This window comes from Cohnella soli (genome assembly GCF_042655525.1).
Classification (GTDB): Bacteria; Bacillota; Bacilli; order Paenibacillales; family Paenibacillaceae; genus Cohnella; species Cohnella soli.
The window spans coordinates 57672-110549 of record NZ_JBHSMI010000001.1 but is presented as its reverse complement, the minus strand read 5'-3'; the positions used below and the strand labels follow the sequence as shown (position 1 = coordinate 110549).

The 52878-nt window shown below is 48.9% G+C and carries 46 protein-coding genes and 2 pseudogenes (1 of these 48 cut by a window edge); 32 read left to right on the top strand and 16 right to left on the bottom strand.

The features are described 5' to 3' along the window. The first annotated feature begins 71 nt into the window (after positions 1–71). The 8 genes from ACFPOF_RS00445 to ACFPOF_RS00410 all read left to right on the top strand — a co-directional run bounded on the left by ACFPOF_RS00445 (position 72) and on the right by ACFPOF_RS00410 (position 9496). Entirely contained in the window at positions 72–1148 is a 1077-nt protein-coding gene (locus tag ACFPOF_RS00445) for a putative 2-aminoethylphosphonate ABC transporter substrate-binding protein (protein ID WP_378128532.1), read from the top strand. 95 nt (positions 1149–1243) lie between these two features. Then, positions 1244–2248 carry an ABC transporter ATP-binding protein gene (locus ACFPOF_RS00440; protein ID WP_378128528.1) on the top strand — a complete coding sequence of 335 codons (1005 nt, stop codon included), beginning with the start codon at positions 1244–1246 and terminating at the stop codon, positions 2246–2248. Further along, positions 2249–3979: a putative 2-aminoethylphosphonate ABC transporter permease subunit gene (locus ACFPOF_RS00435; protein WP_378128526.1), complete on the top strand. Its 1731-nt coding sequence runs from the start codon at positions 2249–2251 to the stop codon at positions 3977–3979. It begins immediately after the preceding gene. Positions 3980–4074: 95 nt separating this feature from the next. Beyond that, on the top strand, positions 4075–4860 hold the full coding sequence (locus tag ACFPOF_RS00430; RefSeq protein ID WP_378128524.1) for a DeoR/GlpR family DNA-binding transcription regulator: 786 nt from the start codon (positions 4075–4077) through the stop codon (positions 4858–4860). 530 nt (positions 4861–5390) lie between these two features. After that, the gene (locus tag ACFPOF_RS00425) at positions 5391–6674 is read left to right on the top strand and encodes an ABC transporter substrate-binding protein (RefSeq protein ID WP_378128522.1); all 1284 of its coding nucleotides are present in this window, start codon (positions 5391–5393) and stop codon (positions 6672–6674) included. Positions 6675–6678: 4 nt separating this feature from the next. Then, positions 6679–7683: a FecCD family ABC transporter permease gene (locus ACFPOF_RS00420; RefSeq protein ID WP_378128520.1), complete on the top strand. Its 1005-nt coding sequence runs from the start codon at positions 6679–6681 to the stop codon at positions 7681–7683. Further along, the gene (locus tag ACFPOF_RS00415) at positions 7668–8480 is read left to right on the top strand and encodes an ABC transporter ATP-binding protein (RefSeq protein WP_378128518.1); all 813 of its coding nucleotides are present in this window, start codon (positions 7668–7670) and stop codon (positions 8478–8480) included. Before ACFPOF_RS00420 ends, ACFPOF_RS00415 begins: the two co-directional genes overlap by 16 nt. 23 nt (positions 8481–8503) lie before the next feature. Beyond that, the gene (locus ACFPOF_RS00410) at positions 8504–9496 is read left to right on the top strand and encodes an iron-hydroxamate ABC transporter substrate-binding protein (RefSeq protein WP_378128516.1); all 993 of its coding nucleotides are present in this window, start codon (positions 8504–8506) and stop codon (positions 9494–9496) included. Positions 9497–9563: 67 nt separating this feature from the next. Here ACFPOF_RS00410 and ACFPOF_RS00405 read toward each other — a convergent pair whose 3' ends face one another. The 3 genes from ACFPOF_RS00405 to ACFPOF_RS00395 form a co-directional block, all read right to left on the bottom strand. After that, positions 9564–10181 (bottom strand): GDSL-type esterase/lipase family protein, encoded by a 618-nt coding sequence (locus ACFPOF_RS00405; RefSeq protein ID WP_378128514.1) that lies wholly within the window; start codon positions 10179–10181, stop codon positions 9564–9566. A 136-nt stretch (positions 10182–10317) separates the two neighbouring features. Beyond that, positions 10318–10521 carry a DUF378 domain-containing protein gene (locus tag ACFPOF_RS00400; RefSeq protein WP_378128512.1) on the bottom strand — a complete coding sequence of 68 codons (204 nt, stop codon included), beginning with the start codon at positions 10519–10521 and terminating at the stop codon, positions 10318–10320. 115 nt (positions 10522–10636) lie between these two features. Continuing rightward, the gene (locus tag ACFPOF_RS00395) at positions 10637–11149 is read right to left on the bottom strand and encodes a GNAT family N-acetyltransferase (protein ID WP_378128510.1); all 513 of its coding nucleotides are present in this window, start codon (positions 11147–11149) and stop codon (positions 10637–10639) included. A 109-nt stretch (positions 11150–11258) separates the two neighbouring features. Here ACFPOF_RS00395 and ACFPOF_RS00390 point away from each other — a divergent pair, with 109 nt between their 5' ends. The 3 genes from ACFPOF_RS00390 (at position 11259) to ACFPOF_RS00380 (ending at position 14181) form a co-directional block, all read left to right on the top strand. Beyond that, positions 11259–12500 carry an MFS transporter gene (locus ACFPOF_RS00390; RefSeq protein WP_378128508.1) on the top strand — a complete coding sequence of 414 codons (1242 nt, stop codon included), beginning with the start codon at positions 11259–11261 and terminating at the stop codon, positions 12498–12500. A gap of 110 nt (positions 12501–12610) precedes the next feature. After that, complete coding sequence (locus ACFPOF_RS00385) at positions 12611–13249, top strand: GNAT family N-acetyltransferase (protein WP_378128506.1); 639 nt, start codon at positions 12611–12613, stop codon at positions 13247–13249. 59 nt (positions 13250–13308) lie between these two features. Continuing rightward, positions 13309–14181, top strand: a complete 873-nt coding sequence (locus ACFPOF_RS00380) for a sulfurtransferase (RefSeq protein WP_378128504.1) — start codon at positions 13309–13311, stop codon at positions 14179–14181. 268 nt (positions 14182–14449) lie between these two features. Here the strand turns inward: ACFPOF_RS00380 and ACFPOF_RS00375 are convergent, their stop codons facing one another. Continuing rightward, positions 14450–15952: an ATP-dependent nuclease gene (locus ACFPOF_RS00375; protein WP_378128502.1), complete on the bottom strand. Its 1503-nt coding sequence runs from the start codon at positions 15950–15952 to the stop codon at positions 14450–14452. A gap of 536 nt (positions 15953–16488) precedes the next feature. On the opposite strand from ACFPOF_RS00375, the gene ACFPOF_RS00370 reads away from it, so the two are divergent. Further along, positions 16489–17937 carry an ATP-binding protein gene (locus ACFPOF_RS00370; RefSeq protein ID WP_378128500.1) on the top strand — a complete coding sequence of 483 codons (1449 nt, stop codon included), beginning with the start codon at positions 16489–16491 and terminating at the stop codon, positions 17935–17937. A gap of 431 nt (positions 17938–18368) precedes the next feature. Here ACFPOF_RS00370 and ACFPOF_RS00365 read toward each other — a convergent pair whose 3' ends face one another. Further along, positions 18369–18857 (bottom strand): hypothetical protein, encoded by a 489-nt coding sequence (locus ACFPOF_RS00365; RefSeq protein ID WP_378128498.1) that lies wholly within the window; start codon positions 18855–18857, stop codon positions 18369–18371. Positions 18858–19197: 340 nt separating this feature from the next. Here ACFPOF_RS00365 and ACFPOF_RS00360 point away from each other — a divergent pair, with 340 nt between their 5' ends. From ACFPOF_RS00360 to ACFPOF_RS00340, 5 genes are all read left to right on the top strand, one after another. Next, positions 19198–21165, top strand: a complete 1968-nt coding sequence (locus ACFPOF_RS00360) for an ATP-dependent DNA helicase (protein ID WP_378128496.1) — start codon at positions 19198–19200, stop codon at positions 21163–21165. Between the two features lie 339 nt (positions 21166–21504). Next, complete coding sequence (locus ACFPOF_RS00355; RefSeq protein ID WP_378128494.1) at positions 21505–22437, top strand: DUF2167 domain-containing protein; 933 nt, start codon at positions 21505–21507, stop codon at positions 22435–22437. A gap of 409 nt (positions 22438–22846) precedes the next feature. Beyond that, complete coding sequence (locus ACFPOF_RS00350) at positions 22847–23644, top strand: hypothetical protein (RefSeq protein ID WP_378128492.1); 798 nt, start codon at positions 22847–22849, stop codon at positions 23642–23644. 374 nt (positions 23645–24018) lie between these two features. Beyond that, entirely contained in the window at positions 24019–24591 is a 573-nt protein-coding gene (locus ACFPOF_RS00345; protein WP_378128490.1) for a PadR family transcriptional regulator, read from the top strand. Further along, on the top strand, positions 24575–25561 hold the full coding sequence (locus tag ACFPOF_RS00340) for a BtrH N-terminal domain-containing protein (RefSeq protein ID WP_378128488.1): 987 nt from the start codon (positions 24575–24577) through the stop codon (positions 25559–25561). The genes ACFPOF_RS00345 and ACFPOF_RS00340 overlap by 17 nt, the downstream gene beginning before the upstream one ends. Before the next feature lie 114 nt (positions 25562–25675). On the opposite strand, the gene ACFPOF_RS00335 is transcribed toward ACFPOF_RS00340, so the two are convergent. Continuing rightward, positions 25676–26368, bottom strand: a complete 693-nt coding sequence (locus ACFPOF_RS00335; protein ID WP_378128486.1) for a DUF975 family protein — start codon at positions 26366–26368, stop codon at positions 25676–25678. 456 nt (positions 26369–26824) lie between these two features. On the opposite strand from ACFPOF_RS00335, the gene ACFPOF_RS00330 reads away from it, so the two are divergent. The 3 genes from ACFPOF_RS00330 to ACFPOF_RS00320 all read left to right on the top strand — a co-directional run bounded on the left by ACFPOF_RS00330 (position 26825) and on the right by ACFPOF_RS00320 (position 29141). Continuing rightward, positions 26825–27523, top strand: coding sequence for a hypothetical protein (locus ACFPOF_RS00330; RefSeq protein WP_378128484.1), 699 nt, complete (start codon positions 26825–26827; stop codon positions 27521–27523). 92 nt (positions 27524–27615) lie between these two features. Then, positions 27616–28227: a DUF4304 domain-containing protein gene (locus tag ACFPOF_RS00325; RefSeq protein ID WP_378128482.1), complete on the top strand. Its 612-nt coding sequence runs from the start codon at positions 27616–27618 to the stop codon at positions 28225–28227. An 80-nt stretch (positions 28228–28307) separates the two neighbouring features. Beyond that, complete coding sequence (locus ACFPOF_RS00320; RefSeq protein WP_378128481.1) at positions 28308–29141, top strand: hypothetical protein; 834 nt, start codon at positions 28308–28310, stop codon at positions 29139–29141. A 53-nt stretch (positions 29142–29194) separates the two neighbouring features. Here ACFPOF_RS00320 and ACFPOF_RS00315 read toward each other — a convergent pair whose 3' ends face one another. From ACFPOF_RS00315 to ACFPOF_RS00295, 5 genes are all read right to left on the bottom strand, one after another. After that, positions 29195–30301, bottom strand: coding sequence for an ankyrin repeat domain-containing protein (locus ACFPOF_RS00315; RefSeq protein ID WP_378128479.1), 1107 nt, complete (start codon positions 30299–30301; stop codon positions 29195–29197). A 95-nt stretch (positions 30302–30396) separates the two neighbouring features. Further along, entirely contained in the window at positions 30397–31017 is a 621-nt protein-coding gene (locus ACFPOF_RS00310; RefSeq protein ID WP_378128477.1) for a class I SAM-dependent methyltransferase, read from the bottom strand. Continuing rightward, entirely contained in the window at positions 31010–31696 is a 687-nt protein-coding gene (locus tag ACFPOF_RS00305; protein ID WP_378128475.1) for a DUF4386 domain-containing protein, read from the bottom strand. The genes ACFPOF_RS00310 and ACFPOF_RS00305 overlap by 8 nt, the downstream gene beginning before the upstream one ends. A 42-nt stretch (positions 31697–31738) precedes the next feature. Next, positions 31739–31957 (bottom strand): helix-turn-helix transcriptional regulator, encoded by a 219-nt coding sequence (locus ACFPOF_RS00300; RefSeq protein WP_378128473.1) that lies wholly within the window; start codon positions 31955–31957, stop codon positions 31739–31741. 1 nt (position 31958) lies between these two features. Next, the gene (locus tag ACFPOF_RS00295) at positions 31959–32405 is read right to left on the bottom strand and encodes a hypothetical protein (protein WP_378128471.1); all 447 of its coding nucleotides are present in this window, start codon (positions 32403–32405) and stop codon (positions 31959–31961) included. Positions 32406–33342: 937 nt separating this feature from the next. On the opposite strand from ACFPOF_RS00295, the pseudogene ACFPOF_RS00290 reads away from it, so the two are divergent. From ACFPOF_RS00290 to ACFPOF_RS00245, 10 genes and pseudogenes are all read left to right on the top strand, one after another. After that, a pseudogene (locus ACFPOF_RS00290) lies at positions 33343–33537 on the top strand (zinc-ribbon domain-containing protein); the annotation flags it as partial. Positions 33538–33916: 379 nt separating this feature from the next. Next, positions 33917–34594 carry a hypothetical protein gene (locus ACFPOF_RS00285; RefSeq protein ID WP_378128469.1) on the top strand — a complete coding sequence of 226 codons (678 nt, stop codon included), beginning with the start codon at positions 33917–33919 and terminating at the stop codon, positions 34592–34594. A gap of 545 nt (positions 34595–35139) precedes the next feature. Continuing rightward, complete coding sequence (locus tag ACFPOF_RS00280; protein ID WP_378128467.1) at positions 35140–36801, top strand: bacteriocin maturation protein; 1662 nt, start codon at positions 35140–35142, stop codon at positions 36799–36801. After that, a complete protein-coding gene (locus tag ACFPOF_RS00275; protein WP_378128465.1) occupies positions 36794–38737 on the top strand; it encodes a TOMM precursor leader peptide-binding protein in 1944 nt (647 codons plus the stop codon). The genes ACFPOF_RS00280 and ACFPOF_RS00275 overlap by 8 nt, the downstream gene beginning before the upstream one ends. 119 nt (positions 38738–38856) lie before the next feature. Further along, the gene (gene yjcZ, locus ACFPOF_RS00270) at positions 38857–38958 is read left to right on the top strand and encodes a sporulation protein YjcZ (protein ID WP_378128463.1); all 102 of its coding nucleotides are present in this window, start codon (positions 38857–38859) and stop codon (positions 38956–38958) included. A 125-nt stretch (positions 38959–39083) separates the two neighbouring features. After that, a complete protein-coding gene (yjcZ, locus tag ACFPOF_RS00265) occupies positions 39084–39182 on the top strand; it encodes a sporulation protein YjcZ (protein ID WP_378128461.1) in 99 nt (32 codons plus the stop codon). A 661-nt stretch (positions 39183–39843) separates the two neighbouring features. Next, entirely contained in the window at positions 39844–41514 is a 1671-nt protein-coding gene (locus ACFPOF_RS00260; RefSeq protein ID WP_378128459.1) for a hypothetical protein, read from the top strand. Then, positions 41507–42403, top strand: a complete 897-nt coding sequence (locus ACFPOF_RS00255; RefSeq protein ID WP_378128457.1) for a hypothetical protein — start codon at positions 41507–41509, stop codon at positions 42401–42403. Before ACFPOF_RS00260 ends, ACFPOF_RS00255 begins: the two co-directional genes overlap by 8 nt. 2 nt (positions 42404–42405) lie before the next feature. After that, positions 42406–44166, top strand: a complete 1761-nt coding sequence (locus ACFPOF_RS00250; RefSeq protein WP_378128455.1) for a hypothetical protein — start codon at positions 42406–42408, stop codon at positions 44164–44166. Between the two features lie 122 nt (positions 44167–44288). After that, positions 44289–44459, top strand: a pseudogene (locus ACFPOF_RS00245) (aminoglycoside 6-adenylyltransferase); the annotation flags it as partial. On the opposite strand, the gene ACFPOF_RS00240 reads toward ACFPOF_RS00245, so the two are convergent. The 5 genes from ACFPOF_RS00240 to ACFPOF_RS00220 form a co-directional block, all read right to left on the bottom strand. After that, positions 44456–44818, bottom strand: a complete 363-nt coding sequence (locus tag ACFPOF_RS00240) for a DoxX family protein (RefSeq protein ID WP_378128453.1) — start codon at positions 44816–44818, stop codon at positions 44456–44458. The pseudogene ACFPOF_RS00245 and the gene ACFPOF_RS00240 overlap by 4 nt on opposite strands. Positions 44819–44828: 10 nt before the next feature. Continuing rightward, entirely contained in the window at positions 44829–45305 is a 477-nt protein-coding gene (locus ACFPOF_RS00235; protein ID WP_378128451.1) for an SRPBCC family protein, read from the bottom strand. A 29-nt stretch (positions 45306–45334) separates the two neighbouring features. Further along, positions 45335–45667 (bottom strand): ArsR/SmtB family transcription factor, encoded by a 333-nt coding sequence (locus ACFPOF_RS00230; RefSeq protein ID WP_378128449.1) that lies wholly within the window; start codon positions 45665–45667, stop codon positions 45335–45337. A 206-nt stretch (positions 45668–45873) separates the two neighbouring features. Then, positions 45874–49632 (bottom strand): S-layer homology domain-containing protein, encoded by a 3759-nt coding sequence (locus tag ACFPOF_RS00225; RefSeq protein WP_378128447.1) that lies wholly within the window; start codon positions 49630–49632, stop codon positions 45874–45876. Positions 49633–49852: 220 nt separating this feature from the next. Next, positions 49853–50098, bottom strand: a complete 246-nt coding sequence (locus tag ACFPOF_RS00220) for a DinB family protein (RefSeq protein WP_378128530.1) — start codon at positions 50096–50098, stop codon at positions 49853–49855. Between the two features lie 293 nt (positions 50099–50391). On the opposite strand from ACFPOF_RS00220, the gene ACFPOF_RS00215 reads away from it, so the two are divergent. Together ACFPOF_RS00215 and ACFPOF_RS00210 are read left to right on the top strand one after the other, a co-directional pair. Further along, entirely contained in the window at positions 50392–51870 is a 1479-nt protein-coding gene (locus tag ACFPOF_RS00215; RefSeq protein ID WP_378128445.1) for a DHA2 family efflux MFS transporter permease subunit, read from the top strand. 152 nt (positions 51871–52022) lie between these two features. Beyond that, positions 52023–52878, top strand: partial view of a hypothetical protein gene (locus ACFPOF_RS00210; RefSeq protein WP_378128443.1) — the 5' portion only. 71 nt of this gene lie beyond the right edge of the window; 856 of the gene's 927 nt are visible here — the first part of the coding sequence; it begins with the start codon at positions 52023–52025; its stop codon lies off the right edge, out of view.

The following is a 52878-nucleotide window of genomic DNA, read 5'->3' as shown; positions in this document are numbered from 1 at the left end:
TTAAATGCTTTGTCAAACTTCTTCCGTTGCCCCATAGAAATTCCCTCCACCTTTTATTATAGAGGGTTTCTCTGTGTCCATCTATTCGGGGCAAGATCAAGGCGAACAACGCAGACAGCGCGAGTAACGCCGGTAACGCAAGCAACACGAGCAGTGCAAGCGGCGGGGCAGCAGCAGGAGACTCCGACTCGAAGGAACTGACTGTCTACACGGCTCTCGAGGACGACATCATCCAGGAGTATCTGAAAACATACAAGGAAAAGTATCCGGACGTAAAATTGAACATCGTGCGCGATTCGACAGGCGTCATTACGGCGAAGCTGCTAGCGGAGAAGGACAACCCTCAAGCGGACGTCGTCTGGGGCGTAGCGGCAACGAGCTTGCTCGTACTCGACCAGGACAACCTGCTTGAGCCGTACGCACCGGTCGGTGTAGATCGCATTCAGCCGCTGTTCAAAGACACGAACGAGATTCCTCACTGGGTCGGTATCGACGCATGGGAAACGGCGTTCGTCGTGAACAAGGCGGAGATGGAGAAGCGCAAGCTCGCGATTCCTCAATCTTACGCAGACCTGATCAAACCGGAATACAAAGGCTTAATCACGATGCCGAATCCGGCTTCGTCCGGAACGGGTTTCCTGACTGTATCGGGTCTGATTCAACTGGAAGGCGCGGATAAAGCCTGGTCTTACATGGATCAGCTGAACGACAACATTGCCATGTACGTGCACTCCGGTTCGAAGCCAGCGAAGCTGGCCGGTACAGGCGAATATCCGATCGGCATCTCCTTCGGCTATCGCGGCATTCAGGAAGCGAAGAAGGGCGCCCCGGTTGAAGTGGTGTTCCCGACAGAAGGTTCCGGTTACGACGTAGAAGCGAACGCACTCATGAAGAAAGCATCGATCAAGACGGCAGCCAAGGAGTTCCTGGACTGGGCGATTACGGACGATGTCATGAAGGAATACAACAAGAACTATGCGATCATCGCCGTGAAGAACGAAAGCGGTGCGATCCCGGAAGGTTATAAGAAAGACCCGATGTCCCAATTGATTCCGAAAAACGATCTGATCGACGCGGCCAAAAACCGCGAAAGCATTCTCGCCGAGTGGTCCAAGCGTTACGACAGCAAGAGCGAACCTAAATCTTAATCGGCAGCGGCGCAAGCCGCGTCCGTCCGCCGCGCCAAGGGGTATTCGACCTTCGGTGCGGCGGATTTATCCCATTCTCGCGGAGGAGATTCTGTATGCAATCCTACTTATCGATCCAAGGCGTTACCAAGACGTTCGGAGCTTTCACGGCGCTTAACCGGGTCTCGCTCGATATTCGCAAAAACGAATTCGTATGTTTGCTCGGCCCAAGCGGCTGCGGAAAGACGACGTTGCTTCGGATCGTCGCAGGATTGGAGCAGCCGACCTCGGGCGCCATTCTCGTGAACGGCAAAGACATTACGAAATTGCCGCCGGCCAAGCGCAATTTCGGCATGGTTTTCCAATCGTACGCATTGTTCCCGAACTTGACGGCGAGGCAGAATATCGCCTATGGCTTGAAGGGCAAAGGCTACAGCCGCTCGGAGATACGCGAGAAGACGGAGGCGGCGATCGCGCAAGTCGACTTGGCGCATGTGGCGGACCGTTATCCGTCGCACTTGTCCGGCGGACAGCAGCAACGCGTCGCGCTTGCACGGGCTGTCGTGCTCGAACCGGATTTTCTGTTGCTCGATGAGCCGCTGTCGGCGCTCGACGCCAAAGTGCGCAACCGGCTTCGCCGCGAGTTGAGAGAACTCCAAGAATCGCTTGGCATTACGACGATTATGGTAACCCACGATCAGGAAGAAGCTTTGACGATGTCCGATCGGATCGTCGTCATGAACCGTGCGGAGATCATGCAGATCGGCACGCCTACGGAAGTGTATGAGAAGCCGAACAGCCCGTTCGTGGCGGACTTCGTCGGGGCGATCAACTTCCTGCATGACCGCGATCCGGAGGCGTGTCTTGCCGTCAGGCCGGAGAATGTCACCATTTCCTCGCCAGGAGAAGGCTGGCCAGCTGTCATCCAAGACATTGAGTTCCGCGGAGCGTTCTACCGACTGACGCTGAAAACGGAAAACGGGGCTGGCGAAAGCCAGATGATTACCGTGGACGTCTCTGCGCAAATGTCGCACCAGTTGCAGCTTGCGAAGAATGCGAACGTGTCGCTCGCGTTACCCAGAGAGAATATGCTGAGCTTCGCCAAAGGGGCGGTGGTCTAAATGGCGACCGTTCTGCGACTGGCTTACCGCTCCATCCATCGCCGTTTGACCGCCGCTGACGTCATGCAACGCGTACTGATCGTACTGGCGGTATTGGCATTGTTCGGTGCGCTGCTTCTTCCGTTGTTGTTTTTGTTCGCCAAGGCGTTCCAAAATCGGGCGGGAGAGTACATCGGCTTCGATAATTTCGTTCACTACTTCAGCACCTCTTCGATGCTTCGGTCGCTGACGAATACGTTGTTCGTCTCCACGACGACGACCGTTATCTCCGTCGTACTCGCTTTTCTGTACGCGTACGGCATCATTAGAACATCTATGTCGGGCAAACGCTTTTTCAAATCCATCGCGCTTCTGCCCCTCTTCGCTCCGACGATGATGCACGCGCTGTCGCTGACGTATTTGTTCGGCAATCAAGGGCTTGTCACCCAAGGTTTCTTCGGAACCTTGCCGTTCGGAGTCAACATTCACTTGTACGGCGCTGTCGGTATCGTCATATCGGAAGTGATTTATACTTTTCCGCAGGCGTATATGATTCTCCTGACTGTCCTCGCCATTACGGATTATCGGCTGTATGAAGCTTCGCATTCGCTCGGCGCGTCCAAGTGGCGGACATTCTACTCGGTGACGCTGCCAACGGTGCGGTACGGTCTCATCAGCGCGGCTTTCGTCTGTTTCACGGCCAGCTTCATCGACTTCGGGGCTCCGCAATCGATCGGCGGCCAATATTCCGTGCTCGCGACGGACATTTACAAGCAAGTCATCGGTCAGCAAAATATGCCCATGGGCGCTACGGTCGGCATCCTGCTGACGATTCCGGCTATCTTCGCTTTTATCGTGGACCGATTCGTCGAGCGCAAGCAGCGGGCGACGCTGACGGCGAAGTCGACCGCTTATCAGATCAAACCCGGCACGGCTCGGGATCGCGCTTACTTCGTATTCTGTTCCGTTATTGCGGCATGCTTGTTGATTCCGATGCTAACAATCGTATATGCGTCTCTCGTAAAAACTTGGCCGTATAACCTGGGGCTCAGCTTGCGGCATTACGACTTCACCGACGTGGCGGCTGGCGGCATGGGGCCGTTCAAAGTCAGTCTTCAAGTGGCGGCGCTGACCGCAGTCGTCGGCACGGTCGTTACGTTCGTATTCGCCTATTTGATCGAAAAAGGCCGCGGCTTCGAACGAGTACGCCAAATCGGGCAGTTTCTGTCCGTGCTTCCGATGGCGCTTCCCGGCATGGCGCTCGGTCTGGCCTATATTTTCTTCTTCAACAAACCGGACAACCCGCTCAACTTCATGTATGGGACGATTGCGATTCTCGTTCTTGTTAATGTGGTCCACTTCTATTCGGTTCCGTTCATTACGGCGACCGCGTCTCTCAAGAAGCTGGATAAGGAAATCGAAGCCGTATCCGAGTCGATGAACGTGCCGTTTTATCGGACGTTCCTGGCCGTGACTGTACCGATGTCGCTGCCGGCGATTCTCGAGATTGCGATGTATTATTTTGTGAATGCAATGGTTACGATCTCCGCCGTTGTATTCCTGTACGCGCCCAACCTCAAGCCGGCGGCCGTGTCCATCGTTAACATGGACGACGCGGGGGATGTTGCTGCTGCGGCGGCGATGTCGGTGCTTGTCGTTGCCGCGAACCTCGTCGTTCGTTTCTTGTACGAAGCGCTCGTCAGAGGCGTCCGCAAACGGACGCAGATGTGGTACGGTGCTGCTCGGGATTAGGAGAATAATGCTGCAAGCGAGGCGGATAGCCAACCAGTGGCCCTTGACGGTATAATTAACTATAAATTTGGGGACTGTTGGAAGGAGTTTTCAGCTTGTCACTCGTAGGCGAGGAACGTAAAGCGATTATTCTCGATCAGCTCAATCAGGAAGGGCAAGTGAAAACCTTCGATCTGGTTAAACGGCTGGGCGTGTCCTCCGAGACGATCCGCAGGTATTTGGAGGAGCTCGAGGAAGAGAATCGGTTGAAGCGCGTATACGGCGGGGCCGTCAAAATCAACCTGGGCGGAGAAGAGCCGTCCTATCTCAAGCGGGAAGTACTGTTTGCTGACGAGAAGCAGCGTATAGGCAAGAAGGCGGCTACTCTTGTCGAGGATAACGATGTTATTTTTATCGATGACGGTACGACGCCGCTGCAGATGATTCAATTCTTGATGAACAAGAGCCACCTGACGGTGCTCACGATATCAATACCGGCGATGCACCAACTGGTCGAATACAAGAACAAGGACTTGTTCTCCGGCGAGATTTATTTTATCGGGGGCAAGGTCAACGCGACGCATTCCCGGGTGACCGGCTCGATCGCCGAGAAAATGGTGTCGTTGTTCCATGTAGATAAGGCATTTATCTCGATCGACGGCATCGTGCTGAACAAGGGCATCACCTCCATCGACGCGGAGCGGGGGCAACTGCTGGCCCGGGTGATCGAGAATGCCAATCAGACGATTGTCGTGACGGATAGCTCGAAGATCGGCTCGACGCAGTTGTACCGGATCGCCGGCTGGCGAGAAGTCGACATCGTCATCAGCGAGGTTCCGTTGCCGAAGGGCTGGAGCCAGTTGCTGGATGAGCACGGCGTTGAATGGGTGCTCGCGGAGTAGGCGGAAGTTGGTGGTGGGCGATGCGGCCGGCGATAGATCGACTGAGTGTTAGATCGGTTCGTGGGTAGCCGGCTTGTGCGAAAGAACGTCGACGCGCGTCAGTGTGCGGTTTGAGAGGGCTCATCCCTAGTAGCGGGGATGGGTTTTTTGCTGTTCGCGGACGGGGGACAGGGAGGAGTGTGGCGGCTTTTGCGGAGAATAGCCGGGAAAAACCGGGCTACGGAGCGCGGATTGAGGCTTTTGCGGAGAATAGCCGGGAAAAACCGGGCTATGGAGCGCGGATTGAGGCTTTTGTGGAGAATAGCCGGGAAAAATCCGGCTACAGAGAACGGATATTGGCTTTTGCGTAGAATCACCGTGAAGAATCGGATTACAGGGCGCGGGGAGGCATGCACAAGCCTAGCGAGGTGCTGCTTGAGCTATTCTGGGAAAGAGATAGGAAAACCCGCTTAATTTCTCATTGACACTGATAATCATTATCACTTAAAATCAGTAATTGAAAATGATTATCAATATCAGGAGGCTGTCCCATGTCGCTCAAAAAACATATCCATGGCATTTTAGCTGTATCCCTATTCGCATCAGCGGCGCTCTTCGCGCCTGCCGCCTTGAATCCGACGGCTGCCGCTGCACCGGCTATCAAAGTCACTTTGGACGGTAAGACGCTGTCGATGGACACCGCTCCGCAAATCGTGAACAACCGACTGCTCGTCCCGTACAGCAGCGTGATCACCGCGATCGGCGGTACGGTCGATTGGAACGCGGCAACGAAAAAAGTGACGGCTAAGAAAGACGGCGTAACGGTTACATATACGGTCGGTTCGAAAACGGCAACGGTTGGCTCGGAGAAAGTAACGTTGGAAGCAGCGCCGGTTACTGTTAACAACAGAACGCTCGTGCCGCTGCGTTTTCTCGCAGAATCGTTCGGCATGTGGGTGAAGTGGAACAACACGACCAAACAGCTCGCCGTATCGACGACGCTGACCGTGCAGACGAAGACCGGTCCGCTTACGCTGAAGAAGAAGCCGACGCGTATCGTGACGCTGTCCTCTTCCGACACGGAGATCATCTCCGCGCTCGGCGGCAACGTCGTCGGTCGTTCCACCGCGATCGGCAAAGTGTACCCGGCATCCGCCGCCTCGATCCCGGAAGTCGGCAGCGCGCACGGCATCAACTTCGAGAAGCTGGCGGCGCTGAAGCCGGATCTCGTCATCGGCAGTCCCGCGCTGCAGGACAGCAAAGCGACGATCGAGAAACTCGGCGCGAAGATGCTGTTTAACTCGCACAATCTATACTCCGAGATCCAGAACTCCATTCGTCTCTATGGCCAAGTACTTGGCAAGGAAGAAGAAGCCGCCAAGCTGCTCGCCCAGATGGATGCGAAGATCCGCATCGCCGAGCAGACGAAGCTGCAGACGAAACCGAAGGCGATCATCCTGTATGGGGCACCGGGAAGTTTCGTTGTCGCGCTTCCAACGAGTTATCCGGGCAACTTCCTGGAACTTGCGGGCGGTGTGAACGCCGGCGCAGCGTTTCCTAAGAACGATCAAATGCCGCAATACGCCGACCTTAGCATGGAACGGATCGTCGCCGCGAATCCGGACGCGATCTTTCTGATCGCTCACGGTGATCCAGCCGAAATCAAAGCAAGCTTCAAGAAAGAACTGGAGTCGAACGCCGCATGGAAGAACTTGACCGCGGTCAAGAACGACAACTTCGAAGTGCTGGACAGCGAGCTGTTCGCCGCCAACCCAGGCTTGCGCGCGCCGGACGCGGTACTGAGCTTAAACAAACTGCTGCGGCAGGTGAAATAACAGCATGAACGATCCGAGAAAGCCGAAGCGGGTGCTTCTGATCGGAGTGCTGCTGGCCTTGCTGGCCATCGCGATCTTGCTAGGGCTGATGATCGGCGCGGTGCCGCTCTCGGCGAAGGAGGTATGGACGGCTCTGTTCTCCGGAACGGAGTCGGAAGCCCGCCAGATTGTATGGAATTTGCGATTTCCGCGCGTGCTGATCGGCTTGCTCGTCGGGATGAGTCTGGCGGTCGCCGGTTCATTCATGCAGGGAGTATTCCGCAATCCGCTTGCGGATCCGGGCATTATCGGCGTATCTTCAGGCGCCGGACTGGCGGCGGTAGCGGTCATGATTTTGTTTCCCCAACATATCGCGTATTTGCCGCCGGTCGCTTTCCTCGGAGCGTTGTTCGCGACGGGTGTCGTTTATTTGCTTGCATGGAAAGGCGGCGCGCCGACCGGGAGACTGATCCTGGCCGGCGTCGCCGTTAATTCGCTGCTCGGGGCCGGGATGACGGCTCTTATGATTCTGAACAGCGAGAAAGTTCAGTCCGTGCTGCCATGGCTGTCCGGCACGTTAAACGGAAGGAGCTGGCAACATTTCGACAATCTGCTGCCTTACGCAATCGTCGGCCTAGTCGCTTCCTTCTTCCTCACTAAGCAAGCAAACCAGCTCATTCTAGGCGACGAAGTCGCCAAGCTGCTCGGCAACCGGGTAGAACGAAGCAGATTGCTTGTCATCGTGGCGTCCACGTTCCTAGCAGGCGCGGCCGTCAGTACAGTCGGAATGGTCGGTTTCGTCGGATTGGTCGTCCCGCATATCGCCAGAATTTTCGTCGGCAATAATTATCGGTTCCTTGTACCGGTGTCGGCACTTGGTGGCGCTTCGCTTGTCATCCTGTCGGACACGGCGGCGAGAAGCTGGTTCGATCCGATCGAGTTCCCAGTCGGCATTCTGCTCGCCATTTGCGGCGGTCCGTTCTTCTTATATTTGCTCAGGGGAGGCATGAAAGGGTGGAAAATGTCTTAACGGCAGCCGATCTGACGTTCGGCTACGCGGATCGTCCGCTGATCAACGGCGTTGGACTGGATATCGCCAGAGGTGAGATCGTGAGCATTGTCGGACCGAACGGTTCGGGCAAGTCCACTGTGCTGCGGCTGTTGACCCGTCTCTTGAACCCTTCCGGCGGCGCCGTTTTCCTGGAGGGGGAGGCGATTGCCCGTCTGAATACGAAGAAGATCGCTCGTAAGCTGACGATGCTTCCGCAAACGCAGGACCATCTGCTTGAAATGACAGTGAGAGATCTGGTTCGCCAAGGACGGAATCCCCATCTGAAATGGTACGAGGAGTGCCGGGGCGAGCATGAGGACGTTGTGGATTGGGCGCTATCGATGACCGATTTGACAGCGTTGCAATATCGGCAGCTATACACGATGTCCGGCGGAGAACGTCAACGAGCTTGGATCGCCATGGCGATCGCGCAGAAACCGCACACGTTGCTGCTGGACGAACCGACGACGTATTTGGACATTGCTCATCAGTTGGAGATTATGGAGCTGCTACGACATCTAAACAAGACGCAAGGCATTACAATTGCTATGGTACTGCACGATTTGAACCAGGCGTCTCGTTACAGCGACCGCATCATTGCGATCAAGGACGGCCAAATTGTTCGCCAAGGCGAGCCGAAGGCGGTGTTCGACCAAGCGTTTTTCCGCGATGTGTTCTCTATCGAAGCGAAAATCCGCATGGACGGCGGCAAACCCGAATTTACACCGTACGGCGTCGTGCGCACTCGCACAGAAGAGGCGGCGGAAGCGATTTAGCTTGGATAGGAGATGACATTCTCGTGTTAGCAACAGGGAAAAAATCGATTACAGCCCTGACAGCATTTACAATGATGACGCTATGGCTTGCGGCATGCGGCAACAACGACGCCAAGTCTGGCGAGAGCGCTTCGCCTGCAATAGAATCCGCTTCCGCGTCGATGGGAGCACCCGCGGCGGAAAGGAAGCTGACGGACGGGCTCGGACACGAAGTCGCGATCCCGGCCAACCCGCAGCGCATTATCGCGTCGTATCTGGAAGATTACCTTGTGGCTCTTGGCGTGAAACCGGCCGGGCAATGGACGGTCGCGAGCGGCATTCAAGAATATTTGCAGACGACGTTAAAAGGGATCCCCACTATTCCATACGACCTGCCCTTCGAAGCTGTCGTGAGTTTCCAGCCAGACCTGCTGATCACCGGCTCGAACGGTGCGGTAGAAGGAGATAAGTACGACCAATATGCGAAAATCGCACCGACGTTTGTTCTCGGCGACGACATTGCGAACGACTGGCGTAAAGCGCTGCTGAAAATCGGAGAAGTGCTGAACAAGGATGACGAGGCGCAGAAAGTGTTGGACGACTACGAGCAGAAGGCTTCCGACGCGAAAGCGAAAATCCAGGCAGCAATCCCAGGCCAATCCGCCGCGGCGATCTGGCTTGTGCAGAATAGCTTCTTTATCGTTAGCGACCGGCTGTCGAGCGGCGCAGTGCTATACAACGATCTCGGCTTTCCGGTTCCGGACATCGTGAAGGAAATATCCGCAACGGGCACGGGGAACTGGAATCCGATCTCCCTGGAGGAATTGGCTGACATCGACGCAGACCACCTTATTGTGATCAACAGCGACAAAGGCACGGATTCCGCGATAATGAAAGAGCCGATCTGGCAAACGATCAAAGCGGTGAAAAACGGCAATGTCCACGAATACGACGCTTCTTCAAGCTGGCTGTACTACGGACCGATTGCAAGTGCGCAAATGATCGACAACGTGTTGCACGATATCGTGAAGCAATGAAGAGCATGAGGGATCCCGCCGTCCTTGAAGCGACGTACTTCCCGGCCAGCTTCAACGACCAGTGTCGTTAGCCAAGCGGCTTGTAACCCGTGCGGTCGAGCGCTTCCGCCATGATGGCATAACCTCTTCCGTTCGGGTGGAAGTGATCGAAGAACAGTAGGTCCCGCTCTCTGCCGGAGAAGGCGTCGAAGACGTTTGCTACTTTAACCGTGGCATCCTGAAAAATTTCCAATTGCGCGTTGAACCGTCTAATCCATGCGCCCGACTCGGGCACGGACGGCCATGGGTTGTACAGCCCAACGAGGCGAACCATGTAAGTGCTCTGGCTGGTTTTGAGCTTCCGGATCTCTTCCAGCATGCCCGCGATATTGTGACGGCTCTTCGCCAGCGCTTGCCGGTACGCGTCGGAGTTGCTTTGGCCTTTGGCCGCGTCGACGAGATCGTTGCCGCCTGCCGTAACCGTAATGATGTCGGCGTTGCGCAGTGTCTCCCGGACGCCATAGTTGCCTCGAATGACCGCCAATATTTTATCTGACCGCGCTCCCGACATGCCCATCTTGTCATAAACAACCTGCTGCTGCAGCCGGTGTTGGATGTCATTTGCGTACTTAGGGACGAATCCCCCGCCGAACAAATCCCCGAATCCGGAAGTCAAGGAATCCCCGATTGCGGCATAGTGGATCATTCGACCGCCGCCTTTCCTCCGTCGTTAGATACTCTCATCATATGTAGGACGACGAAGTCCGTTCTTGTGATATACGTGAAGACCCTCCCCGGAAATTGTCCGGGAAGGGTCTTCGTCATTCAAGTTGTCGTACCGCTCAGTCGTCCCGGGTCACCTTGCCGAACAACGCGAGCGCGTAAAGCGCAGCAACACCAACGACCGTGTACACGATGCGTGAGCCGACTTCTTCCGTTCCTCCGAAAATTTCACTGACGACATCGTACTTGAACAAGCCGACGGACAACCAGTTCAGTCCCCCCAGAATGACGAGCAGCAGACTTAACGCGTTAAGAGCTTTCATCCCGAAACAGCCTCCTTCATCGGGCACCAGCGCCCTGAATGGGTATAACTGCCTGACGGAAGATGCGCGGTCTTGGTGTACTTTCTACATTTATGAGGAAGAACCGGGGGTTATGTCAGGACATGCCATCCGCCTGCCATACCATGACGAATAAGTTCACCGTGCCGTGGGTCGCCCTGCGGGAATATTGATCGGTTATCCGGAAGCCGTTCTTCTCGTAAGCGCGAATTGCTCGCGTGTTCCATTGCTCAACTTCGAGGTCGACTTCGGCGCCGGGCTGACGACGAAGAGCTTCCTGAACGAGCAGTCCGGTAAGCAACGTGCCCCATCCCCGATCGCACCGATCGTGACGCAAGCCCATGCCGAGTCGTACGACGCCTTCCATCGGAAAAAGCTGCGCATACCCGACAAGCTCCCCGCTGCCTGCTTCCCGAACCGCCAAATATTGCTGCGAGCGAATGTCCGCATCGCCGAATTCCAGGCCGTCCTCCTTCATTCGCTTCCATTCCGGCCATTTGAACCGCTCGTAAGGCGAAGGATACCGCCATTCGCAGATGGCTTGCCCATCCTCCTCTGTCATTGACTCAAGCACCAGAAGCGGCCCCCGAACATCATCTTGATGCATCATCCGAAACCTCGATTCTATATTCTCACCTTGCATAAGGTCATTTGTTCCTTCATTATACCGGATTCGGAGTGGGAGAGCAGGCGGCAGCGTGGTATGATAGGGGAGTTGAATGGATTGGGAGAAGCAAAGGGGAACGATGATGGCTCGGCTGATCTTCTTGGGATGTGTGGCATATTTGGCGGTCGGGCTCGGGCAATTGGCGCTGGGAACGATTATGGAGCCGATGGTTGACGCTTACGGCGTGAAATACGGGGATGGCGGGCAGCTCGTCATGAACCAGTTTATGGGCGGGATGTTCGGGGTGCTGATGACTCCGTGGCTGATCGGTCGTCTAGGTAGGAAAAGGCTGCTGCTCGGCGCGTTTACGGTTGTTATCATTGCCGAGGCAGTGTACGCGACGCAACCGGCTTGGAGCGTAATGCTTGTTACGGCGCCATTCGCTGGGCTTGGGCTCGGGATGACGGAAGCGATCGTCGGCTCGATCGTTATTAGTTCCGCCGATCCGGAAAGAGCGAATCGGGCGATGAGCAGAATCGAAGTTTTCTTCAGCGCGGGAGCTCTCATCATGCCTTTCGTCGGTGCTTGGTTAATCGCCAATGGCATGTGGGTGGCCGCGTTTATCGTTGTCAGCGTGCTGATGGTAGTCACGTTCATGTTGTGGACGATTTTCTGGCCTAATATTGTAGGCGATAAAGGTATTGGCGGAGATTCGGCTTCAGATGAAGGGGAAGATACGGTCGGAAAGGGCGTTGTGACTGCCGCGATTCGCAGGCGCGGAAAACTTGTGCTGGCGCTCGGGGCGTTGTATTTCCTCGTTTATGTCGGGACGGAGATGAGTTTCGTGCATTACTTGCCGTCGTTGCTCGTAAACGGTAACGGCTTGTCCGATTCGACGGCGTCGCTCTCGCTTAGCGTATATTGGGGTGCGATGGTGATCGGCCGGCTCGTGTCCGGTCATGCGGCGGACCGCTGGGGCGGCGGATTGTATATGATCGTCACTTGCGTGTCGTGCGCGGTCATTTTCATCGTGCTTGGCGGATTGCATACGACCGAGGCGACTTTCGTGTTGACGCTGCTCGCGGGGCTTGCGATGTCGGGCATGTTCTCGGTGGCGCTCGTGTTCACGAACCACGTCGTGCCGGGCGTGACGGAGCGGACAACAAGCTTGCTGATGGCGAGCGGCGGTATCGGCGGCGCTTTGTTGCCGAAGCTGACGGGATGGTTCCTGGATGAGCACGGCATGGACGCGACGCGGTGGCTGTTCGCAGGCATGGCGATCGTGATGCTGGCCGTGATCGTGGCGCAGTTGACTGCGGCGCGGGGGCTGGGAGCGCGGTTGGCTCGGGGTTGAGGAACTGCAGGCTCAAGGCGAGGCGGAAAGCTAGGGATGAGGAGTTGCAGGCTCGAGGTTGGAGCGGGTTAGGGGAATGTTCTAATAAGCGAAAGCGCGGAGGTATCTCGATGAAGGTGATGGAGACGGAGCGATTGGTTCTTCGTTGGCAGTCGCCGGACGATGCGGCCTTTATGCGGGAACTGGTGAATGACCCTGACTGGATCGCGAACATCGGGGATCGGGGAGTTAAGACGGACGACGATGCGCGGAACTACATCGCGCAAGTCGCGCAAGCTTCTTACGATAAGTACGGGTACGGCTTCTACATCGTGGAGTTGAAGGTCGGCGGCGTCGACGACGAAAGCGGAACCGGAGGGAAGAGCGAAGAAGGCGTCGTGGGGAATGGAGCTGTTAGCCTCCATGGAGCCGACATGGAAAGCGTAGCGATCAACCGCCAAGTAGCCGACGGACGTCGTCATGTGCCGATCGGTATTTGCGGGCTAGCGAAGCGGGACTTCATGGCTCATTCGGACATTGGATATGCTTTTCTGCCGGCATACCGGGGACAAGGGTACGCGTTTGAGGCGGCCAAAGGCGTGTTGGCGTACGCCCGGTCGGTGCTCGGACTCAGTCGAATCGCGGCAATTGTGTCCGAAGGCAATAAAGCATCGGAACAGTTACTTGAGAAGCTTGGCTTAAAGGAAGAAGGCCTCATCCGGTACGGAGAAACCGACGAGATGATGAGATTGTACGGGATGGCGTTATAGGGCAGAGGGATGTACGGAAGAGAGCATAATTGCACGTATAGGCGAAGGAGAGATCGAAGATGAACAATATCGTTCCAATAAAGTGGGTATTGGCACGTATGTGCGAGTCGGACATCGTAATCGTTGATTGCCGATTCCAGTTGGGCAAGCCGCTGTCTGGGCGCGAGGCGTACAAGGAGTCGCATATTCCGGGCGCGGTGTATTTGGATCTGGAGCAGGACCTGTCCGCGCCGGTCGATCCGGACGGTCACGGCGGACGGCATCCGCTGCCGGATGCGGCAGTTCTGGCAGATCGGCTCGGCAAAGCAGGTATCAGCAACGAGACGCGGGTCGTCGCTTATGACGATCAAGGCGGAGCGATGGCGTCGCGGCTGTGGTGGCTCATGAAATATCTCGGCCATGAGCAAGTGTATGTGATGGACGGCGGCTTCACGGCATGGAAGAACGCCGGATGTCCGGTGTCGGCCGAGCAGAAGATCATCGTCCCTGCTCGGTTCCTGGCGACCGTGCAGCATAACATGCTGGTGGAGGTCGACGAAGTTCGCGAATCGCTGGGTACGGGACGATTCGTATTGGTGGATTCGCGAGAGGCGCCGCGATATCGCGGCGAGGCGGAGCCGATCGATCGGGTGGCCGGGCATATCCCGGGCGCGAGGAATGTTTTCTGGGCCGAGGGCCGGGGGCCCGATGGCACGTGGAAAAGCGCGGATGAGCAGGCGGCGCGGTTCGCGGGGGTTGGCTTGTCGCAGAACGACGACGTCGAGATCGTCGTGTACTGCGGCTCGGGGGTTACCGCGTGCCCTAACGTGTTGGCGTTGAGGGAAGCGGGTTTTTCCCGCGTGAAGTTGTACGCGGGGAGCTGGAGCGATTGGATTTCGTATAGCGGCAACCCCATCGCCACCCGGGATGAGGAACATCAGAGCAAGGCATAACAGTATCTGAACGACAAACAAACCGCCATCTGGCCCGAGGGCCGTGGCGGCTTGTTTTGCATGTTCAAAATCAACGTCAAGTCAACAACACCGGTCTGGCTGTCGCCCTGGAAGTACTTTTAGAGCAGGGCGACCGCTACACCCGTCATGCTCGTGTATACAGAAAAAGAGCCGGTACGCCACACCATAGCGGTGTAATGCGCCCCGGCCCTGCTCAACGAATGTTGATTCGCAAATGATTATCAACAACAATTCAACAATTACTAAATTAAGCTGCTGGTTCTTGTAAGAGCTGTTGCTTCGTTAGAAGCCATTCTTGCAAAGGAAGTATAAACTCTATCCATCTTGGAGATCTTGAGGCTACTTCAACAACTTGGTGAAGGCCGAGTATTTTATTTTCAAATCCAATTTTTTCAATTATTTCGTTTACGAACGCATGCGCGTTATTTACATTTTGAATCTGACCAGCAACTCTTTTGATTTCATCGTTAGCAGGTACAATTTCCTCGGGAATTGTAGTTATTATATTATGAATAAATTGTTCTGGTTTATAGGCATCCGGTAGACAATACTGACTAATATGATTTAGCGCAGCTTCTCGTAGGGGAACTAAAAAAGGGTCGTTACCTGTCATTGCTTTTTCCATTTGGCTTAATTTTTCTGCATGCGTTTTGTATACATCGCCATCAAGTAAGAATAAAGTATTTTCCAAATTTGTTCCATTCAGCAAGAGGCCGCATGCTACCGTAAAACAATTCACAGCTGCTCCAAATCTTTTTGTAGTGACAAATCTCTGCATATTTAATCTCTGGCAAGTGTGATTAACAATTGCTTGAGATAAGTCATCCTCAACAAAAATTTCTAATGGACGAACATTCTGCCCTGTGAGACGGCTAATAGTATCTGGTTTTGTTTCATTTAAGCAAAATGTTTGATTTGCAGTGTTCCAAAGATGTCTTATGTTTACTTGATGCTCAAGGTCAGTGATTGCTGGAGCATGCGTGGTAAAGACTATTTGATGGTCTTTGTCTTCAGCCCGTTGTTTAAGGACTGTTATTAGTTTTTTTAATGCATCTATGTGCAACAATAAGTCTATCTCGTCTATGAGTATGAGTGAGTTTTTAGGTGCACTAAAAACTTTTGATAAGATATAAAATAACCGTTGTTCTCCTGCACCCATGCTCAACGATGAATAATGATTGTTGTTGTGTTCGACACCAATGTACTCAAAATTTGTTGATCTATTGTTTGTAAATGATGTATACTGCCGATTCATTACGTATCCTGCTTTTTCCCGAACTTGACGTGAGACATCATCAGTAAGCGGGGAAGTTACATAAGTTATGATTGTCTTCTTTTTTTCTTCTTCTATTCTTGGGACACAAGTTTTTACACCGATAAATAGGGTGTTTCGAAACGGACGGCGTTGATACTTTGGGTTCCAACGGTCGCTCTTTGTATATTCAACAGTAACATCATTATGTAATTCTTGTTCATTTCGATAACTGTGAGTCATTTTGAATTTGCTACCGGCCCATAAAGCATCTGTGTTTGGGGTGAAAAACTCAAACATTTTATAGTTCTCTCTATTACGGTTATTATCGATAGGTTGATAGCAGCATGCAAGTGCATGGAGAATTGTTGATTTTCCACTTCCGTTGATGCCCATAATCGCTGTTAATTCAGATCCGGTGAAATCTATAGTTACGTTTTTTAAATTTTTGAGCACTTCAAAGTGAACAGACAAGATACGTTGCTGTGAAATTGCCATGCCTCTTCATCTCCTAATTACAATGTATTATTATTGTAACAGAGAATCCGACATCTTTTCCCATAAAAAAAGCCGCTTTTATACATAAACCTATTCTTGATAGTATTCTTGGCCTATTTTTTGGCGTTTGTCCTTCCCTGTTGGGGCGGCTGACACCAGCACGACGTGCCGATCGTGGTGCTTCCGCAACAACGTCCCACCCTTCAACTTGCCAACGGATCGTACAATGAACCTGACGGATCAAAGGAAACCAACGACCCGAGGCTCGGCGCGTTAGTCGATTGGGATCCCACTAATAAAACCGTACTCGGGGAATCCGGTGGTTTTAGGAAAAGAAGAGAAAGTCTGAGTTACGTAGTAGATTTCAAAAATAAAAGTACAGGGTACGGCGAAATTACCGCCGTACTTTGAACTTTTTTGTTTGAATCAACTAAGGTTTACAGGCAACTTTATATTTTTTAATGAAAAACTGAAAGTATAATTTACATTTTCGATGTAAATAATTATACTATGAGTTGTGTGGGGGGGCGAGGGATATGAAGGATTTAATAACGGATGAAAATGTTTTGCAGGTATTGAGAGGTTACAACAAGTGGTGGGATACTGATAAAGTCCCTGATGATTTTGCTAAACCCGTTAAAAGGTTTGCCTATTATGATGCTAAACTAAGCTTTGAACATACAACTATTCGTCGTCATGTAATATTAACTGGCCCTCGTCGAGTTGGAAAATCGACTATTATGTATCAATCGATACAAGATGTGCTACAGTCTGGTGTTCCCGCAAAGAATATTCTTTATGTTTCTTTTGACCATCCTCTTCTGAAGGTTTCGGAAATAAATCGTATCCTAAAAGTATTTATAAATAATGTCTCACTTAATGAAAGTATTTACCTCTTTTTAGATGAAATCCAATACGCCCATGATTGGAATGGGTGGTTAAAGACGATTTACGATAATAATCCAACATACAGGGTAATGGCAACAGGGTCGGCAAGTCCGATTCTGAGTGAAAAAATGCCTGAAAGTGGCGTGGGGCGCTGGGTTCAAATTCGAATTCCAACACTATCTTTCTATGAATACCTTGAGCTTCGTAGTGTTGAGGCACCAGTAATTGAGGAAAAAATCAAACCAACGGCACTTAGCGAATTGAGCCAAAAAGAACTTGTCGTACTTATGGATAAACTTCAGCCATTAGAACGTCATTTTCATAGGTATTTATTAATCGGTGGGTTCCCTGAAATTGCACAATCGGATGACATATCCTATGCTCAAAGAATAATTCGAGAAGACGTCGTTGATAAGGTTCTAAAAAGAGACATGGTATCTCTCTTTAATGTAAGACACATCGATGAACTCGAGAGAATATTTCTATATCTTTGCATGACAACAGGAAATATCATTGAAGCGACTACAATTTCAAATAACATGGATATTACTCGACCAACGGTACTTAAATATCTCAATTTTCTCGAGTTAGCAAACTTGATTTATATAGGATATCCTGTTGATATGGTTGGGAAGAAAGTTTTGAAAGCAAAGCCGAAAGTGTACCTTGCTGATGCAGCAATTCGTAATGCCGTGCTTTTGCAAGGTGAAGAAGTACTACAGGATCCTGATCAAATGGGAATGATCGTTGAATCTGCTGTGTACAAGCATATAAACACGTTTTACTATAACTTTAATCCCAAAATAGGTTACTACAGAGACTCCAGTTCACAAAAAGAAATAGATATCGTTGTAATGATGCCCAATTCCAAAATATTAATTGAGATAAAGTACCGCGAGAATCCAAAGATCAAGGAAACAGAAGCCATTGTAGAATGGTCGAAAAAGGACAAGCTAACAGCGGCTTCTCTATTAGTAACAAAAAATGCAGAAGACTACGGTAAACTTGAACACGCTCCTATTATGAGAATTCCGGCATATGCTTTCTTGTATTTACTCGGTCATGCCGAGAAAATACGGTTTAGGAAACCAGTATAAAAAAATTGAGTTGGTAGCGCGAGATGTTCATCCATAATAGACACTTCTGTGGCAGAATTAAAGATATTATAATTGGAGCGATTGGATTTCGTACGCGGATAACCCGATAGCCGTCGGGGACGAAGAAACGCCCAGCAAGGCATAGCAGTACCTGAACGACAAATAAGCCGCCATGTAGCCCGAGGGCCTTGGCGGCTTGTTTTGTGTACCCGAAGTCAACAGCGAGTCAACGGTGCCGGTCTAACAGTCGCTCTGGGAGTACTTACAGAGCAGGGCGCCGTTGCGCCCGTCATGCTCGTGTTTACAGACAAAGGGCCGGGACGCCCCACCACAACAAGTTCGTGAATGTTGTAAGCAAATCAACATAAAATCAACGATTTAAAAGGTTGAATAATTTAGATGTGAACTATCCTGAATCAAACTCTAAATTATCACTGAGGAATCGGCAGTTTGCCGGATACGCGCATCGCAACCCGGATTGTTCCTAGAACCGAACAAATATCGCGATGACCGAAGTTGGAATGTCGTTTATGTTGGGTCTTTATAGGAGTGGGTTCATCATGCTCATGGAAATTAATTGTTGTTGGCCACAACTCTTTAGGATGATAGGTATCATAATGAAATTTCCAAATGGCATTACGGTTGGCGGGTTCGAACTGCCAGTCATACTCGAAGCGTAGGACGATTTGCGGGGCTCCCTTTTTATCTTCAATGTACTCAGAAGCATGCAAAGTTCCGCATCCGTACTTCAGATTGATTGTTTTACGTATTTGAGGGTATGTGCTATCCCCTTCATAATTACCATTTTCAATCTTACCTTCTATAATGTCGTCAAACTCGTTCCGTACATATTCCCAATCGGTGGGTACAATCGGAGGGCGAGGAACGTGGTTTATTACATAGTTGCTATAATTGCTCATTAAAGGTCGTTAAGTCTCATTTGATAGAAATTCCAACGTGAAGCATCAGTTTCCTGCTCAGACGTTAGATTACTAAAATCAAAAGCATCTTTGTACGTTTTCCCACCGTACTTCTTCTGTAATGCCTCGATTTCAATAATTAACAATGCTCTTTCGTCATCTGTGGCAAAAGAAGTTTTCTTTTGTTCTTGGTACCGCTTTACGATGTTACCAAGCGGTTCGATGGTTCCATCCCGATGCTGAAAAGGCGTAAAATGGGGGGGGCGTGCCTTGGCGTTTTGATTTCATGGTCGGAAAATGCAATAATGTTTCGACATGATTCTTGGAGGCAGAAGCAACATTGAAACGCTACCCTTTTGAATATGACCATTCCCGTCCTTTTCTTCAACAGGTTGGAGAGTGGGTCGGAGATGTATTCTACGAAATATTACCGAAGGCCGACTTCGAAGTTCGCGATGAGCAAATCTATATGGCTTTCCAACTGGAGAGAGCATTCGCCCAGAGGCAGACCATCTTCGCGGAAGCGGGTGTAGGAACGGGCAAGACGCTAGTCTATCTGTTGTACGCGATCTGTTACGCTCGCTATACCCGTAAACCGGCAATTATTGCCTGTGCGGATGAATCCCTGATCGAGCAGTTAACAAAGCCGGAAGGTGATCTTGCCAAGCTGGCTCGACATTTGGGTCTGATGATTGACGCTAGACTGGCGAAAACTGCGGATAAGTACCTTTGTCTAACGAAGCTGGATCAGGCAATAGCTGCCGACGAGCATTCGGATGTGTACAGAGCGGTATACGATGAATTACCGGGATTTGTCCGTCAAAATAAAGCGATGCAGTCGTTCCATGCCTACGGAGATCGCAAACAATATCCTCATTTGAACGATCATCAGTGGAACCGAACTAGCTGGGATTCTTTCCAAGATTGCTTCGCTTGCCAACAAAGACACCGATGTGGACAGACGTTATCCCGCGAATATTTTCGAAATTCCAGTGAATTGATCATTTGCTCGCACGACTTCTATATGGAACACGTATGGACGTATGAGGGACGCAAGCGGGAAGGACAGCTGCCATTGCTGCCGGATCACTGTGCCGTCGTATTCGACGAGGGGCATTTGCTGGAGTCGGCTGCGCAGAAGGCGCTCACTTACCGTTTGAAACATTCAGTGTTCGAACAATTGATCAGTCGATTGTTGCAGAATGAAATTCGGGAATCTTTGGCTGTGCTTATAGACGAGGCGATTGAGCGCAGTGAAATGTTGTTTAACACACTTACAAGACATTGCGAAGAGATACTCGGTTCTGACCGGAAACGGATTATTCTCGGCAAACCGCTGCTTGAGGAAGTATTGTTGTTCAGTCAAGTGATCGAAGCGATCGAAGAAGAGCTGGTTTTCGAGAGCGAGCTTTATACCTTGAACGATTACCAGCTGCGCATTGTCGAGGAGCAGTTGGAGACGATTCAGAAGGCATTAAGCTTGTTTCGGAATTCCGACCGCTTGATAAGCTGGGCAACGGAGGATAAGGACGGGCTCACCTTGGTCATTATGCCTAGAGCCGTAAAGGAAGTGTTACGTGAAAGGGTCTTTGCCCTCAATATACCGGTTGTTTTCTCTTCTGCGACATTATCCGTTAACGGTTCATTCGATTATATAGCGAGCAGCTTGGGAATTGATCATTATATGTCCTTCAGCACGAAATCCCCTTATGATTATCGGAATCAAATGGAGGTTTTGGCACCTGAGTGGCCTTTAGGGGCTTCGTCTGAGGAGAAAATGAAGGCTGCTGCAGGCTTGCTGAAGCGAACCGAGGGCAGGGCATTGATCTTATTCAACCGTAAAGAGGAGCTGCTAAGGTTTAAGGAGTTGCTCCCATCCTATCCAGAATGCAGGGATCTGCGATTCTGGTTTGAAGGAGATGCTGAAATCAGCCATCTCATTGGCTCTTTTCAACGGGACGAGGCAAGTATATTGTGCGCATTAAGTCTATGGGAAGGCCTCGACGTCCCAGGTCCAACTCTTTCGAACGTCATCATTTGGTCGCTGCCGTTTCCTCCTCAGGATCCGGTATTTATGGCGAAGCGGGAGGCGGCGGCAGACCCGTACGACGAGGTAGATCTACCCTATATGCTACTTCGACTGCAGCAAGGAATCGGACGATTGATCCGCTCACGTGAAGATCGTGGAATCGTCGCCATCTTAAGTGAGGAAATCCATCAGGACACGAAACTTCGACAGGCTATTGAGGCTTTATTACCGCAAGGAGTTCCGTTGATGCGAACTATGACAAGAAAACCGGGCAACTGACGCTTTCCTTCAAACAAGGTGAAGGCATTCTTCTGAAGCTTCTCGCAGGTTATGATTTAGACTAATTCTGGTTGGAAAGACCAGATAGATTGATAAGGATGATGAGAATATCACAGACGTTGGGCTACTTGCCTGAAGTCATTCAGTTAAACGGCGAGGGCTATGACAGGTTGCTAGTTGGCGACCTGTTGTAGCCCTCTTTGAGTTGAATAATCGCTCTCTCAGCATGCGCGTCAAAATAACAACCTGAAGTATTTTCATATTAAGCAAGGTTAACCAAATCATTGAATTTTCCGATATATATATAAACAAAAGGATATTAAGGATGTGTTTGTTCAAGTGGCAATTCAATCGAGGAAAGCAAGATTAATAGGTACCATCCTTTGTTTAGTTATCGTATTCGCGATGCCTTTACACGCCTTTGCCGAAGACGCAAGCGAGCTTCAGTGGGTGACCGGCAATGGGGAAGCTGTTGAGGTCGGGGACAATCTGGCTAAGCAGAAGTTGCTAGAGGGATATTCTTTTTTGAATGCGGATGATACAAAGCAGTTTGAAAAGGAAAACGGCGGTGTACCCTCGGGTGCAGAGATCGGTATGATTTCCCCGGATAATGGGAATTGGGCCGTTTTTTTGGAATATGACAATGTTGGCCATATTTCGGATGATGACAAGACAAGCATTGACGCCGACGAGCTTTTGCAAAGCTACAAGGATGGAACTGAGGAAGCCAATAAGGAGTTGAATGAGGAGGACCGGCTTTTTGTGGATGGATGGGATATCACTCCACATTATGATGAGAGTCTGCATAATCTGACTTGGTCAATAATCGCGCATGATGCTAATCTAAAGAAGCTTATTAACTACAATGTTCGCGTATTGACGAGAGAAGGGTATGTGTCTGTCATTCTGGTAAGCGATCCCGAACACTTGAACGAAGACCGAAAGCAGATGGAAGCCGATGTTCTTAGCGGACTTTCCATTAATGAAGGCAAGCGCTATGAAGACTACAATGCATCGACGGATAAGAAGTCTAAAATGGGGCTGGCGGCGTTGGTCGTAGGTGGAGCCGGGGTGGTGGTTGCCAAGAAGGTCGGTCTACTAGCCATAATCCTTCTGGGACTTAAGAAGTTCGGTATCGTTATTGTCGCAGTAGGAGCCGGTTTATGGCGTTGGATACGAAGCAAGTTGAAGTTTGCTAAGCAAAGTGCGGCTGAATCTTCAGGTCCTAATAGTGAGACCAAAGAAGATGAGGAACCCCACGCATCTGCTTAATCTACCTGCTCGGATTCCGGCGCAGATTATGCTGCATCTTGAACGGCAGGATAGCGACTCACGCAACCCGTCGATAACGAGGAAGAACCGAAAGACGTTTAGCAGTACTTAATTAAGAATACATCGCCATGTGGCCTACAGGCCCTAGCGGTGTTTTTTATTTCGCGCCTCGCGGATCCGAACCCCCATTTTTTTGTTTCGGAACCTTCCGAGCAAGTTTGCTACCAAGAAGTCGCTGAAAGTAGTTGCAAGTGACCCGGAGCCATCCACATTGGGCAGTCAGGTCAGGCGGTTTGAAAAAAAGGAAATATTTACATATAGGAACATGCGTTCTATAGTAAATTGGTGCAGATAATATGCTCAGAAGTAGTTCGTCTAAAAGTAAGTCTTAATAAATGGAGGTTTACAAATGGACAGGATTCAAGAGCTTACATTTGTTTTTCCACAGAACACAGAAGCGGAGCGAGAGTGGGGAGATCATTTTAAAAATCTACTGGGACAAATTCATTCACTCGGACTGCACAGTACGGCTTTACCTAGGGTCGCGTTTCGGTGGGAGAAGGGGGCGTTATTACCTGCCGTCTTATGGTGCAATTCGGAGGAGTCTGATAACCCTATCCCGCTTGGATATGGTATCGAGCATATGTTCTCAGTGCAGGAGGAAACGATTTCGATCGAACAACTTTATCAGCGACTCAAGGGGAAGCTTCTTGGAATGGATCATGCTGGTGTAAACATTCCTAAAGCATCGATGTCACCAACGGATTGGGATACATTGCTATTCGAACTAGCGAAAGGAGCAGCATTATATCGTTACCCCGGCGAGGACTGGCCGTTCATTCTACATACCGAGGAAGATGAATTCGCGGGTGATATAACCGATTTTACCGTCAAGCGCACACCGAAGTTTGAACTCGTTCGGGACGAGTACACGAATATTCCAATTTTTCAATTTGCGTTGGAAACGGATCTAACGAGAGACGAGTTAGAGACTCTTTTCCCCGATCCTATCGGTTTTGCAATTCCTGGGCTCGATGAGATTTTCCGTTCGCTTTTTATTCGGCATCCTTGGGAACTGGAGATGGCGATCCGTTTCGATTTATACTACAAACCGGAAAGTCAGGGGCTGTCCGATTGGGAGACAGGAGAATGGCTGGTTCTAAACGGTGGACGCATAAGGGAAAATACCCGTCATTATGAAGTTTAGAAATCAACATGGATTCAACAATGACATTCATTGACCCCGGATGAGGATATTGTTTAAACTTGAAGAATGACCAAAACTTATACAGAAATTAAGGGCTGTGATAGGTTGCCGTGAGGTGGACCGTTGCGGCCCTCTTTGGGCTGGTTTGCAAACAGCTTGCAAACAAGAAGAGCAGTTGCAGCAGGCCCGGAGCCAGCCACGGTTCAACAATTGAGACAGGTTACTGTTGAAAAGCTTATAAAGTATATCCATCCACAAAAGTGCGCGGTGTCTTTGGCCTGGGAACAAGAGTTCATCATGCTAGGTAGCTCTTCTTGTTGTTATATTTCACTAGTGTTATATTACATTTATGTAATATAACAAGGAGAAAAACAATGAATCGTCTTTCCAACGTGGAATTTATGTTGCTGCAAATTATTGCGGAATCCAAACAAGCGTCGGGGTATCAAATCAATAAGTTGATAGAGCTTAGAGGCTACAGGGAATGGGCGAATATAGGTACGACTTCAATTTACGCCGGATTGCAGAAACTGAAAGACAAACGACTGATCCGATCCGAAGATTCCGTCCAGAAGTCTGGCAAAGGACCTTTGCCGTCTACGTATGTCATGATGGAAGCCGGTATGGAAACATTAAGGAATGAAATCATCGTAAGCCTAACTTCTGCGCGGGAACGAGATAACCGTTTCGATCTCGGACTCGCGGCTCTCCCTTTTATAGGGAAAGATGAAGCCGTGGAAGCTTTGCGGAAACGGCAGAACTTTCTTGAGGAGACATCGAGGAACATAGGTCAGAAATATGAATCGCAAGGCGGCTTTCGATTGCCATTGCACGTTAGGGCTCTTTTCCTTCACCCGATGAGTCTCATCGAGACGGAAAAGACATTTGTCGCAAATCTGATCAGTGAACTAACAGGGGAACTGGAGGGACATGTCCATGTTGATTGAAGGATTTACTCTTTTTCAGGGAGAACACTGCGAGACGACTGCGATGGGTAATCTCCTGCAGCATAATGGTGTTCGATTATCGGAGCCGATGTTATTCGGTATTGGGCAAGGTTTGGGATTCATTTATTGGGATTCGAAGGGAATGGACTTTCCTTTTATTGGGGGTAGGGTAAAGCCTGATGAACTGTCTGCTTCCATAGCATCCCGGCTCAATTTGAATATCAGGGTGCAAGAAACCTCTTCTGTTACAAAAGCATGGCAGAACGTGCAGAGCTACATAGACTGTGGAGTTCCTGTGGGACTTAAACTAGATTCGTATTATTTAGATTACTTTACGAACAAAATACACTTTGCAGGCCACTATGCGGTGATATATGGCATGGATGACGAGTATGCCTATATGGCAGATACAAGCCAGCAAGGCGGACTCGTGACAACGCGATTGTCGAATTTGGCTATGGCAAGAAACGCAAAGGGGCCCATGAGCTCCAGGAATCGCTCCTTTACGATCGAGCAAACGGATCCTCTTCCGCCGCTTGCACCCGCCATACGATCATCCCTCATTAACAATGCTCATGACTATTTGAATCCGCCTATCCGCAATATAGGCAATAAAGGAATCAAAAAAATGAGCAGTGAAATCCTGAATTGGCCTTCTAGAAGCAAGGATTTAGAGAAAGATTTGTGTTTGACCGCTTTATTGATGGAAAGAGCGGGGACCGGCGGCGCCTTATTTCGAAACCTGTATCGAGATTTTCTAAAAGAATGCGTGGATTTGCTCGGTGATTCTAAATTAGAGCAGGCATATTTTCTGTTTACGGAAATCGCGCCGATGTGGAACGGTGTTTCGGCATCGATTGATCATGCGGGAAGAACCGGAAATCAACAGGAGCTAAGACGTGCTTCCGAACTTCTAGTCGACATTGCAGAGAAAGAACGATTGGCCATGGAGTTGGTATCGACAATTTAACTTCATCATTGGTTTTGCAACTTAACTCGTTTTGAATCGACATTAGGGTAGACGAAAAAAACGCTCTCCATTACGCTGTTTAGCGGAAGGAGAGCGTTTCGCGTTTATATGGGATTAGATCGCGTTAGGAACAGGCGGTTTCTCGCCTTGGTTTTTCAGATCTTCGTAGAAGTGAGCCGTTGCGACGGCGATGTAACTGCTGACCCAGAGAGAGGCGATGCCGAGCGTCAGGATGCAAAGTAGAAACCAACCGATGAACGAGAGTTGCAATAAGAACAAGCGCCATTTGTGCCCCGCCATCATCTGCTTGCTGCGACGAATCGCTTCCAGTGGGGTGATATCCGGATTGTCGGCCAGAATGTAGTAGGCCATTGAATAGCGGTAGACTGCGATGATGCCAGGAATAATAAGCGGCAGTAACATCCAGTAGTCCATCGAATAGCTGTAGGCGGCGATGGTGCCAGGAATAGTAAGCAGCAACATCCACAATATCGTAAATACGAGCACCAGCAAATAAAGCAGAAAGGCCTTTCCCGGCGTATTAAAGCCTTGATAAACATCCGTCGCTTTGGGATTCTGTTGCCGTGCTAGGGCGAGGTAGAACATGGCTGCACCCAAGGCCATCATTCCCGCGATCAAGAAGCTCATAATGTCACCGGCGATCTTCAATGATTGAGAGAAGGCTCCCAGAAAGCCGAGTACGAAAGAAGGGATGGCGGACAGAAAAATCGCGCCGATCGCCTTGCCCCAATTTCCTTTTAAGCTTGCTCTCGCTCTGGCGCGCAGTTCCTTACGGGTAGCTTGCACAGTGTGTTTCCTCCCGATTTTTTGTATGATTTGAAGCTTCCTGTAAAATGTTCAGCCGTTTATATTCGACAAATTCTCGCGAATTCCTCTTCACTTGCATCGACCAAACCGCTTAATTCATGCGTTGCTCGGACGTAATCGCTTTTTTAGGAAGCTGGCTTTTCGAAGGTTAAGCTGTATGCGGGTGGCTGGGGCGATTGGATGTATTTTTTTGATCCGAAGTCAACACGGAAATATTGTTGTGGAAAGTTGGAGAGTGTTGTAGGGGATGTGAATAGTTCGAAAGAGGGTATCCCAGTAGTCCTAAAATGACGGAGGGACACCCTCTTTATTTTTTCAAAATTAAGGTGAAAAGTAGGTAGACTCAGGAAAAATGGTTACTATAATGGAAATAACAGACATACATAGGATCGACCCCGTTTGATATTGTCTTGAAGTTAGACAGGAGGAATTACAATGGTGCTGAAAGATACGGATCAACTGGACGATCTCAAGGAGTTTCTGATCAACTGGTACGGAAAGCACGATAGCTCCTACGGTGTGCCAGTGGACGAGCTTCCAGCATATCTGCCTAAAGCGTTGCATGAATTATATGCGTTTGCAGGACGCTGGAAAGATGGTTCGGACGATCACCTCGAGAACTCTCCAGAGATATTTCAACAGCAGGATTGTCTTTATTCGGTGGAGCGACTGAAGAAGGGTGAGGATAAGGTTACATTTCTTGAGGAAAATCAAGCCAACTGGACTTGCCAAGTGGAGGCAGGGAACAATGATTCTCCTGTTTACTGTGACGAGCGCTTGCTTTGGGATGACAATGCAAAGGGACATGTCGTCGTAAATGACTCTTTATATCATTTTCTGAAAAGTTTTTGTTTGCAGGAGGTTGTTTTTGGCTGCAAACACCTTTATCTGATAGAAGGAAATTTAGATCATATACAGATGTTGTTCGATAACCCGATTGAAGATGTGTGGCTAAACGGGTACTATAATAGCCCCAAAGAAGAGGGACCTTCTCATTCATTTTACCGATGCGGGGACGTACTGGTCATGGAGCGCTACGGTGATTTTTGGTTAGGATCTAGCTGTGATTTACCTGCGGCCTTGATTGATGGAGTCCCGTCTTCAATCAAACTGAGGAAGATTAAACCCGATTGAGTCGGTTACGTAAATCTTAAGTCCATCGGGATAAAAGTCGTCTACTAAGTTCCTATTTTATATGATGGTCGGAACCTTATCTGGGAGGGATTGTGTTGCAACAGCTCTTTAATAATATGATTAAGCAGGACGTAAGGCCGTTCCTTTCCAAGCATGGCTACGAAAAGAAGAGTTTGAATTTCAGTAAAATAACAGATGGCCTCATCTACATGTTCAATTTCCAAAAATCCTCCGGCAATTCAGCGGACAATGTAATGTTTTACGTGAACTGCGGTATTTATGCAGCGGAGTTGGCACGGATACAATCGAGAGAGATTCTGACGGCGCCTCAAGAAGCGGAGTGTCACTTCAGAGCAAGAATCGGGGAAATTGTCGAGTCTGTTCCAGATCGATTTTCAATCACTCCCGATACGAATATGGATGATTTAAGAAAAACACTGCTAAGTGGATTAGAAGAGGTTATTCATTTCTATGATACTATGACCAGTGCCAGATCCCTTGTTGATTATTACACTTCAGGTCCATTTTTACATCTGGGCGAAGAGAGCTTTCATTTGCTATTGCAATCCAATGATGTAGCAGCAGCTAAACATTATTTGAAGTCTTTGCAGGAAAAGTACGGAACAGAAACGCGCTGGACCATATTCGAAAATAAATACAAGGCCATCTTCAATAAGTACGAAGTGGAATTTGATAAGCTATAAGTTCAGACGTGATCAAGAGGTTTGGCATGTAGAAAGATATGAAAATGATAGAAGTTGGCAATTAGGAGCGGAGGGAAAGCATGCTTAAGTGGAATAGCGATGTATGGGGTAAGCTAGTTGGGCCGTACGGTTCTGCAGAGAATGTACCTTTGTTATTGCAGCAGCTAATGCGGCAATATAATCAGGAGGTTTTTGACGAACTCTTTCAGAAGTATTTGTTCCATCAAAATACGATATATACGGCAACCTACGCGGCGATACCGTTTTTGGCACAGCTAGCATGCTCCACAACGGATGCAGAAGTGCGCAAAGAACTGTTTCTCAATTGCGGTATCATCGAGGCAAGCCGCGCTGGGCGAGATGAGGCGCCATTCCCGGCTCCTTGGGCTGAACTAGCTGAGGATGTGGGCAGCTTCGTTTGTACGGAGTTGTATTGTGAATATGTAGAGGCAATTGGCAAGCTCAGGGCTCTTACAAAGGAAGTATTTTCCTATGCAGCCCAACATTCCATAGATGAGATGGAGAAGCGTTACATTCTTATTGCGGATGCTGCTTATCGTGGCTCATATATGACTGCCAACATGTTGATGACATTTGATAACGGTGATGAGTATGTAGCCGTGTGTCCGGCCTGCGAGGAAGATGTGTTTATATGGCCTAATGAAGATCATGCAGGAATTCTTCAAGCCTATGCACATGATCCCGTTTTTCACACTGAACAGGAATCACAACTAATCGTTCCGGCAGCGTCATTTGCAGATGAAGAAGCACGCACATTAGCGGAACGGGCGGCTGCGATCGGAGAGCAAACATTGGCTGGGCAAATGCATTATTTAGCGGGGGAAACCGTATGTCCGTCTTGCCGTGAGAAAATTTCTGTATGGCCGTCTTTACTTAGCACATTTACAATGTAGAGCACATGAACAGCCCTTCGTTTGGCATTGAAGCCAGGCGAAGGGCTGTTCGTTTAGTCGCCGTGCTTCAACAGCAGTTCAACGATAGATGCATTCTCCATTTGTTCGGCGACGACTAACAAATCGTCTGGATTAGCGCCGTACTTCAGTAACAGTTCAATAATCGTTGCATTCCCTTTTTCGACGGCGACGATTGACGATCCATTCGGATCGGCGCCGTTTTTCAAAAGCATTTCAACGGTTGTCGGATGCTGACGTTCGATCGCGTGAAACATCACCGATAAACCATATTGATCTTTCATATTTGGATCGGCGCCCGCCTTGACCAGCAGTTCAACGATATCTGTATACCCTTCTTTGCAGGCCCACGGCAGCGCATTGCCGTTGACATTAGCACCGTATTGTATCAACATGGCCACAACGTCAGCCTCATCATGAGATGAAGCCCAGTCTATTGCTGTGATACCGTATTGATTTTTCTTATTCGGATCGGCGCCTGCCTTCAAAAGCAACTGAAAGAGATTTGCATCCGCTTGACTGAAGACTGCTTCAGCCAACACGAAGCTAGGACCATTTACAGCGTTAACGTCGATTCCTTTTGAAATTAGAAAATTAAGCATGTTCCGCGCACGGTCTACTCCCAATTGTTTAACCGCCGGGAATAGATCAAACAGTACATTGCGGCCTTTCACCTTCATATTGACGTCAACACCGGACAACAGCAGCTCTTTAACTTTGGCTATGTTGCCCTCGACAACGGCCGATTTGTACGCTTCTTCAGCTTCTTTCAAGCTCAATTTCTTCAAAATCAAGTAGGCGCCTGTTTCTTTGTCAAACGGAACGACAAAGCCTAGCGCTTCGGCCACTTTCGTGATCGATATGTAACTTTTTTTGTCGTTGACTACAACGTCTGTTGTAACCGACTTATTAGATGGCAGCGTAAATGTTGCCGTTTTCTTTTTTGAATCGAGCTTGAACTTGATGCCGAACGTTTTTTCAATAGTAGGCACTTGAAAATAATAGATGCCCTTTACATTCAAAGGGGCCTCGGCGATGCGAACGCCGCCTTTCATAAAGCTAATCTGAGAGGCCGCATTTGCCGTAACGGTAAAAGGAAGAGTTAGAACTGCAACTAGGAGAATCAACAGCAAACGTTTCATGTGTGTGAGTACACTCCTCGTCTATTAAATAGGAGTAATTATACTTGGATAATAGTGTTAAGTAAATACAACTTACACGACCACTGTGGCCCCTATCAACTCTTCCTAGCAATAATGAAATACTCCTGAGAACTTTTCTTCAAGCCATTCGATTCAACAATTGAAAAATTCCCTTTCTCAACTGAATCGACTAAATGGCGTATTTTATATGATCTGATTTTCGGCATTAAACCAACTCTGCCTGCAAATGATAACAAGCTTTTTAGAACGATCTTTTCTCCCACGCAAGGCGTTGCAGAAATCAATAATCCTCCCGGTTTCAACAGTTCATTCATTCTGCGTAGCGCGAGATGCTCATCCTCCAACAAATGCAGAACATGAAAGGCCAAGATGACATCGAATGATCCTTCCTTATACCGTTCATCAAAAATCGTCGCATGAGCATAGTTTATATTTGCGATGTTTCGTGCTTTTGCCTTTTTTTCGGCAATTGCGATCATATTAGAAGAGATATCGATTGCATGAATTTCTTTCACATCTTCGGCGACTTCGTTGGATATGAGTCCGGTTCCGCAGCCCACATCCAACACCACGTTGCTTCTTTCGAGTTGCGCTTTCGTTCGTTGTATAATGTGGCGGTAAGTTTGCTCATCTTTCATCTCGATTTGATCGTACTGACTTGCGGTTTTGTCCCAGAAACGCTCCGATTTATTCATTACCATTCCCCCGGTTATACCCTTGAATGATTAGCCACAGACCTAGAACCAATTGCTGACAGGCGATTGGAATGTTCAACGCCATGTAGGTTGCATCCAGACCGATAAAGCGAATCATAAATAATAGGCTCGCCGATATAGACAACGCAGACCCCGCAATACCTGAAACGGACAGCCAACGCGGAACGATTTGTGTTCGGTAAAATAGACTGTTGAACAAGAGCATAGCCATCACGAATGCTAATGTCGTTGCCACATGGTTCACCAAATCGCGTCCGGCGCGCAGCAATTCGCCTAGGGTCTGAAAATACGAACCATTCGGGGATCCAGCTTCGGTAAATTCGTGGCTTAACGCCAATAGCAACAACAGAAGGATTACACCCGCAATAATGAATACACCGGCCATGATGCCGAAAGCAACTGAGCCAAGAGCTAGACCTTTATTATGCTTACTTAATATCGGATACAACATAAGCGGAACGCCAATATAAGTAGCGACCATTAACAACTGGCAGAACGCTCCGATCAGTACCTGATTTTCGTTTGTAGAAGATTGGATCAGGTAGTCCGCTCCATCAATTACAGGGACAACACTTAACAAGCCTGTAACCAACCCGGCTAATAGTAACGCCCCGGTCATTACTGCAGACTTCCGTCCTGAAATGATACGCTTCCTCATTATCATGAACCTCCTCCTTGGCGGGTGTTCGCGGGAGACATTTTATGACTTATCCTCATATTGAAAGACCTCTTCGACGGACTTCTCGAAAACGCGCGCGATGCGAAAAGCCAACTCCAAAGAAGGCGAATAATTCCCCTTCTCGACAGCAACGATCGTTTGTCTAGTGACCCCGACCTGATCGGCTAATTGCTGCTGGGTCATCTCGTTATGATGGAAGCGAAGATTCCGTATTTGATTGCTAATCGCACCATTTCGCATGTTACACTCCTTTTCGGTAAAAGTAGAACTGTGCGGTACGCCCCGCGAGATCGGATAAGAAACCGAATAAGATCAACGTAAGAAACGTTAAGTACGTTGGCTGATTCGAAACGAGCGGAATCATGGAGAGTATAAACCCGACGAAAAACACAAAAAGCGAAATCCGGTCAGCCTTCAGCTCGATGATTTTGTCGAACTCATCTTCAAATGAAGGCCCATCCTCATTCGTGGCCATTTTATTAATGATGACAAACACGATATGGATGATAATCTTCGCTACAATCGACACCGGGAGCAGCACCAAAATGAAGGACCCCCAAAAACTGAAGTCGCTGGCCGAGGTGATGCTGCCTTCCTTTGCATGGTTTATCGCGTATAAAGTGTATAGGGTGAAGATGACTATGCTGCTGATGATGGAAACGATAATTTTCTTCTCCTGATAGGACATATTGACCTCCTAATTTAAGTGTTATTTCCAGAATGTAAATTAAATTATACACAATGTAATAAAAACCGGACTCACTGTCAAGTTTATTTTACAATTAGGAATCCCTAATCTTCGAATGACTGTCGCTCTGGAAGTACTTACAGAGCGGGATGACCGCCCCATACGAACGTACTCGTGTATACAGACAAAGGGCCGGGACGCCCCACCATAGCGGTGTTTCTAATCCCGGCCCTCTTTATGGAAGAAGGTATGCTTAGGCTCTTGCATAAAGGGGTCCTATTCAGGAATTATTCCAATGGCGAAATGGACACGGAGATAAGAGGAATAAAAGAATTTAAAGCACTGGCGGAAAAGTCCGCAAAGATTTTCTCTAGTCGGTGTCAAACGATTACTAACTATAGCGCTATTGCCGACAAAGCGGAGGTGTAATTGAAGATTACAGTTAAGTAGTGCTGAAGATGATAGGGCTGAGGTCCTTTCTACGACGGTAATCGACGATTGCTTCGAATGAGCGTCGAACGATTAACAACTGGACGAGCGTATGTGTATGAAAATTCGTACAAAATCGGGTAGGATCGGCGACCGGACGGGGGTAAGTGTACGAAAATTCGTACAAATTCGGGTAGGTCGGCAACTGGATGAGCGTATGTATGAAATCGGGGTATGTGGACGAGAACACACGGGGCACCTTTTTTTTATTTATTAAACGAGAGGCCGCTCAGACGCAGATTCGGGGGCTGTGACAGGTTGCCAGGGGGCGGGCTGTTGCAGCCCTCTTTTTGCTTTGGGAGGAAGTTAATCGATTGCGTGTTGCGGTCCCCATGGGCAGATAACGGAGGTTAATGGAACATTTTCCTATTTCATACGTCATATTAGTAAAAGATCCCCTAATTGGAATGAAACTTTTTCAACTTGTTATGAAGGGTGGGGTAGCATAATGGCAGTGAAGGTATGTACAAATTGCGGGGAATCAAACTCCGAAGGTTCATTACTATGTGTTGTTTGTGGTAGCTCGCTTAAAGATGCACAAATTAAAGGCACTACGGACCCTGCTGAATACTATTCAAGAAAACCGGACTCCGTAATATGCCAACATTGTAATGAACATCTAGTGCAGGGGTCATTAACGTGTAAATATTGTGGGACAGTAGTATCTAATAAGGTAAAAGGTCCTCGTTATAATGTTGATCATACTTCGTTGAACGATGGAGATAGGGGAGGATCTGCTTCCATGGAAACGTTCGGGAGAGGGTGCCTTTGGCTCATTATTGGCTGCGTGGGACTGTTGTTTATCGCTTTTATTACTCGGAGTACGATTAACATCCCCTGGTTCATATTTATCCCTATTGTGGTTTTCGTCTTCTGGATGGCTTCAACAAAAAGCAAAAAATGAGATAAGTAATTTGGAACTATTGAATCCTTGTATTGGCTTTAATAGAATTGTTATGGGGATTGCATATAATTCCCATGAATATATGTAGAAAAATAAGTTTTCGAGGAGTGGATTTGCAATGAAAAAAGCTCTGATCGCCTCCCTAACCGGCGCGGCATTGCTCGTGGGCGTCAGCACCGGCGTCTACGCGGGAACCAACTTAAAGAAAATCGAAGCGTTTCTCAACGGCGGCATGAAAGTGCGCGTGAACGGCAAAGTCGTGCAATTCAACGACGACAAAGGGCTCGCGCTCCAACCGATTACCTACAAAGGAACCATCTACGTACCTGTGAAAGGAATCGGAGCGGCCCTTAACGTTCCGGTCGTGACCGATACGAAGACCAATGAAATTATTGTCGGCGAGAAAGTGAATGGCACGCCGGTGAAGCTCGAAAAATTCGACAATACATGGTATACCAAGGATCCTAAATATACGACCTATAAGGGTAAAAATTACCAAGAGGTATTGTACCAGCATTTCGACAGTGGCGCCGGACCTTCTATGTACTTTACGCCGAACAAGAAGTATCAGAAGCTCGTGCTTAAGATCGCTGCGATCGACGGAGATTTGACGGACATCCAAATTTCCGACTTGGATCAGAATGCGCTGCTTAAAGACGTAGGCACAATTACTCCGGAAGACGGTTTAAAAGAAATCGAAGTCAACATCGGCGGCGTCAAGACGATCGTGGTTAATTTCCAAGCCGGCGAGAATACAGGATACATGACCCCTTTGATTGCTTCTTATTATAAGTAAAGTTCGTGAGTACATCGCCACGCGGCTGAATGCCAAGGCGATGTATTTTTCTTTAGGCCCTTTTCGAGTTTAGGCTAATGTTACCATTGGAATAGCCAATGCAGATACCTCCACCTCTACATAATATGGCAGCATGTACCGATAACGCAGAAATAGACAAAGGAAGTTGATCATTTCATGTCTTTTAATATCGGAAAGGTTATTATCGTAAAAAACGAAGGTACGATTATATTTGGAAATGTCTTTAACATGCCCCCTAGCGATACATCGACGAACACGCAGGGATCAAATCAAGGTGACACCGGAGAGGTCTCGCTTGATAGCACCCGATTCAGCGTGAATATCCCCATCGAACCGAAAGCTTCAGATGCGACTCGCAAGAAAAAGAAATAGATAACGATGAGCAGTCATACATTAAACCGATAAGCGGGCTAATGACGATTTTCCACGGAGACGTTCTCGACGAGTAGATCATTCTACTTCAAAAGACGTCTTTTTTTATTCATTCAGCCCATTTCACGCATAGGGGAGGGAACGACATTCTCATGGTCAAGTTACCCGATAATGTTGTCGAAAGATACGATGTGCAGATTAAGTTTTTGGATCACCTCGGGACGTCGGGGGCTACCGCTTTTCGGTCCTACAGGGAAAGTAAAACATTAGCTGTCGGAGCAGGTTCTTTCTTGGTTTCGTTAGTTGCGGCATTGTTTGAATCCGGATTGCTTAACGTCCATGCGATTGTTACGGACGCGGGACCGACCGACAGGCGGTTGTTCATTTCTCTAGCTGAAAAAGCCAGGAAAATGGAACCTAGAGCTGAATTGACTTTGGACGAAGCTACTGTAATGGACTGGAGAGAGAAGATTCGACCGTTTGATTGGATTTTGTATGCCGACAAGCGAATGAAACTTAATGAAGTCCGAACGATTCATACGGCTTGCAGAGAGGAAAAGAAGAATCTGCTCATCGCCACGTGTGTTGGGCATATGGGTTTTGCAGGGCCACTGGTAACTCTGGATTCTGACGGATGCTGGGAATCCGCGTGGAGGCGTCTGCATCATTCTGCGGTCCACAGTGATCCAATGATCCCAATAATCAGTTCTGCAGCAGAACCGATGCTTGCCAATATCATCGTGTTCGACATGTTTAGAACGATTACGCAAGTAACGAAACCGGAGTTGGAAAACAAATTTCTATTGCTGGATCTACACACGCTGGAAGGAAATTATCATTCGTTCTTGCCCCACCCGCTCGTCACCCAAAAAGGAATGACGACTGAACAGGTTCAAAATCTAGATGAGCTACTCGTATGCGGCAAAAGTAACGATGGTGATCCAACTCCAACCGATTTCCTGTCGATTGTTCATCAGTTAACATCGCCGCAATCCGGTATCTTACATCATTGGGATGAGGGGGACCTGAACCAGCTGCCGCTCTCGCAATGCCGAGTTCAGGCTGTAGACCCGCTATCGGAAGGGCCGGCTGAGTTGCTCCCGGTGATGATATGTGCAGGCCTGACGCATATGGAGGCTCGTAAGGAAGCCGGCTTGGCCGGAATTGAAGCTTACTTAACACGAATGGCGAATTTTTCAGATTTTCAATCCCATCATGCAATGCCCTCTGAATACATCGAAATAAGTGCTGGGGAAACGGTCGAAGAAGCTGTATATCGCGGGCTTCAGAAGTGTTTAACGCAACAATTAAGAAGGCAAATAGTAGATCGACAGACTAACGTCCGTGGCATACAGCTTCATGATGTCCAGGATGTGCATTGCCGCTATTATTTACAAGCGTTAACCACCATGCAAGGCGCACCGTCGATCGGATTAGGGGATCATGTACTCGGCTTCCCTGTCGTATGGGTCGGGTCTGGCGATCATTGGTACGGCAGCGTGGGCTTGAATCGAACATTGGCACTTAGAATGGCGCTCCAACAAGCGCTTCTGAAGGCACAAAATCGAGCGGAGATCATCACGTTGCAAGGCGTAGAGATTCCGAACCTCGTTCCGGAAGAAGCCATTACGACTCCTCTAGAAATTGAAGCAGTTACGGACTATGCGGAGTTGATACATGAGGCCTTATCGGATTTGAAGCGTAATCGGACGCGATTACTAGTTTACAAAATAATGGTAGAGCCCTTTTTAAACGAACATTTGGGAGGGTTGTTCGGAGTCATGCTTGAAAAGGAGGAAGATCAAGGTGAATGACGTCATCGCGATTGTCGGTGAAGGACTGTTAGCGCGCCATGTCAGTGATTTGTTATCCGAACACTACAGAGTCAATCGACAGATTGATCTCAAGCTCGGCGTTCCGGAAACAGCGAAATGGGTCTTGGTGCTAAGCGATGAATGGCGTCCATCCGATCATGAGACAGCCGAGAAAGTGCTGCAGCAAGCCGGTGTCCCCTGGCTTAGAGGATTTATTGTACATGACGAGGGCGTCATTGGGCCGCTGGTGCGACCGGGAAAAGCAGGCTGTTCCCAGTGTGCGGATATAAGAAGCTTTACGGCGGGACAGGAGCGGGAGAGCAGTCTGGAATTGCAAATGCAGCTACTGTTTCACGATGTCATTCCACGCGATTTATCGACCTCGTGGTTTGGGATTGTGCAGACTAGCCACTTGATCGCTGCGGAAGCGCGGAAAATAATTCAAGGCGAAGCTGCTCAGACGGAAGGAAGAATGTATGTCGTCGATTTAAAAACGCTGAAGAGTTCGCTTCACGCGTTTTTACCAGACCCTTTGTGCCCGATCTGCGGCAATCTGCCCATCGATACCCCAGATCATGCGATCATTTCCTTGCAGTCAAGCCCTAAAATCAGTGCGGATACGTATCGTTGCAAACCGCTAGACGAGCTTGGAAGTTTATTGGCCATAGACTATTTGGATGAACGAACCGGCATTTTCAATAAAAAAACGTTGGATCTATTACCGCCATTCTCCAATGCCATTGTGAATATGCCATCGGTAATGGGAAGCGAGGTTTCTTCAGGGCGCTCGCATTCTTATGCCAAGAGTGAACAAACAGCCATTCTGGAAGGCTTGGAACGTTATTGCGGGATCTCTCCGCGGGGCAAAAGAACCGTCGTCCATGACTCTTTCCGTAACTTGTCCGGCCGAGCACTCAACCCAGTCGAGGTGGGCGTGTATTCGGCGGATCAATATGCGCTGCCTGACTTCCCATACGAGCCCTTTGATCCGGAACTTCCGATAAATTGGGTATGGGGATATTCTTTCATGCAGGATTGTACGATTCTCGTTCCTGAGCGACTCGCTTATTATAGCCTAGGGTTCGGGGACAGTGGCGTCATGGAAGGCTCGAACGGCTGCGCTTTGGGCGGAAGCTTGGAGGAAGCGATTTTCTACGGCTTGATGGAAGTGGTTGAGCGTGATTCGTTCCTGTTAACCTGGTATGCACGGCTTTCCGTCCCCCGGCTTGATCCTTATTCATCCAACGACCAAGAACTGAAGCTCATGGTAGACCGTTTGGAGACCGTTGCTGGGTATGAAATATTTCTGTTTAACACGACGATGGAGAATGGCATTCCAAGCATTATGGCGATAGCTAAAAACAAGGGGAATACAGGTGCGAACCTCATTTGTGCGGGTGGAGCTCATCTTGATCCAATAAAGGCTGCAAAGAGCGCGATTCTAGAAGTGGCGGGTCATATGTCATTCCTTGGAGAGATGTTGAAGGAGAACAGGGAGGAGATCAGCCGAATGCTGGATGATCCTTATCTGGTCAGACGGATGGAGGATCACTCCTTGTTGTACGGCCTGCCTGAAGCGGAAGCCCGATTGCATTTCCTACTAGAGCAGAATCGTCCGATGAAGACATTCGGGGAGGCATTTAGACCAAGAGTACCGCACGATGATTTAACGGAAGAGCTGAAGGATATCCTTCTGCAATTCCGCCAATTAAGTCTTGACGTCATTGTGATCGATCAGACCGCGCCCGAAACGTTACGAAACGGACTATATTGCGTAAAAGTTCTGATTCCGGGGTTGTTGCCCATGTCTTTCGGACATCATCTTGTCCGTCTGACGGGATTGGAGAGGGTGCTGCAAGTACCGACGAAGCTTGGTTACGTGAACGATTTGTTAACGCCGGAACAATTAAATTCTTATCCGCACCCTTTTCTTTAAAGATTGATTTGCGCGGATATTTATCGGCTCTGTGCGAATGCACTGACAGGATAAACAACACAGCATAATTTAACAGGGTGATATATCATCACAGATTAAGGAACCAGGTGGTGAATACGATGAGTTATGGATCTTGTGCAGGTTACGGTGGTATGCAAGCTGCTGCTTTTGTACTTGTACTTTTCATTCTGTTGGTCATCATCTTGCGCGCCGGCTACTAATTCCTAATATTGGGAAATGCGGATTTTTGATGGATCTGTGCGAATGCACTGGCAGTATGAATATCACTGCATAGTTTAACAAGGTGATATCTCATCACAGATTAACGAATCAGGTGGTGAATACGATGAGTTACTCTTGTGCAGGTTATGGCGGTATGCAAGCTGCTGCTTTTGTACTTGTACTTTTCATTCTGTTGGTCATCATCTTGCGCGCCGGCTACTAATGATGAAAAACAATCACAATAAAAAAACTTGGTGGTGAAACTATGGGCTATCCTGTTGGTGGTGTAGGTGGAGTAGGTGCTGGGTGCTCCTGCGCTGGTTATGGCGGTATGCAAGCTGCGGCTTTCGTACTTGTTCTCTTCATTCTCTTGGTCATCATCTTGCGTGCCGGTACCGGGATTTACTAAAAGCACCACTAGCTAAGATATGACGTGCACCATCCATTTCTCTCGCGTACTACTCCCTTCCTTCCGTTAATATGATGGCGAATTTTGCATGCATACAACCCCGTTCAGCCTTACGGCTAATCGGGGTTGTATAAGGCGGTGAACTTTTATGCGTTTCTCTATCGCTGCACTCCTGGTCCTCGTAATTTTCATCCTTTTGGTTTTTATTCTTATCAATAGTATTTTTCTAGAAAGCCCACCGTGGCATAACCGACGGACTTTAGGATAAGTCTAATGAAGAATAACCGAAAGGCGTATAACAGTACTTTCTCGACGAATACATCGTCATGGGGGTTAAATGCCCTGGCGATGTTTTTTTTATGGAGTTGCAAATCGTATAGAGACCACCATGTTTGGTACATAATGCATCATTTTTGCGAGTATCTCTGTATAATAGCAATTGTATTAATCATCCAATCTACAGGAGGGAATTAATATGTCGAATTCGAAGCGGATTACCGATTTAACCGGCTACAATGGAATATTGCCTTATGACAGCGAGCTGTTTGGGGTCTACCAGTCGTTGATCGGATGGAGATCCAAGAGAATGCTTGACCGCCTCCAAGACAGGGAATTTCCGTTCATCCGATTAAGCAAAACGTTTGAGAATTCGACGCGAAGGATATTCAACGCGGATAATCAAATTGAATCCGGAGCTCTGCAAGTCGGCCGCTTCGCGGAAGCCCAATTGGTCGCGCAGGATCATTCCATCCTTCTGAATGAAATCTCCCTGGAACTGCAGAAGTACGGTAAAGTCCCGCAAGATGCGGATGAATGGCAACACATCGCTAATGAGGGCTTTTTAAAGGACAAGCTTAATGAGACCGTCCGTTCGTATTATAATTCATTGGCATTGATGAAGAGACAGAGCATCTACGCTCTTACCAAACGCCCAAATGAATCCGAAGATGCGTTCACTCGCCGGAAGGAACAGTTAGTCGATGAAATGAAGAGGGAAATCACGGCCGGAGTGGAGAAAGAAGTCCAATTCGCCGGTGTCGTGAGCGAGATGATCGGGAATAAACGCATCGAGGAATTGAATCGAATTTTCTATAAAAATCTAGAGGGTAAAGCCAAAGAAGAGTACCATATGTTATTGGATAAAGCACAGGACAATTACCGCGATCCCTACCTCACCTTCGACCCCGCGAAAAACATCGACAACGTCAGCGTATCTCCTCTGGGCATTGTGCATCTATACCGGCAGTTCTTCTTCGAATTGGATTCGTTCCTTGGGACGCCTGCCAGCCACGTATGGCTGAGTCCCGGTTCTACGGTTGAGTTGATTGAAACGAGTACGCGCAAGACGATCATAGAGAAGACAACGGAATCGTTCATCGAGACGGTTAAGAAGTCGGAAGATTCCCTCGTGACTCAAGACGATCTGAGCGAATCCGTTAAGGAAGACAACAAGAGCGACTTAAAGCTGGGATTCAGCACGACGGTGAATCAGTATTGGGCATCCGGCAATATGTCGGCCACGGGAAGCCTTAATATGGATAAAACGCAACAATTGGCCAGAGAATCGGTTCATAAGCAGATGCGGCAACAAACGCAGAAGCTGTCCACGGAAATCCGCCAAAACTTCAAATCCACGTTCAAAGTCGTGACCGAAACGACAGATACCTCCAGCAAGAGATATGTGCTTAATAATAACACCACCAAATTAATTAACTACGAATTACGCAGGAAGATGAGGCAGATCGGCGTTCAAGTCCAAGATGTGGGCACGTTCCTGTGCTGGCAGACGTTCGTCGATGAACCGGGCGCCGATCTGGGCCTTGCTAATCTCGTCCATATCGCAACGCCGATCGATCTCGTCGTACCTGCGAATCCGGAAGCCATTCCCGTGCCGCCGGACCAGCCTCTTTTTCACAAAGTAAATTGCATATGGACCTATGAGGCTGCCCATGCCGGATTCATTGGAGTCGGAATCTTCGACCTGCCTCCGGCGCCTAATGGGTTCGAAATTGTAAGGAAACCGGGACATGTTATCCTGCCTGCTACTCAGCTCTCCGCTAGAGGCGATGATTTCGCCCAAGTGTGGGCATTCGGAGCGAGGTTTACGATTGACGACAAAGTAGAAGGAACGAATAAATATGGCTAGGAAAATCTCCAAGCGCGACTTCTCCGATCTGAGGGAAGAAGAACGCATCATCGTGTATCGCAGACTCATTAGTTCCTTGATGTCGGGATTTAAGTATGTGTCGTCGAGCGATCGAAGCCGGCACGTTCTATCCGAGCTGATTAATTCCGTATTCGATATTGATAAGATGCTTTATTTCGTTGCGCCGGAATGGTGGAAGCCGAGAAGGAAGCAGCCTAGCATCTTCAACGTGGAAACCCAAGTGAATAATATGAATATTTCATGGCCGGATATGAACCACAGGGCCGACAACTATATGATTACCGATACGAGCGATCCGGCTCCGATGGGAAGTTCACTCGGATGGCTGCTTCAGCTGGACGGGGACAATCTGCGCAACGCTTTCCTTAATGCGCCTTGGGTTAAGGCTGTCATCCCCGTGCGACCGGGCAAAGAGAAGGCGGCGCTCCAATGGCTGCAATCCGTCGATGTTGAAGGGGCGGACGGATTGGATAATGATTATCCGGCAACGGACGATGAACTAGAAGCCATTCGCAATAAACTAGGTCTGGACGATGAAGCGCCCGTTACGCTTAAACAAGCGATCGAGTTCCTGTGCTTGGAAGTGGCCGAGAAGCATGAGGAATCCATGAAAACGAAGGAATATCCGCAGGATCCGAGCATCCACGATGACGACAAAATCACGACGACACCCACGCAGAAAGTATTCGAGTACGGGTTCTATGCGCTGCAAGGAGGATTCCGCGCGCAAGTGGACGGCGGGAATCCAGACCCCAATAACACGGATAAGAACTTCCAAGTGTTCGACCAATGGCTTGAAGTCTTGCCGACCGATCAGATCGTGCCCGTCGAAGTCGCGTACGACCCGAAGACCGGAAGGCAAGTCTAAGCATGGAAATCGTCATCAAGAGCGCCAATGCCCGAAACCCGATTTGGAATCATTTTCTGCTCCAAGATACCCAAGTAACATGGAACAAGTTCTATGCGGCATCAGGGACTGTCGTAACGGAACCATTATCTAAGGTCGGCGGCGCATTTCGCAGGGAATTGGCGGATTCCTGTGAAGAAATCGAACTGGTTATTCGCTCTGTATTTCGCCATAAGGGCATTGACTATCAACTGTTGAATATCTCGCAGCGGTTCATGGTCAACAAGAAGGACAACCAAGTAATCGGCCTAACTCCGACCCGATGGCAGAAGGTAAGCCTGAATCAACGGACAACCATTTCCAAAATAACGCCATCTTTGCACCCTCATCTTCAGGTTAACGGAGAAACGATTACGGTGTCGGTCGATTTTGTAGATATCACGCAGCTCTTCCGAGATATCCACGGGGATACTCCATGGTTCAGCATCTTAAACTTGCTGCAGGGGGTACCCCGTCATATTCGAGTGATGGCTTCACTTCAAGGCGATCCGTTTATCTGGTTCATCGTGATCCCCGGTTCAGTTGCCGCATCTCCGGAGATTCAGCCCCATGTCTTGTTCTATCCGGCTGACTATGGCGGCATCCATTACGAATCCAATAGTATGGACGGGATTAAGAATCCTAACCATAGCACGAGTGTAGGTAATATCCAGTGCAGCGGAGAGACCCTGTTCATGTTTCTCACGAAACCGATCACGGATTCGGATTACGATAAGCATCTGGAGAAGTATCTGGAGCTCCAAGAACGTTATCGGAATCGAACGGGCAACAAGCTGCCGCCGCTTCATCATTTTCGTGACGTGCTCGGTTACAATCCTGAAAAGGGAGTTCTTGATCCTCGGTTCTGGGAAGTTCCTTTCGGGTTCGAACAAGCCCTGCACGAGAAGAAACAAATTCTATTCATCCCGCAGATGAATGGAGGCAACGGCGGAATCGCGATTCGGGACAATCTGATGAAATTGATCGAGAATGCCGTATTATACATCTACACCCATAGTCATCTATTAAACTACGAAACGATTCGTACCCATAAACTTATTCTTACCGGCTACAGCCAGTCAGGCGGCAATGTGTTCACGGCAACGAAGAGAAATCTGACCGACGTTAAAGCGATCCTCTGTTTCGAACTCCAGTATATGAATAAACATTTGAAGGGAGTAGATCGATTCGGGAGAGCGTTCAGCGAAGATGCGAGTCTGGTTCTGGGTAAAGACGTCATTCCGGACCTTCTTAAACAAGGCGGTAAAGTAGCGATTATCGGAAGACGGAAGAACGGATGGCAGTCCAAGTATTTGCCCGACAAAGTTCCGGCCTCCGAGCTGATCCTGCTGCCGGACGATTCGCATTACCCGATGCTGGACTACCCGGATCCTTCTAAGCCCTATGATCCGAATAAGTTTCCTGTTCTAGCGCGCAGATACTCCCGTTTACTGCATGGCGATAAGGATGCCGTTATTGATCGCATATTATCTCAGGATAACGGAGTGGTTGACCAACGAAGCATTGAAAGAGAGGCCAAGGTGGAGGAGATCATCTATAAGCTGCGAAAGTCGGGATTCGATGACGAGAAGATGATCAAGACCGTATTTACTCCGGCATTTAACGTGGATGACTCTGGAGGCTATTATACGCATAACTTTATTGTCTCTTGCGGACAAGAACTCGCCCCGGATGGACAGTCCATCTATAAGTTCTTTCATCATGCGTTGAACTTGATTACTTAAGAGTTACAACGTATGACGAGTGAAGTAAATACATCGCCGCGGCTGAATGCCCCGGCGGTGTATTTTTATGGATCTGGCGGAGAGGTCACAGCCTGCTCCGAATGATGGCTTGGTACATTAGCTATCCGAATATGTGGCGTTCTTTGTTCGCATGTTATGAGCTGTTCAGAAAAAATGCGAAAGCCGTGGCGGAAGGCCTCGGATATCGATATCCCGATTACGACGAAGCGATCACAAAATACATGCTCAATAGATATGCGCAGCTTCCGATCCATGAGGAACAGAGGGACTAAAAGAATGCAGGGCGGTTTTTGAATAATAAAACGAGCGCGAGTGCCAGCAAGACGAAAGGAGGCCCTGCAGTCACCGCCCCCTGTCCCGAGACCAACGTGGAAATGGTGGCACCGGCCATAATAATCGCGAGAGTGCCTGAGGAGACGAGTATGAATCTTGGCCAACGATAGCCCGCGATCAAACCGATGGCGGCCAGCGATTCCACCAACCCGACAATGCGCATGAACCCGACATTATACCCGAGCATTTCGGTATAAAGGGTGCGAATCTCCTCACTGCTCACGAATACCTTCATTAATCCGGACATAAGAAAAACGGCGGCTAATAGTCCTTGTACGATGCGAAAGAACCATTTCATGGCAGGCACTCTACAATGAATGCTTGGCTAGCAGGGCGTCGAACCGATCCATGAGCGCGATCACACCTTCGGTCATGCCTGACTGAAGGACTCCGTCACGAATTTCTACCGACGGGTACAAGGTTGTCTCCGTCAGTTTCGTTCTGCCCCCCGCCAGATCTTCGAACGTTACCGTGACTAGGCCGACGGCTGGAACGCCTTCGAATTCGTACGTATGAACAAGTCTGTCCGGCGAAGACACTTCGTGGAAAACCCCATTATGAGCATACACGTTTCCGGCCTGATCTGACTGAACGTATCTCCAAATGCCGCCTTTCTTCGCGTTCAAGCTGTCTACGATCGTCGTCATGGTGCTTGGCCCCCACCATTCAGGGATATAAGCGGCATCCGTCCACATTTGGAAAACGAGCTCGCGGCGAGCTTCGAACGTACGGCTGATGATTACCTCTTGTTTGTTCGGTTCCGCGACAATCGACGTTTTGGACATTGTTCCATTCTCCTCTACTGATTTAATGGTTACTTTTGTTCGTTCTGCTGCTCCTGCACTTTGCTAAGTAGAGCATCCAGCCGGCTAAATTGTTCTTCCTTGGCCTCCAGAAACGATTGTGCCCATCTGTCCAACTCGGCGAACCGCTCCTTCCTCACACTGAAAATTCTCCGGTTCGCCACGGCCTCCACGGCGACCAGCCCGACGTCGGTCAGCAACCGGAGATGCTTGGACGACTGAGGCAACCGAAGTCCGAGCCTCTCGGCGATTTCCCCAAGCGTGAGGGCCCCGCAGTCCCGCAACAGCTCCACGATATTAACCCGATTAGGTTCGGCAAGCGCGCTCAACGTGGCCGTATTCATGGAACAACTCCTTTCCGACCCGGAAAGCGGATCGTGATCTATTTCATGAGCTCAATATATCACGATTGAACTTTCCTGTAAAGGAAATTTCCAATAAAGGAAATTTCAAATCGAGGAAACTAAACGTCGAGTTAACATCACAACCTTGTAAGCAATTATGAAAGGGCCGGTAAGCCACCTGAATGGTGTCCCCCGGCCCCAATATTTTAATCTATCCATCCAGCCACTTGCAGCAACCTGATGAGTACGACTGCTGCCTGTGCTCGTGTCGTTTCACCTTTCGGATCGAACGTATTCGCGCCTGTCCCTTTCATGATTTTAAGCTTGATCATTAGGCGAACGTTCTCCAGCAAGGCTGCGTCTACGTTTCCGATATCCTTATATCCGTTCAAGTTAACGAATTCCTTTGTGATCGGCAGCTTTTCCAGAGTAATCACTGCCGCCAGCATACTCGCCATTTCCTCGCGGGTCAGCGGTTGATCGGGCATGAAAAGTTTGTCGCCTGCAAACCCTAGCAATCCAAGCCCCTTCGCTTGCGATACTACGTCGAAATACCACGCGCCAGGTTGGACATCTTCATAGGGCGCTACGCTGCCGGTCGATGTGCCGCGGCCTAGCGCCCTGACCAGCATGGCGGTGAATTCCGCTCTCGACACTGTTTTGCCGGGATTGTACTTACCGTCTCCAACGCCTTCCACAAGCCCTTTGCCCGCGGCAAGCTGGACAAACGATTGACTCCAATGTTTTTGCACATCGGTGAAGTTTACAGCATGATCTGCCACAACGTACGCACTGTTCGAATAAGAACGAATGAGCACATACCATTCGCCATCGATCTGTACCTTCTTAGAGGCAACAAACTCAAATTTCTTGGCCGTTTCGTTGTAGCGGAATGCGCCCCATTGCTCGGGCATACTTGCCATATTCTTCGGCATCGGAATAATTCTTGTGAGCGCCTCGCTGAACTTATCGGCAGATCCGATTGTTTTTCCTGTCGAGGTATGAATGATATCCATGTGAAAATCAACAATCGCGCCAATCACTTTACCATGGGGTAAACTTTTGCCGAACGCAGCCTTTATATCCTTGCTGTCGGACTTGTCTGTCAGCGTGATCTTAAAGCTAATATCCTCGGCCTTAAGGCTGTTTGCAGCAAGCAAGTCCTTTAGCCCTGGTATGAGTGATGCCAGATCGACCGGAATTCGATATCTGCCGTAAGGTGCCTTAATCTCAATCATGAAAGTTGAGTTTTTCTTTTCAAAGTTCGCTAGAATGCTTGCCGGTATGCTGACATAGGCTGTTCCGTCCTTTGGCGTGACTTCAAAGGTGACGGATGGATTCGTCGTGTCGACTTTATTCGGGTCAAGCGCTACGCCATTTTGGTCGATTTGTTGGGACGGTATTGGCATCGGCGGTTCAACATACCTGCCTTTTACGGTAACCGTTGCCGTTTTACCCGCAATTGCAGTGCCATTTACATAGACCGTTAAGCTGTGGCTAATATCGCTTGTTGTATGGTTAGGCGGAATAACGACGGTTGCTGTGGCGCTAGTAGCACTGTTTATAACAGCCGTCGCGGCTGCAGCTCCATCAAGATATACTTCCACCGTGTGCCCGGTAAGATTAGTGCCTACAATTGTCGCGGTCGTGCTTCCCCCGATGCTCGTAAAGGTTGTTGGACTAACGGAAATATTGGTAACCGCTGGCGCCGCAATTGGACTCACCATAGTAGAAGTTGAGTTATTACCCGTATTCGGGTCAAATTGATCCGAGTGCGCCAGTGTTACAGTGAATGTACTTGCACTAGGCGAGACGACGGTTGCTGTAATGTTAAGCGTAATTGAACTTCCGATTGCGACGGTCCCTATCGTCCATACTCCTGTAGCCGAATTATACGTGCCCTGTGAAGGAGTGGCGCTAGCAAAGGTTACGCCAGCGGGAAGCAGGGCATTGACGGATGCATTCGTCGCTGTATCAGGGCCTGAATTCGCAATGGTTGCTGTATAAGTAATTGAGTCGCCTACGTTTGGCGAAGGATTGCTCACTGTTAAAGTCGCACCTAAGTCAGCTTGCTGCGGAGTTACTGTGCTGGAAGCAGAGTTATTACCTGTATTCGGGTCATATTGATCCGAGTGCGCTAGTGTTACAGTGAATGTACTTGCGCTAGGCGAGGCGACTTTTGCCGTAATGGTAAGCGTAGGCGGAGTAGTTGTCGTAACGGTTCCTACCGTCCATACCCCGGTTGTCGAATTATACGACCCCTGTGAAGGGGTGGCGCTAACAAAAGTTACGCCTGCTGGAAGCAAGGCATTGACGGATACATTCGTCGCTTTATCAGGGCCTGAATTCGCAATGGTTGCTGTATAAGTAATCGTGTCACCCACGTTTGGCGATGGATTACTCACTGTAAAAGTCGCACCTAAGTCAGCTTTCTGTGGTGTTATTGTGCTAGAAGCGGAGTTATTACTAGTATCCGGGTCAATTTCCGATTGCGCCACTGTTACAGTGTATGTACTTGCACTAGGCGAGACGACGGTTGCTGTAATGTTAAGCGTAATTGAACTTCCGGTTGCGACGGTCCCTATCGACCATACTCCTGTAGCCGAATTATACGTGCCCTGTGAAGGGGTGGCGCTAACAAAGGTTACGCCTACGGGAAGCAAGGCATTGACGGATACATTCGTCGCTTTATCAGGGCCTGAATTAGCAATGGTTGCCGTATAAGTAATCGTGTCGCCCACGTTTGGCGATGAATCACTCACTGTTAAAGTCGCTTTTAAGTCAGCTATTGTGATAGAAGCGGAGTTATTACTAGTATCTGGGTCAAATTGATCCGAGTGCGCCACTGTTATAGTGAACGTATTTGAACTTGGTGAGACGACTGTCGCCGTAATTGTAAGCGTATGTGAGCTTGCCGTCGTAACGGCCCCTGCTGCCCATACCCCAGTTGTCGAATTATACGACCCCTGTGAAGGAGTGGCGCTAACAAAGGTTACGCCTGCGGGAAGCAAGGCATTGACGGATACGTTCGTCGCTTTATCAGGGCCTGAATTCGTTATTGTTGCCGTATAAGTAATCGTGTCGCCTACGTTTGGCGAAGGTTTACTCACTGTCAATTGAGCACCTAAGTCAGCTTGCTGTGGCGTTATTGTACTGGAGTCGGAGTTACTACCTGTATTCGGGTCAAACTGATCCGAGTGGGCTAGTGCTATAGTGAATGTACTTGCACTAGGCGAGACGACTCTTGCCGTAATTGTAAGCATAAAAAAATTTCCGACGTAAACGGTCCCTATCGTCCAAATCCCTGTACTCGGATTATACACGCCCTGAAAAGGATTGGCGCTAACAAAGGTTAAGCCTGCGGGAAGCAAGGCATTGACGGATACATTTGTCGCTTTATCGGGGCCTGAATTCGTGATTATTGCCGTATAAGTAACCGTGTCGCCCACGTTTGGCCATGAATTGTTCACGGTTAGATTCACCGCTAAGTCAGCTCGCTGTGGAGTTATTGTACTGAAAGCGGAGTTATTGACTAGATCCGAATCAGTTTGATCCGGGCTTGCTACTGATATCATGAACGTATTAGTACTAGGCGAGACGACCGTAGCAGTAATGGTAAGCGTAAGAGGACTATTGGCTATAACGGTCCCTACCATCCAATTCCCTGTACCCGGATTATACGCGCCATGTGAAGGAATGGCGCTAACAAAGGTTACGCCTGCGGGAAGCGAGGCACTGACGGATACATTTGTCGCTGAATCAGGCCCGAAATTCGTTATTGTTGCCGTATAAGTAATCGGATCGCCCACATTTGGCGTCGAATTGCTCACTGCTAATTGCGCACCTAAGTCAGCTTGTGTTGCAGCATAAACTTTTGGAATAGGAAATGACACGTTAACAAATAGTCCAAACACTAATAGAAATGATAGGAATAGCGAGGAAATCTTTATAAACTTTTTTTTCACTCTAATATCACCTCGTCCATGTAATTCGGCGCCATTAATTATAACATTAGTTGGTGGTTGTGAACCTTCGTATATAATCATTTGGGAATATCGACACACGCATGAGATTTAGGAGGAGGCATTGAAATTGAAAATCAATCGTCTTCTATCGATCGTTATGTATTTGCTGAGCCGAAAAAGAATGAGCGGACAGGAACTGGCCGAATTATTTGAAGTTTCCTTACGGAGCGGAGGCAAGGCTATAAGCTTTAACAATTTCCTCTGCTGTTTCAGGGGCCATGCTGTGCTCGGAGGGGGCTTCGAATGTAAGGACGGTTGGTGTCAGAATCCCGCCGTGCGGAACTAAGTGCCACGCCAAAGTGCCAAGCGTTCGAAACCCTGGTGCAATCTCTTGCTTCAATGACGCGTCTGTTAAAGAGTTTAAGATTTTCTGCGTAAATTGACTTTCATTCTGGTACTCGGTAATGAAACTTTGAATGGATTGATATTACAATTCCGATTATAGAGAACCCCGACTGACAACAGTGTGTCAGTAAAATTATTTTCCCGATTTGGGCTCCCTGAACAGATTCACCGATGAATATTGAAATCGAAAGTCGTCTATAGTGGGGGAATAAAATTATTAATCGGAGGGGTGCAGATGGAGATTTTGGTCCGAGCCGAGTAAGAAATAAGAATACCCTTCTCTAGACGGTTGAAAAATATCAATAATAATAGTACCTTTTATTGGTAGAACATAAAGCGAAATGAGGAGAAAAGTTGTCTAAACTTTCGAAAGCAGTGACTGCCGCAGATGACGTGCCGTTCTCTATGAAAGCGATAATGGGTCCGCTCATGGCGATCGTCGTCGGGATGATCATGGTCATACTCGACAGCACGGTAATGAACATCGCCTTGCCGACTTTAATGAAAGACTTCGGGTCCACCGTCAATACGATGCAATGGTCGATTACGGCTTATACGCTGGCGCTTTCCGCGGTCATTCCATTGGCCGGTTGGCTGACCGACCGATTCGGCGCCAAACAAATTTTTCTGATTACGATTTTCTTGTTCACAGCAGGCTCCGTTCTTTGTTCCTTTGCTACGACGCCCGAACAACTGATTATTTATCGGATTATTCAGGGTGTCGGCGGGGGCATGGTGCAGCCGATCGGGATGGCTATTATTTTCAAGCTCGCTCCTCCTAACAAACAAGGCGCGGTCATGGGTATGCTCGGTATACCGATGATGCTCGGACCCGCTCTTGGGCCGGTATTGGGCGGTTATTTGCTGGAATACGCGACTTGGCACTGGATCTTCCTCATCAACCTGCCGATCGGCATTATCGCGATCATGGTTGGCCTCAGATACTTGCCGAGAGTGGAACGCAAAACCGTACCGGCACTCGACAAATGGGGCATGCTGCTTGCGCCGATTGCATTCGCTACGTTATCGTACGCGGTTAGCGAAGGCGGCAAGGACTGGGGTTCCACGAACACGATCGTCAGCCTATGCGTGGGTATCGTCGCTTTGGTGTTGTTCATCATCGTCGAGCTCGGCCATAAACAACCGTTGTTGGAGCTTCGCGTGTTCAAGTCCTCGGACTTCACGATCGGTATCGTCGCTTCTTGGTTATCGACCATGGCCTTGTTCGGGTCGTTCTTGTTCGTGCCGATGTACATGCAGGAGGTCTTTGGTTACGCGCCGCTGAAAACCGGGTTTATGATTCTGCCGCAAGTCGCGATGACGGGACTGTTCATGCCGATCGGCGGCAAGCTGTTCGATAAATTCGGCGCCCGTGCCGTTAGCGTGGTCGGGATTGCTTTTGTTGCTGCCGGTTTGTTCATTATGTCGCAAATTCAGGCCGATTCGGGAGCTGGATACGTAATCATGTCGACGATGATTATGGGCGTAGGCATGGGATTGTCCATGATGCCGATTAATACGCATATTTTGAAAGTCGCTCCTCGCCGGCTCGTGGGCCGCGTAACGCCGCTTACTTCGGCCGCCCAGCAAGTCGTGGTCTCGTTCGCCGTTGCGGGATTGGCAAGCTACATGAGTACGCGAATAGTGGATCATATGGCTGCTACCAAGGGCGATAAAGCCGTCTCGCTCGTCTCCGCTTTCGGAGATACGTTCTTCGTCGCCGGATGTATCGCCGTGGCAGGAGCTTTGTTGGCCATCCTGCTTCGGAAACCTAAAGTCGCTGAAGACGACGGCTCGGAGAAGGTCAATGCCCCCGTAATGATGGGGCATTAAAAGAGATATCGCATGTATAAAGGCTTCATCGTCCTTGGGACGGTGAGGCCTTTATTTCGATTTGAGAAAAAGGAGGCAAGGTCGGCTTGCAGGGAAACATTATTATAGTAAAATATTGGATAGAAACGATAGAATAGAAACGAGGTTGCTCGATGATAAAAAGAAGCCGATTTGTCGTTATGTTCGCAGCGTTATTCTTCATGATAGGCTCCACAGTTATGGGTGCAGAGTCAAATGCCGGGTCAACCACGGAGCAAGGGAATGATGCGAATAACATTGCGAATTTGGAGCAATTAGAGCCGATTCAGCTGCCAAAACCGACCTTTTATTACTATTTAAGCTCTTTGATCGATCCAAACGCAGCGGCCAACAAAACAAAAAAATTGACATTGAAACAGAAGTCGGTCAAGTCTATCCCAGTTGTTCGTGACGATTCCAAAGAGTTTCAGGCTTCTCAATATGTGGTTCCCAATCCCATGCAGGCTATCAAGGGCAATCTACCCGCAGGCATCCCAACCGAATACAAGGGACAAATGCTGGTTCAGGCTATAAAAGGCGCTAACAATGTTATTCTGATCTACGGTCTAAACTTTGGCGAGAATAGGTACCTCGTCATATTGGATAAATCCATGACCAGGATTGAAAAGGTTTACGATTTTGTCAACTATGCGATCTCTCCTAAGTATGTTCCAGAGGACTATGATTACATTTATCAGCAGATCCGCTGGGCAGTTGTCGAGAACGGGATTCTCTATGTCTCCCATTCGCACCGGACGTATGCCAAAAGTTCTAGCGGAGCAAATGGCTTCATTACCGCAATTCGTCTCTCCGATAACAAATTATTGTGGAGAACCTCTTCGCTCGTCAGCAATACAAGGAATTTTCAGATTGTAGGCGACGTCATTCTGTCCGGTTACGGGTTTACGGCCGAGAAGGATTACCTCTATCAGATCAACAAACGGACAGGAAAGACGTTGGAAAAAATAGCGTTGAAGGATGCGCCGGATT

What these genes read in the sequence shown, in the direction of transcription:
- ACFPOF_RS00440 (WP_378128528.1), top strand. Translation starts at nt 1,244, where the DNA reads ATGCAATCCTACTTATCGATCCAAGGCGTTACCAAGACGTTCGGAGCT.
- ACFPOF_RS00435 (WP_378128526.1), top strand. Translation starts at nt 2,249, where the DNA reads ATGGCGACCGTTCTGCGACTGGCTTACCGCTCCATCCATCGCCGTTTG.
- ACFPOF_RS00425 (WP_378128522.1), top strand. Translation starts at nt 5,391, where the DNA reads ATGTCGCTCAAAAAACATATCCATGGCATTTTAGCTGTATCCCTATTC.
- ACFPOF_RS00420 (WP_378128520.1), top strand. Translation starts at nt 6,679, where the DNA reads ATGAACGATCCGAGAAAGCCGAAGCGGGTGCTTCTGATCGGAGTGCTG.
- ACFPOF_RS00405 (WP_378128514.1), bottom strand. Translation starts at nt 10,181, where the DNA reads ATGATCCACTATGCCGCAATCGGGGATTCCTTGACTTCCGGATTCGGG.
- ACFPOF_RS00400 (WP_378128512.1), bottom strand. Translation starts at nt 10,521, where the DNA reads ATGAAAGCTCTTAACGCGTTAAGTCTGCTGCTCGTCATTCTGGGGGGA.
- ACFPOF_RS00395 (WP_378128510.1), bottom strand. Translation starts at nt 11,149, where the DNA reads ATGATGCATCAAGATGATGTTCGGGGGCCGCTTCTGGTGCTTGAGTCA.
- ACFPOF_RS00390 (WP_378128508.1), top strand. Translation starts at nt 11,259, where the DNA reads ATGGATTGGGAGAAGCAAAGGGGAACGATGATGGCTCGGCTGATCTTC.
- ACFPOF_RS00385 (WP_378128506.1), top strand. Translation starts at nt 12,611, where the DNA reads ATGAAGGTGATGGAGACGGAGCGATTGGTTCTTCGTTGGCAGTCGCCG.
- ACFPOF_RS00380 (WP_378128504.1), top strand. Translation starts at nt 13,309, where the DNA reads ATGAACAATATCGTTCCAATAAAGTGGGTATTGGCACGTATGTGCGAG.
- ACFPOF_RS00375 (WP_378128502.1), bottom strand. Translation starts at nt 15,952, where the DNA reads ATGGCAATTTCACAGCAACGTATCTTGTCTGTTCACTTTGAAGTGCTC.
- ACFPOF_RS00370 (WP_378128500.1), top strand. Translation starts at nt 16,489, where the DNA reads ATGAAGGATTTAATAACGGATGAAAATGTTTTGCAGGTATTGAGAGGT.
- ACFPOF_RS00365 (WP_378128498.1), bottom strand. Translation starts at nt 18,857, where the DNA reads ATGAGCAATTATAGCAACTATGTAATAAACCACGTTCCTCGCCCTCCG.
- ACFPOF_RS00350 (WP_378128492.1), top strand. Translation starts at nt 22,847, where the DNA reads ATGGACAGGATTCAAGAGCTTACATTTGTTTTTCCACAGAACACAGAA.
- ACFPOF_RS00345 (WP_378128490.1), top strand. Translation starts at nt 24,019, where the DNA reads ATGAATCGTCTTTCCAACGTGGAATTTATGTTGCTGCAAATTATTGCG.
- ACFPOF_RS00340 (WP_378128488.1), top strand. Translation starts at nt 24,575, where the DNA reads ATGTCCATGTTGATTGAAGGATTTACTCTTTTTCAGGGAGAACACTGC.
- ACFPOF_RS00330 (WP_378128484.1), top strand. Translation starts at nt 26,825, where the DNA reads ATGGTGCTGAAAGATACGGATCAACTGGACGATCTCAAGGAGTTTCTG.
- ACFPOF_RS00320 (WP_378128481.1), top strand. Translation starts at nt 28,308, where the DNA reads ATGCTTAAGTGGAATAGCGATGTATGGGGTAAGCTAGTTGGGCCGTAC.
- ACFPOF_RS00315 (WP_378128479.1), bottom strand. Translation starts at nt 30,301, where the DNA reads ATGAAACGTTTGCTGTTGATTCTCCTAGTTGCAGTTCTAACTCTTCCT.
- ACFPOF_RS00310 (WP_378128477.1), bottom strand. Translation starts at nt 31,017, where the DNA reads ATGAATAAATCGGAGCGTTTCTGGGACAAAACCGCAAGTCAGTACGAT.
- ACFPOF_RS00305 (WP_378128475.1), bottom strand. Translation starts at nt 31,696, where the DNA reads ATGAGGAAGCGTATCATTTCAGGACGGAAGTCTGCAGTAATGACCGGG.
- ACFPOF_RS00300 (WP_378128473.1), bottom strand. Translation starts at nt 31,957, where the DNA reads ATGCGAAATGGTGCGATTAGCAATCAAATACGGAATCTTCGCTTCCAT.
- ACFPOF_RS00295 (WP_378128471.1), bottom strand. Translation starts at nt 32,405, where the DNA reads ATGTCCTATCAGGAGAAGAAAATTATCGTTTCCATCATCAGCAGCATA.
- ACFPOF_RS00285 (WP_378128469.1), top strand. Translation starts at nt 33,917, where the DNA reads ATGAAAAAAGCTCTGATCGCCTCCCTAACCGGCGCGGCATTGCTCGTG.
- ACFPOF_RS00280 (WP_378128467.1), top strand. Translation starts at nt 35,140, where the DNA reads ATGGTCAAGTTACCCGATAATGTTGTCGAAAGATACGATGTGCAGATT.
- yjcZ (WP_378128463.1), top strand. Translation starts at nt 38,857, where the DNA reads ATGAGTTATGGATCTTGTGCAGGTTACGGTGGTATGCAAGCTGCTGCT.
- yjcZ (WP_378128461.1), top strand. Translation starts at nt 39,084, where the DNA reads ATGAGTTACTCTTGTGCAGGTTATGGCGGTATGCAAGCTGCTGCTTTT.
- ACFPOF_RS00260 (WP_378128459.1), top strand. Translation starts at nt 39,844, where the DNA reads ATGTCGAATTCGAAGCGGATTACCGATTTAACCGGCTACAATGGAATA.
- ACFPOF_RS00255 (WP_378128457.1), top strand. Translation starts at nt 41,507, where the DNA reads ATGGCTAGGAAAATCTCCAAGCGCGACTTCTCCGATCTGAGGGAAGAA.
- ACFPOF_RS00250 (WP_378128455.1), top strand. Translation starts at nt 42,406, where the DNA reads ATGGAAATCGTCATCAAGAGCGCCAATGCCCGAAACCCGATTTGGAAT.
- ACFPOF_RS00240 (WP_378128453.1), bottom strand. Translation starts at nt 44,818, where the DNA reads ATGAAATGGTTCTTTCGCATCGTACAAGGACTATTAGCCGCCGTTTTT.
- ACFPOF_RS00235 (WP_378128451.1), bottom strand. Translation starts at nt 45,305, where the DNA reads ATGTCCAAAACGTCGATTGTCGCGGAACCGAACAAACAAGAGGTAATC.
- ACFPOF_RS00230 (WP_378128449.1), bottom strand. Translation starts at nt 45,667, where the DNA reads ATGAATACGGCCACGTTGAGCGCGCTTGCCGAACCTAATCGGGTTAAT.